This window comes from Streptomyces sp. O3 (assembly GCF_054788135.1).
Genome location: NZ_JBTVYK010000013.1, coordinates 1 through 57,671 on the forward strand (window position 1 = coordinate 1; position 57,671 = coordinate 57,671).

Consider the following 57,671-nt stretch of genomic DNA (forward strand, 5'->3'; position numbering starts at 1 on the left):
GGGGGGCGGGGGGGGGGCCCCCCCCCCCCGCGGGGCGCCCCGGGGGGGGGGGGGGGGGGGGGGGGGCGGGGGGGGGGGCCCCCCCGCCCCCCACCGCCCTCACACCGTCCGCGCACCGCCCGCGACCGCCCGTTTCGCGCTGGGTCAGCGCGCGAACCAGTGCTGGGGCTCCGGAGCGGTGTTCTCGTAGATGTGCTTGGCCTCGCGGTACTCGGCGAGGCCCTCGCGGCCCAGCTCGCGGCCGATGCCGGAGCGCTTGAACCCGCCCCACTCCGCCTGCGGCAGATACGGGCCGAAGTCGTTGATCCACACCGTGCCGTGCCGCAGCCGCCGCGCGACGCGCTCGGCCCTGGCGGTGTCGGCGGTCCACACGGCCCCGGCCAGCCCGTAGTCGGTGTCATTGCCCAGTTCGACCGCGCGGTCCTCGTCGGTGAAGCGCTCCACGGTCAGGATCGGGCCGAAGGTCTCCTCCTGCACGATGCGCATGTCGCGGGTGCAGTCGTCGAAGACCGTCGGCCGGTAGAAGAACCCGTCGCGCAGCTCCGGTTCGTCCGGACGCCTGCCGCCCGCGACCAGCTTCGCGCCCTCCTCGACGGCGAGCCGCACATAGGCCTCGACCTTGTCGCGGTGCTCGGCGGAGACCAGCGGGCCGCTCTCGGTGTGCTCGTCGAGGCCGTTGCCGAGCCGGATGCGCTCGGTGCGCTCGACCAGTCCGGCGACGAAGCGGTCGTGCAGGGAGTCCTCCACGATGAGCCGGGTGCCGGACGAGCACACCTGTCCGGCGTGGAAGAACACGGCGGTCAGGGCGTAGTCGAGCGCGGTCTCCAGGTCGGCGTCGGCGAAGACGATGTTGGGGTTCTTGCCGCCGAGTTCCAGGGCGACGTTCTTGACGGTGTCGGCCGCCGTACGCATGATCATCTGGCCGGTGGCCAGGCCGCCGGTGAAGGACACCAGATCGACGTCGGGGCTCTCCACCAGCGGCGCGCCGACGGCCGGGCCCGCGCCGAGCACCAGGTTGAGCACGCCGGGCGGCGCACCGGCCTCCTCGATCAGCTCGACCATCTTGACAGTGCTCAGCGGGGTGATCTCGCTGGGCTTGAGCACCATGGTGTTCCCGGCGGCCAGCGCGGGCGCGACCTTCCACGACGCCTGGAGCAGCGGATAGTTCCAGGGTGCGATCAGCGCGCACACGCCGACCGGTTCGTGGACGACGCGGCTGCGGATCCGCGGGTCGCCCGCGTCCACCAGCCGCCCGGAGTCGGCCTCGGCCTCGCTCGCGTAGTAGCGGAACACCGCGGTCACGTCGTCGACGTCGATACCGCTCTCGACGAGGGTCTTGCCGGTGTCCAGTGTCTCCAGGCGGGCGATCTCCGCCCGGTCGCGCTGGAGGAACTCGGCCGTGCGGCTCAGCAGCTCGGCGCGCTGCCGCGGCGTCGACGCGGGCCACTCACCGTGGTCGAACGCGGTCCTCGCCGCGGCCACGGCGGCCAGCGCGTCCGCCCGGTCGCCCTCGTCCACCGTCTGGACCACGGACTGGTCGTAGGGGTTCAGGATCTCTCGGGTGGCGCCGCCGGACGCGGCCACCCACTTTCCACCGATCAGCAGACTGGACGTGGCGAACCTTCCCCGGTTAAGCCGAATGCAGCTCCACCGTTGTGCGTAGGAATTCCCCGCTGCTTATGTTTAACGCGTGCCACTGGGGGGTGCAATGCGAACCCGAGGAGCAGCATGAGCCAGGCGGAGTACGACTACATCATCGTCGGCGGCGGATCGGCGGGCTGCGCGTTGGCCAATCGGCTCAGCGCGGATCCGGGCAACAAGGTCCTCGTCCTGGAGGCGGGACGGCCCGACTGGAGTCTCGACATCCTCACGCATATGCCCGCCGCGTTGACGATGGTCATCGGCAACCGCTTCTACGACTGGTGCTATGAGTCCGAACCGGAACCGTTCATGGAGGGCAGACGCGTCAGCCACGGCCGGGGCAGGCTGCTCGGCGGGTCGAGTTCCATCAATGGAATGATCTTCCAGCGCGGCAATCCGATGGACCTGGAGCGCTGGGCCTCCGATCCGGGCATGGAGACCTGGGACTACGCGCACTGCCTGCCGTACTTCAAGCGGATGGAGAACTGCACGGCGGGCGGCGACGAGTGGCGCGGACAGGGCGGCCCGCTGTGGCTGGAGCGCGGCCCGGCGAAGAACCCGCTGTTCTCCGCGTTCCTGGCGGCGTCCCAGCAGGCGGGCTACTCGCTGACGTCCGATGTGAACGGCTACCGGCAGGAAGGGTTCGCCCGCTTCGACCGCAACATCCGCAAGGGGCGGCGCTGGTCGGCCGCGCGGGCCTATGTCCACCCGGTGAAGAAGCGGCCGAACCTCACGGTGCAGTGCTTCTCCCAGGTGGACCGGGTGCTGTTCCAGGGCAAACGAGCGGTGGGGGTCGCCTACCGGCGGTGGGGCCGCCAGCGCCGGCAGGTGTACGGCGGCGAGGTGATCCTCAGCGGCGGCGCGATCAACACGCCCCAGCTGCTGCAGCTGTCCGGCATCGGCAACCCCGACGAACTGCGGCCGCTCGGCGTCGAAATGGTGCACGAACTGCGCGGCGTCGGCGAGAATCTCCAGGATCATCTGGAGGTGTATGTGCAGCATGCCTGCAAGCAGCCCATCTCCTATAACCCGGCGCTCAAATGGCACCGTCGGCCCGCGATCGGACTGCAGTGGATGCTTTTCCACACCGGTCCCGCGGCGACCAACCATTTCGAGGCGGGCGGATTCGTGCGGGGCAACGACGTCGTCGAGTACCCCAATCTGATGTTCCATTTCCTGCCCATCGCGGTGCGTTACGACGGCACAGAGGTGGGGGCCGAGCACGGCTATCAGGTGCACATCGGGCCGATGTACTCGGATGTGCGCGGGTCGGTGAAAATCACGTCGCGCGATCCGCGGAAGCACCCGGCGCTGCGGTTCAACTATCTGTCCACGCCCAACGACCGCAAGGAATGGGTGGAGGCGATCCGCGTCGCGCGCGACATCCTCTCCCAGCCCGCCTTCGCCGACTACGACGCGGGCGAGCTGTCGCCAGGGCCCAGCGTCGAGTCGGACGACGAGATCCTGGACTGGGTGGCGCGGGACGCCGAGACCGCCTATCACCCGTCCTGCACGGCTCGCATGGGCGTGGACGACATGTCCGTACTGGACCCGACGTCGATGCGGGTGCACGGGGTGGACGGGCTGCGCGTGGTCGACGCGTCCGCGATGCCGTACCTCACCAACGGGAACATCTACGCGCCGGTGATGATGCTCGCCGAGAAGTCCGCCGACCTCATCCTCGGCAACACTCCTCTGGCGCCGTCCACGGCCGACTTCTACCGGCATCAGACCGAGGAGAGCTAGCCCGTGGCGATCGACCAAGACAACGGCCGGGGGGCACAGCCGCCGGGCCCGGCGGACGAGGACGCGGGCTCGGGCGCGGAGAAGGACAGCAGGCTCAAGCCCGTGGTGTTCTACGGGTCGTCCGTCCTGATCCTCGCCATCTCGATCTGGGCGATCCTCACCCCGGACGGCGCCGAGGACACCATCGGCGTACTGGTGGGGTGGATCTCCGACGGCTTCGGCTGGTACTACTTCCTCGCCGCCACGCTGTATCTGGTGTTCGTGGTGTTCGTGGCCGCGTCCCGGTACGGGAAGATCAAGCTCGGGCCGCAGCACTCGACGCCCGACTACGGGCTGTTCGCCTGGGCGACCATGCTGTTCGCGGCGGGCATCGGCATCGACCTGATGTTCTTCTCCGTCGCCGAGCCGGTCAGCCAGTACCTCGCCCCGCCCGAGGGCGACCCGGAGACCGTCGAGGCGGCGCGGCAGGCGATCGTGTGGACCCTGTTCCACTACGGCATCACCGGCTGGGCGATGTACGCGCTGATGGGCATGGCGCTCGGGTACTTCGCGTTTCGCTACCGGCTTCCGCTGGCGATCCGGTCGGCGCTGTACCCGATCATCGGCAAGCGGGTGCACGGCCGGATGGGCGACGCGGTGGACCTCGCGGCCATCCTCGGCACGGTGTTCGGCATCTCGGTGTCCCTCGGCATCGGCGTGGTGCAGCTGAACTACGGGCTGACGTTCCTCTTCGACGTGCCGCAGGGGACCGCCACGCAGATCGCCCTGATCTCCGTGGCGGTGGTCCTGGCCACGGTGTCCGCGGTGGCCGGTGTGGACCGGGGCATCAGACGGCTGTCCGAGCTGAATGTCGTGCTCGCCATCGTTCTGATGCTCTACATGCTGTTCGTCGACAGCCCGATTCGGCTGCTCAACAGCCTCGTCCTCAACATCGGCGACTATGTGAGCCGGTTCCCGTCGATGGCGCTGAACACCTTCGCCTACGACCAGCCGACCGAGTGGCTGAACGCCTGGACGCTGTTCTTCTGGGCCTGGTGGATCGCGTGGGCGCCGTTCGTCGGGCTGTTCCTGGCGCGGATCTCGCGCGGCCGCACCATCCGGCAGTTCGTGGCGGCGACGCTGATCATCCCGTTCCTGTTCACGCTGATGTTCCTGTCCATCTTCGGCAACAGCGCGCTGGGGCTGGTGCGGTCCGGCAACGCCGAGTTCGGCGAGACCGCGGCGGCCGCGCCCGAGCAGGGCTTCTACGAGCTGCTCGGGCAGTTTCCGGGGGCCACGTTCAGCGCCGGGCTCGCCACGTTCGTCGGGCTGCTGCTCTATGTGACGTCGGCGGACTCCGGCGCCCTGGTGATGAGCAACCTCAGTTCGGACCTGCCGACGCCGCGCACCGACGCCCGGCCGTGGGTGCGGATCTTCTGGGCGGCGGCGACCGGTCTGCTCACTCTCGCCATGCTGCTGGTCGGCGGCGTACAGGCGCTGACCAATGCGACGATCATCATGGGTCTGCCGTTCTCGTTTGTGATGTTCCTGATCATCTGGGGCCTGTACAAGGCGCTGCGCGTGGAACGGATGCGGGAGGACGCGCTGACCACCACGCTGCCCTCGTCGCTGTCCGGGCGGACCGTGCACCGCGGCCAGACCGCCGAGCGGAACTGGCGGCAGCGGCTGGGGCGGGCGATGAGCTTCCCCAGCAAGCGCGCGGCGACCCGGTTCATGGACGAGGTGTGCCGTGCGGCGTTCCAGGACGTGGCGGCGGAGCTGAGCGAGCGGGGCGCCGACGCGTCGGTCGTGGAGGGCGTCGACGACGAGGTCGGCATCCCGCACATGGGGCTGCACATCCCGATGGGCGGCATCGAGGTGTTCTCGTACGAGGTGCGGCCGGTCGAGGTGCCCACCCCGGCGTTCGCCACCCGTGTGGTCACCGCGCACGACACCTATGTGCGCTTCGAGGTGCATCTGTCCGACGGCAGCCAGGGCTACGACGTGATGGGCTACAGCAAGGAGCAGCTCATCGGGGACATCCTCGACCAGTACGAGCGGCACCTGGAGTTCCTGCGGCTGCACGGCGAGGCCACCGCCCGCTCGTCGCTGCCCGACCACCGGCCGGACACGGCCGAGGAGAACCAGCCCGAGCGGGAGCTCTGATCCACGCGGCGGGGGCTGCCAGGGCGACTACGCGCCGGACAGGTACGTCGCGACGGTCGCGGTGAAGAGGCCGGGGTCGTCCAGCCACGGGAAGTGTCCGGCCCTTGGCTGGACGGCGAGTTCGGCGCGGGGGAACATCCCGGCCAGCTCGGCCACCGCGGAGGGCGGGGAGTTCACGTCGAACTCCCCGGCGAGCAGGAGCACCGGCCGTCCGAACGAGGCGAGCGCCGCACGGGTGGCGTCCGGGTCGAAGGCGCCTTCGGCGGCGAAGGCCACCGCGGCGTCGTGGTCGCGCTGCTCGTCCGCGGCGGCCCGGTGCGCGCGGGCGGCCGCGTCCCAGCGGCCGTACCAGAACGGGGCGACGGCCCGGAAGTTCTCCTTGGTCGGCTGGCCGCCGACGCGTGCCGCCAGGGCCGCGAACGCCGCCGGGAACCACGGCTCGTCGCGGCGCAGCCCGGCCGTCCGCAGCCGGATGTCCGCGTCGACCGTGATGCCGACGCCCGCCGCGCTCGGCGTGATCAGCGCGAGCTTGCCGACGCGGGCCGGGTGGCGCTCCACATAGCGCGCGGCCAGGTTCGTCCCCGCCGAGTGCGCGAGCAGGTCCATCCGGTCGAGTTCCAGGTGCTCGCGCAGGGCCTCCACGTCGTCGACGAGCCGGTCGCAGCGGTACGTGGCCGGGTCGTCCGGTGTCGCCGACCGGCCGCTCCCCCGCAGGTCGAGCCGGATCAGCCGCCGGTGCGCGCCGAGTCCGCCGAGTTCGCCCAGGTAGCCGGAGTCCTGTAGCGGCCCGCCGGGCAGGCACACCAGCGGCGGGCCGTCTCCTGACAGGCGGCAGGCGAGCAGGGTTCCGTCGTACGCGGTGAACGTGGGCATGCCGGAGACCTTGTCAGCCGGTGTGCGGGCGGGCAACCGCTGGCTGCGGCGGGCCGCTTTGCTCACGGGACGTGCGCCACTCGCGCGCGAGGAGTCCGTAGACGACGTCGTCTTCGCGTGTTCCGCCGGGGAAGATCACCGCCTCGCGGAGCAGGCCCTCCTCCGTGAATCCCAGGCGGCGGGCCACTCCGCGGCTGCGCGCGTTGCCGGGGCCGGTCCGCAGTTCGACACGGTCTATGCCGAGGGGGCCGAACGCCTGGTCCAGGACCGCCGTAGCGGCTCTGAAGACCAGCCCCCGGCCTTCGTACGCCGCGTCGATCCAATAGCCGAGCTCGGCGGTCCGCATGTCCGGGTCGCAGGTCAGGGTGACCGCCCCGACGAGCCGCCAGTCCTGGCCCGCCCGTACCGCGATGTCGAGAGGCAGCTGGGTCCCTTCGAGCCATGCGCGGCCCTGGCGTTCCAGGCGTGCGCGGGTCTCGTCGAGCGTGGTCGGCTTGTCGGCGTCGAAGTCCGGGTCCCCCTGTGCGAGGCGCTTGTAGTTGGCCATCAGCAGGGCCTGGTGGGCCTCCGCGATGGCGACCGTGCGCGGGATCAGCGCCGCGTCGTCGCCGAGCGGGCAAAGGAACATGGCGGGGGTGACCGTCGGCACGTGTTCTCCCAGGCTGATGGCGGTGAGGCACCAGCCTGGGAGAACACGTGCCGACGGTCAACTGGATATCGCCGGAGCGCGGCTCTCTCCCGCGCTTCCTCCCACCACCAGCACCCGACCCATTAGGTTAGGCTAAGCTAACCATCGAGCCGGGAGAGACGAAGAACATGTCGGTACGAGTCGCGGTGGCCGGAGCGAGCGGCTACGCCGGAGGGGAGATCCTGCGCCTGCTGCTGTCGCACCCCGGTGTCGAGATCGGGGCGCTGACCGCGCACAGCAGCGCGGGCCGCACCCTCGCGGACGTACAACCGCACCTGGCCGCGCTCGCGGACCGGGTACTCCTGGAGACCTCGGCCGAAGCACTCGGCGGGCATGACGCGGTGTTCCTGGCCCTGCCGCACGGCCAGTCGGCGGCGCTCGCACGGCAGTTGGGCGGCGAGACGCTGATCGTGGACTGCGGCGCGGACTTCCGGCTGCGCGACGCGGCCGACTGGGAGCGGTTCTACGGGTCGCCGCACGCCGGGACCTGGCCGTACGGGCTGCCCGAACTGCCCGGAGCACGCGAGGAGTTGAAGGGCGCTGACCGGGTGGCGGTGCCCGGCTGCTATCCGACCGCGGTGACCCTCGCGCTGTATCCGGCCTACGCCGCGGCCCTGGTGGAGCCAGAGGCGGTGATCGTCGCAGCGAGCGGCGCGTCGGGGGCGGGCCGCACCGCCAGCACCCGGCTGCTCGGCGCCGAGGTGATGGGCGCGATGAGCCCGTACGGCGTCGGCGGCGGCCACCGGCACACACCGGAGCTGACCCAGAACCTGTCACGCGTGGCGGGTGAGCGAGTGGCCGTGTCGTTCACGCCGACCCTGGCCCCGATGGCCCGCGGCATCCTCGCCACCTGCTCGGCCCGGCTGCGCCCCGGCGTCGACGCCCAGGCGGTGCGGGCGGCGTACGAGACCGCCTACGCCGACGAGCCGTTCGTCCGGCTGCTGCCCGCCGGGCAGCAGCCGTCGACCGCCGCCGTACTCGGCTCCAACAGCGCCCGGATCCAGGTGGCCGTGGACGAGCAGACCCGTCGGCTGATCGCGGTCAGCGCGATCGACAACCTGACGAAGGGCACCGCGGGCGGCGCGGTGCAGAGCATGAACGTCGCACTCGGCCTGCCGGAGGGGCTTGGCCTGCCCATGAATGGAGTGGCTCCGTGACCGTGACCGCTGCCCAGGGATTCCTCGCGAGCGGCGTGGCCGCCGGGATCAAGGAATCCGGCGACCTGGATCTGGCCCTGGTGGTGAACCGCGGCCCGTCCCGAGCGGCCGCCGGGGTGTTCACCGCCAACCGGGTGCAGGCCGCACCGGTCCGCTGGTCCCGGCGCGCGCTGGCCGACGGCCTGCTGTCCGGGGTGGTCCTCAACTCCGGTGGCGCCAACGCGTGCACCGGCCCCCAGGGCGCCGACGACGCCCGCGCGACGGCCGAGCACACCGCTCGGGCGCTCGGGGTGAGCGCGCAGGAGGTCGCGGTGTGCTCCACCGGGCTGATCGGCGTCCCGCTGCCGATGGACCGGGTCACGGCCGGAGTCGACGCCGCGGCCGGGCGGCTCTCGGATGAGGGCGGCGGTGACGCGGCCGTCGCGATCAAGACGACGGACTCCACGCACAAGACGGCGGTGCACGCGGGCCCCGGCTGGACCGTGGGCGGCATGGCGAAGGGCGCGGGCATGCTCGCCCCCTCGCTCGCCACCATGCTGGTCGTGCTGACCACCGACGCGGCCGTCGACGCCCTGGGCTTGAACCAGGCGCTGCGGGACGGGGTGCGCAGCACCTTCGACCGGGTGGACTCGGACGGCTGTATGTCCACCAATGACACCGTGCTGCTGCTCGCCTCCGGCGCCTCGGGGGTCACGCCGGACCCGGACGCCTTCGCCGAGGCCGTGCACGCCGTATGCCTGGATCTGGCGCGGCAGTTGGTCGCGGACGCGGAGGGCGCGTCGAAGGAGATCGGCGTCGAGGTGGTCGGCGCGGCGTCGGAGGAGGACGCCGTGACGGTGGCCAGGTCCGTGGCCCGCAGCAACCTGGTCAAGTGCGCGTTGCACGGCGAGGACCCGAACTGGGGCCGGGTGCTGTCCGAGATCGGCACGACGTCCGCCGCTTTCGACCCGGACCGCCTGGATGTGGCCGTCAACGGGGTCTGGGTGTGCCGGGACAGCGCGGCGGCCGAGCCCCGCGACGCGGTCGACCTGTCGCGGCGGCGGATCACGGTCACGGTCGATCTGCGGTCCGGGGGCGCGTCCGCGATGATCTGGACCAACGACCTCAGCGCCGAGTACGTCCACGAGAACAGCGCGTACAGCTCATGAGCGAGGGCGCGGCACAGGTGGCCGAGGACGGGCGGGACAGCGCGGCGGCCGAGCCCCGCGACGCCCTGCGGGAGTTCCGCGGCCGTACGGTCGTCATCAAGTTCGGCGGCAACGCCATGGTGGACGAGGACCTGAAACGGGCCTTCGCACGAGATGTGGTGACCCTGCGTCAGGCGGGCGTGCGCCCGGTCGTGGTGCACGGCGGCGGGCCGCAGATCAGCGCGCTGCTGTCCCGGCTCGACCTGGAGGTCCGCTTCGAGGCGGGGCTGCGGGTCACCACGCCGGAGGTCATGGAGGTGGTCCGGATGGTGCTGACCGGCCAGGTCCAGCGGCAGCTGGTGGGGCTCGTCAACAGCCACGGGCCGTACGCGGTGGGCATGTCCGGCGAGGACGCGCACACCATGACGGCCGTGCGCCGCGGAGCCTGGGTGGACGGCGAGCCGGTGGACATCGGCCTGGTCGGCGAGGTCGTGGAGGTGGATCCGAGCGCGATACGCGACCTGCTGGAGCAGGGCCGTGTCCCGGTGGTCTCGCCCGTGGCGCGCGGCGCCGACGGGCAGGTCTACAACGTCAACGCCGATCTCGCGGCCTCCGCCGTCGCGGCGGCCGTCGGCGCCGCGAAGCTGGTGGTGCTCACCGACGTGGCGGGGCTGTACGCGAACTGGCCGCACAGCACCGAGGTCGTCGACCGGCTGACCGCGACCGAACTGGAGAAGCTGCTGCCGGAGTTGGCGGGCGGGATGCTGCCCAAGATGGAGGGCTGTCTGCGGGCCGCCCAGGCGGGGGTGCCCATGGCGCACGTCCTGGACGGCCGGGTGCCGCACGCGCTGCTGCACGGGGTGTTCACCGGCGACGGCCGCACGGGCACCACGGTGGTCCCGGACGAGGAGGGCGACATATGAGCACCGACACCGGCGTCGGCGCCGGCGCGGCGAACCGCCCGTCCCTCAGGGACCGTTGGCGGTCCGCCCTGATGGACACGTACGGCACTCCCCCGCTGGCGCTGGTCCGGGGCGAGGGCAGCACGGTGTGGGACGAGTCCGGGCGCGCCTATCTCGACTTCACCGGCGGGATCGCGGTGAACACACTCGGGCACGCGCACCCCGCCGTGGTGTCGGCGGTCAGCGCGCAGGTCGCCCGGCTCGGCCATGTCTCCAACCTGTACGCGGCCGAGCCGCCGGTCGCGCTGGCCGAACGGCTGCTGGGCCTGCTGGGGCGTCAGGGGCGGGTGTTCTTCGCCAACTCCGGTACGGAGGCGGTCGAGGCGGCCTTCAAGCTCGCTCGGCGGACGGGGCGGACCCGGCTGGTCGCGACCCGAGGCGGCTTCCACGGCCGCACCCTGGGCGCGCTCGCGCTGACCGGCCAGCCCGCGAAGCGCGAGCCGTTCCTGCCGCTGCCTGGCGAGGTGTCCCATGTGCCGTTCGGTGACGTGGCGGCGCTGCGGGCGGCGGTCACCGAGGAGACGGCCGCGGTCTTCGTGGAGCCGGTCCAGGGCGAGGCCGGGGTGCTGCCCGCCCCCGACGGCTATCTGCGGGCGGCCCGCGAGATCACTCGGGCGACCGGCACGCTGCTGGTGCTCGACGAGGTACAGACCGGGATCGGCCGCACCGGCCACTGTTCGCCCACCAGGCGGTACGGGGCGCGGACCCGGATGTGGTGACGCTGGCCAAGGGGCTCGGCGGCGGGCTGCCGATCGGCGCGACGGTGGCGTTCGGCGCGACCGCCGACCTGCTGGCTCCGGGGCAGCACGGCTCGACGTTCGGCGGGAATCCGGTGTCCTGCGCGGCCGGGCTCGCCGTACTGGAGACCATCGAGGCCGAGGGCCTGCTGGCCCATGTGGCGCGGGTGGGCGAGCGGCTGCGCGGCGGCGTCGAGGAGCTGAAGCACGCTCGGGTGGGCCAGGTGCGGGGCGCGGGGCTGCTGCTGGGCGTCGTCCTCACTGAGCCGGTCGCCCCGCTCGTCCAACGGGCGGCGCAGGACGCCGGGTTCCTCGTGAACGCGGTCGGGCCGACGACGGTGCGGCTGGCTCCGGCGCTGACCGTCAGCGCGGAGCAGGTGGACGAGCTGGTCGCGGCGCTGCCGGGCGTCCTCGCCGTCTGACCGCCGTCTGACCGCCGAGTACACGGCTTCCCGGCTTCCCGGCTGGCCGACTCGCCGACAGGGGCCGGTCCGCGCGTCTTATAGACGCTCACGGACCGGCCCCTGTCGGCTGTCAGGCTGTCAGAGGACGCGGGCGAGTACGCGCGAACCGCGTCGCGGGTCCAGCGAGTCGGCCCAGGCGGTCGGCGCGAAGCCCGCGTCGGCGGGCGCGAAGCCGTAGCGGAGGAAGAGGGCGCCGTCGCCGGTGGTGGCCGTGAACAGGGCGTCCAGCGACTGGGCGGCGGCCTGGGCGAGCGCGGCGCGCAGCAGGTGGGCGCCCACGCCGCGGCCCTGACTGCGGGGCGCGACACAGAAGTTGTACAGGACGCCGGTCGCGCCGCGGCCGCGGGCGGGTTCGGCCGGATGCACCCGCAGCCCCAGGCAGCCCGCCAGGGTGCCGTCGCCGTCGTCCACGACCAGGAAGTCCCCGGCGTCCGCCACATAGCGGGCGAAGGGCCGTCGGCGCAGCGCTCCCGAGCGCGCGAACGGCCCGGAGAGCGCCGCCAGGGCTGCCGCGTCCGCGCGGCGCGCGGACCGTACCGGCGGCGGGAGCGGGCGCGGGACGGGACGGGTGGTGCGGGACGGCGAAGCAGCGGGGCGCGGGGCGGCCGTGATCAAGGATTTCCCTTCCGTCGGTCCCGCGCGCACGGAGCGCGGCTCGGCCACCGCGACGCCCAGGAACACCAGATGACCTAAGGTTAGCCTTACCTAAGTCAGCTGCCAAACCAGGTGTCCCACGCGTCACAGAAGGGCAGGGCGGCTCCGTCCGCAGGGGCGTCCCGGATACGCGTCGGTCTCCGGCACCCCCGCCGCGCGCATCCGGCGTACGACGTCGCCCAGGGCCGGTTCGTCGATGCTCTCGGGGCAGTTGATCTCCTGGTCGAAGACCAGGGTCCCCTCCGGGGCGTCCCACAGGACCCACCGATGCCGGGCCGCCCCTGGGGACTGCCACAGATGTGCGTAGCCCTCGATGCCGTCGGTTCGCGTGATCATGGTGTGGCGGTCCCTTCCGGTTCCCGGTCTGCTTCTTGGACTGATGCGGGCTCTGACGCGTGGTCTGACACGCGGTCTGACGTGCGGTCCGGCTCCCGGCCGTCGACGTAGGTCGCGACCACCTCGATCGCGCCGATCCGCGAGGGGCTGACGCGCCGCGGGTCGTCCCCCAGCACCACCAGGTCGGCGCGCTTGCCCGGCGTGAGGCTGCCCGCGCTGTCGTCCCAGTGGCAGGCGTGCGCGCCACCGACGGTGTAGGCGCGCAGCGCCTCGTCGACCGTGATCGCCTCATCGGGGCCGATCAACCGGCCCGACTCACTGGCCCGTTCGACCATGAACTGGATGGCGCGCAGCGGCGCTCCGTCGGTGACCGGGCGGTCGGAGCTGCCCACGAGTTCGATGCCGTGCTCCAGGAACCCCCGGCCCCGGTACAGCCAGGGGGCCCGCTCGTCGCCCATGATCGACGCGTAGTCGTCGCCGAAGTAGCGCAGGAAGTTCGGCTGGACCACGGCGATCGCGCCGACGCGCGCGAAGCGGGCCAGCTGGTCGGGGCGGATCAGCCCGGCGTGCTCGATACGGTGCCGGGCCTCGGGGCGCGGCTTGAGACTCTGGGCTCGTTCCAGCGCGTCCAGCGCGAGGTCGGCGGCACGGTCGCCGATGGCGTGCACGGCGAGCTGCCACCCGGCGAGATGGCCGTCGACGATGGTGTCCGCGAGGCGCTCCGGGTCGTCCTGGAGCTGCCCGGTGTGCTCCAGACCGTGGTATGGGGCGCTCAGCGCGGCCGTACGGGCCATCATGCCGCCGTCGGTGTAGATCTTCAGGGCGCCGACCGAGAGCCAGTCGTCGCCGAAGCCGGTGCGCAGGCCGAGGTCGAGGGCGCGCGGAATGCCGTCGTCCGCGTGCGCTCCGGACGGGTGCAGGGTGTCGGCGGCCACCATGAGCTGGACCCGCAGCGGCAGTCGGCCCTGCTCGCGCACCCGCTGGTAGGCGGCGAGTTCGACCGGGCTGTGGCCGAACAGCGCGCCGCCGATGCCCGCTTCGGCGACCGCGGTCACGCCCTCGGCCCGGCAGATCCGGGTCGCGTGCGCGATCGCGTCGCCCAACTCGTCCAGGGAGTACGGCAGCCGCAGTCGGCGCGCGGCGCCCATGGCGCCCTCGGCGAGATAGCCGTCCTGGTGCGGCACGTCGCCGGGCAGCAGCTCCAGGACGGCGCTGTTGACCACACAGGCGTGGCCGGAGTCGTGCAGCAGGAACACCTTGCGCCCGTCGCTGACCTTGTCGAGCTCGGCCGCGGTCAGATGCCGCCCGAGGCTCCGCTGGTCGTAGCCGGACAGCGACACCCAGGAGCCGGGCGGCCTGCGCGCGACGGCCTCGGCCACCACGCCCAGGACGTCCTCGACCCGGCGGCACGGGGCGACGCTGGGGACGCTCGCCCGCAGCCCCGTCCAGGCCAGGTGCACATGGCTGTCGATGAATCCGGGCAGCACGACGGCCCCCTGGAGGTCCACGACCCGGCGCGCGGGCAGCGCGCTCACGGCGTCGTCCAGGCCCACGATCCGGCCGCGCCAGATCCCCAGCTCGTGGGCGACGGGGTGGGCCGGGTCCATGGTGTGGAACCGCGCGTTCGTCAGCTTCGTACAGAGCACGGGGCTTCGGCCTCCTACTCGGTCACCGCCGCGGCCACGCCCTGCGCCGCGGCCGGGCGTTTGCGGGCGGCGGGCACGACCAGCGGCGTCCCGGTCTCCGGGTCGTCGATGATCCGGCACGGCAGGCCGAACACGTCCTCGACCAGCTCGGCGGTCATCACCTTCGCCGGGTCGCCTTCGGCGGCGATGACGCCGCCGGGGCGCATCACCACCAGGTGGGTGGCGTAGCGGCAGGCCTGGTTGAGGTCGTGGAGCACCGCGACGATCGTGTGCCCCCGCTGCTCGTGCAGGTCGGCGCAGAGGTCCAGGACCTCGATCTGGTGGGCGATGTCAAGGAAGGTGGTCGGTTCGTCCAGGAGCAGGATGGAGGTCTGCTGCGCCAGCACCATGGCCAGCCACACGCGTTGCCGCTGACCGCCGGAGAGGTCGTCGACGGGCCGGTCGGCGAGGTCGAGCACCCCGGTCTGCCGCATCGACTCGGTCACCGCGGCCTCGTCCTCGACGGACCACTGCCGCAGCAGCCGCTGGTGCGGGTAGCGGCCGCGGGCCACCAGGTCCCCCACGGTGATCCCGGCCGGGGCGGTGGACGTCTGCGGCAGCAGGCCGAGCCTGCGGGCGACCTCGCGCGGCCGGTACGAGGAGATCGGGGCGCCGTCCAGATGCACCTCGCCCGCCCTGGGTCTGATCATCCGGGCCAGCGCCTTGAGCAGGGTGGACTTGCCGCAGGCGTTCGGGCCGAGTATCACGGTGAACGAACCGTCGGGGACGGTGACCGAGAGGTCACGCGCCACGGTCCGCTGGTCGTAGGACAGCGTGAGGTTCTCGGCCCACAGCCGAGTGCCCGCGGGGGCGGGCGGCGGCGTGGGGGGCGTGTCCTCCACAGGACGCGTGTCCTCCACGGGACGCGGCTCGTCCATGGGACGTGGCTCGTTCACGGTCTCGGTCATGTGCGGCTCTTTCGCGACTCGGTGACCAGCAGCCAGATGAGGTAGAGACCGCCGATGCAGCCGGTCGCCACGCCCACCGGCAGGATGGCGGTGGTGAACACCCGCTGTATGGCGAGATCGCTCGCGGCCAGCAGGACGGCGCCCATCAGGGCCGCCGGGACCAGCGCGGGCCCGGACGACCGGGTCAGGCGGCGGGCCAGTTGCGGGGCGGCCAGCGCGACGAACCAGATCGGGCCGGTCGCGGCCGTGGCGAGCGCGGCCAGCGCCACGCTGACCAGGAGCAGGACCAGTCGGCTGCGCTCCACATCGACGCCGAGCGCCTTCGCGGTGTCGCCGCCCATCTCCAGCATCGCCAGCCTGCGGGCATAGGCGAAGGCGAGCGGGAGGAGGATCGCGACGGCGATGCCCACGCCGGTCGCCTGGGTCCAGCCCCGGCTGTTCAGGCTGCCGATCAGCCAGGTCTGCGCCTCCAGCGCCTCCTGGAGGCTGGCTCGGGTGATCAGGTACTGGTTGACGGCGAGCAGCAGGGCGCTCACCCCGATCCCGACCACGACGAGCCGGAATCCGTGCAGCCCTCTGGTGAACACCAGCAGGTAGACGGCGAGCGCGGTGGCGAGACCGCCGACCAGCGCGCCCAGCGCGATCTGGAGCATGCTGCCGTGCAGCATGATGATGACCAGCAGGGCTCCGGTCGCCGCGCCGTTGGTGAAGCCGATGATGTCCGGGCTGCCGAGCGCGTTGCCGGTGAGGCTCTGCAGGATGCCGCCGCTGACCGCCAGGGCCGCGCCGACGAAGAGCGCGGTCAGCAGCCGGGGCAGGCGCACGGTGTTGACGATGAAGTCGGCGGCGCCCGACCCGTTCCCGGCCAGCGCCTGGAGGACCTCGCCGACGGACAGGTCGAAGTCACCGGTGGTCAGGGTGACCGCGACGACCACGAGGAACGTCAGCAGCAGGGCCGTCGCCACGGCGACCGCGCGCCCCTTGACGCGCAGCGAGAGCCGCCCGCTCCGGGTGCGTACGACCAGGCCGCCGACCGCGCGCCGCGGGGCGGTGCGCGCGGCGGCCCGGTCGGCGGCCGTCTTCGGGGCGACGGTCTTCGGGGGGTCGGTCTTCAGGGCGCTCACAGCATGACCAGCTTTCGGCGACGGCACAGCGCGATGAACAGGGGGGCGCCCAGGAACGCGGTGACGATGCCCACCTGGACCTCGCCGGGGCGGCCGATCACCCGGCCCAGGACGTCCGAGCCGAGGAGCAGGATCGGGGCGAGCAGCGTCGAGTACGCGAGCACCCAGCGCTGGTCGGGTCCGACCACGAACCGGGCCACATGCGGCACCGCGAGGCCGACGAAGCCGATCGGCCCGGCCGCGGCGGTGGCCGCGCCGCACAGCAGCATCACGGCGACCGCGCCGAGCCCCCTGGTCTGGCCGACGCGGACGCCGAGCGCCCGTCCGGCCTGGTCCCCGAGCGCCAGCGCGTTCAGCGGCCTGGCCAGCGCCAGGGCGATCGCCAGGCCCACGACGACGAACGGCAGGATCACGTACACCACGTCGATGTTCCGGCCGCCGAGCGTGCCCACCGTCCAGAACCGGAAGGCGTCGAAGGCCTCGGGGTCGAGCAGCAGCACGGCCGAGTTGAAGGCGTAGAGCACCGCGGTGAGCGCCGCTCCCGCGACGATCAGCCGTTCCGGTGTGGCCGGGCCGCGCCCGGCCGAGCTGAGCAGATAGACGGCCGCCGACGCGAGCGCGGCGCCCAGGAAGGCGAACCACACATAGCCGAGCACCGACCCCACGCCCAGGAACCCGATGGCCACCACCACGCCGGTCGAGGCGCCGAGGTTCACACCGAGCAGGCCCGGATCGGCGAGCGGGTTGCGGGTCAGCGCCTGCATCAACGCGCCCGCGACTCCCAGCGCCACGCCCACCAGCAGGCCGAGCAGGGTACGGGGGATGCGGTAGTCGTGGATGACCACGGCGGCCTTGGAGCCGTCGTTGTGCCACAGCACGTCCCACGTGGAGGTGAACGGAATCCCGCGAGTCCCGAGCCAGACGCTGAGCAGGGCGATGACGACCAGCGCGGCGACGGCCACGAGCAGCCCCAGGCCGCGCAGCGCCGTCGCGGCGCCCCGGCGCGGCGGCGGGGGCGGTGTGTCGCTCGTATCGTTCTCGGACTGCGCCGACGCGTCGACCGACACCAAGGACTGTCCCCCCACCTCACGGCACGACGCGGCACTGACGCGGCACCCTACGAACGGTTGTACTTAGGGCAGGCTAACCGTATGTATTACACAGGGTCAACAGTCCGAGACTCCAACTAATTAGAGTAGCCTTACCTAACTTATACGATCGATGGTCTTCGCGGAGGTACCGAATGCTCGATGGAGGACCAACGGGGGGCGACGTCCTCCGGCGGGCGATCGGCGGCCAACGCCGCCGCGTCATCGGCGCGTCGCTGCTCGGCATGGCGCACCAGGCGTGCGAGGCGATGGTCCCCGTCGTCATCGGCGTGGTCATCGACAAGGCGGTGGCGACCGGTTCGTCCAGCGCCCTGCTGCGCTGGATCCTGGTGCTCGCCGCCCTCTTCTTCGTCCTGTCGACCTGTTACCGCACGGCCGCCCGGATCAGCGAACGCGCCGGTGAGCAGGGCGCGCACCGGATACGCCTCGACCTCGGCGCGCGTGTGCTCGACCCGCGCGGCGGAGCGGACGCGGGGCGGCTGCCCGGCGTGCTCACCACCATCGCCACGGCGGACGCCAAGCGGGTGGGCGCGGTCCCCGCCACCCTGCCGTTCGGGCTCGCGGCCCTCGCCGGTCTCGCCGTCAGCGCCGTGCTGCTGCTGCGGATCTCGGTGCCGCTCGGGCTGCTCGTCCTGCTCGGCGCCCCGCCGCTGCTGTGGCTCGGGCACCGGATCAGCATGCCGCTGGAGCGGCGCAGCGGCGTCGAACAGGAGCGCGCCGCGCACGCCTCGGGCGTCGCCGCCGACCTGGTCGCCGGGCTGCGGGTGCTCAAGGGGATCGGCGCCGAACCGGCGGCGGTCGACCGGTACCGGCGTACCAGCCAGGACTCGCTGGCCGCGGCGCTGCGGGCGGCCAGCAGCCGGGCCTGGCACGACGGCGCGATCCTCGCGCTGACCGGGATCTTCATCGTGGTCATCGGCCTGGTCGGCGCGCATCTGGCGATGCGCGGCGAGATCAGCGTCGGCGAGCTGGTGGCGGCCGTCGGGCTCGCCCAGTTCCTGCTGGGCCCCTTCCAGCTCCTCACCTTCGTCAACGGCGAGTTCGCGCAGGGCCGTGCGTCGGCCGCGCGGATCGCCGAGGTGCTGGCCGCGCCGCCCGCGGTGACGGCGGGCTCGGCCGCGCTGCCCGCCCCGGTCGCCGGAGGGCTCCGGCTGCGCGGGGTCACGCAGGGCGCGCTGCGCGGCGTCGACCTGGACATCGCGGCCGGGAGCGTGGTCGGCGTCGTCGCCAAGGACCCGGCCGTCGCGGCCGATCTGCTGGTGTGCCTGGGCCGGGAACGCGACCCCGACGAAGGCGCCGTCGAACTGGACGGCACCCCCCTGGCCCAGCTCGACCCCACCGACGTGCGGCGCGCGATCCTGGTCGCCCACCATGACGCGGACCTGTTCGAGAGCAGCCTGATCGACAACGTACGGGCCGGGACGGACGCCGACGCCGACGCGGCCACAGACGGCGCGACGCGGGACGGCGCACCGGTGGACGCCGCGCTCGCCGCGTCGACCGCGGACGACGTCGCCCGCAATCTGCCGGACGGCGTGGACACCCCGCTCACCGAGCGCGGGCGTTCGCTGTCCGGCGGACAGCGGCAGCGGGTCGCGCTGGCCCGCGCGCTCGCCGCCGACCAGCCGGTGCTCGTGGTGCACGACCCGACCACCGCCGTGGACACCGTCACCGAATCCCGGATCGCCGCCCGCCTCAGGGAACTCCGCCGCGACCGCACCACGGTCCTGGTCACCACCAGCCCCGCGCTGCTCGCCGTGACCGACCGGGTGGTGCTGCTCGACGACGGCGCCGTGACCGCGGACGGCCGCCACCCCGACCTCGTCGCCACCGACGCGACCTACCGCTCGGTGGTACTGACATGACCGACGCAGAACAGCCGACCCCCGCAGAGCAGCCGACCCCCGCGGGACAGCCGACCGCCGCCGGACAGCCGACCGCCGCCGGACAGCCGATCGACGAAGGACAGCCGATGAGCGCAGCCAGCACGCCCGACCGCGCACTTCTGCCGATCGCCACCGGCGCCCAGACCCTCGCCGTCATCCGCTCCCTGCTGCGCGGCCACCGCCTGCTCGCGGCGTCCGCGGTGACCGTACTGGTCATCGGGACGGGCATCGGCCTGCTCACCGCCCCGCTGCTCGGCCGCATCGTCGACCTGGTCGTCGAACAGCGCGGCGCCGGCGCGCTGACCCTGCCGATGGTGCTGCTGCTCGCCGTGGCCGTGGGGCGGGGCATCGCGACCGCGATCGGCAGCTCGCTGGTCGCCCGGCTCGGCGAGACCATGCTCGCGAGCGTGCGGGAACGGTTCATCGAGCGGGCGCTGCGGCTGCCGCTGGAACGCGTCGAGCAGGCCGGTTCGGGCGATCTGACCTCGCGCGTGACCAGCGATGTGACCGTGGTGACCAAGGCTGTGCGCCAAGCCCTGCCGGAGTTCAGCCGCTCCATGCTCACCATCGCCCTGACGCTGGTCGGCCTGGCCGTGCTCGACTGGCGCTTCCTGCTCGCCGTGCTGGTGTCCGTACCGGTCCATGTGCTCACCGTGCGGTGGTACCTGCCGCGCGCGGCCCCCGTGTACGCCGCGCACCGGGTGGCGACCGGCGCCCTGCAGCACCAGCTCCTGGACAGCGTGGGCGGGGTGCGGACCGTACGCGCCTTCCGCCTGAACGGGCGTCACGCGGACCTGCTCGAACGGCGCTCGCACGACGCCGTCGAGCTGGCGCTGCGCGGCATCCGGCTGGTGACGGGGTTCTTCTCACGGCTCAACATCGCCGAGTTCCTCGGCCTGGCCGCGGTGCTGGTCACCGGCTTCGCGCTGGTCGACAACGGGTCGGTGAGCATCGGCACGGCGACCGCCGCCGCGCTGTACTTCCACAGCCTGTTCAACCCCATCAACGCGGCGCTGTTCCTCATCGACGAGGCGCAGTCGGCCGGGGCGAGCCTGGCCCGCCTGGTCGGCGTGTCGAACCTGCCCCCCGAGGACGAGCCCGCCCGGCCCGCCGCGCCGGTGGACGGGTCGGTCAAGGTGACCGCGCTGAGCCACGCGTACGTGTCAGGCCATCAGGTGCTGAGCGAGGTCGACCTGGAGGTGCGCAGCGGGGAGCGGGTCGCCCTGGTCGGCGCGAGCGGGGCCGGTAAGACCACCCTGGCGAAGCTGATCGCCGGTATCCACCAGCCGACCTCGGGGGCGGTGCTGCTCGGCGGAGTGGACGCGCGCGAGCTCGGCCCGGACGGGGTCCGCAAGGCCGTGGCGCTGATCAACCAGGAGGCCCATGTGTTCGCCGGGCCGCTCGCGGACGACCTGCGCCTGGCGCGCCCCGAGGCCACCGACGACCAGCTGCGCGCCGCGCTGGCCCGAGTCGACGCGCTGTCCTGGGCCGAGGCGCTGCCGGACGGCATCCATACGGTGGTCGGCGAGGGCGGGCACCGGCTCACCGTCGCGCAGGCGCAGCATCTGGCCCTGGCCCGGCTGGTGCTGGCCGACCCGCCGGTGGCGATCCTGGACGAGGCGACCGCCGACGCGGGCAGCGCGGGGGCGCGCACGCTGGAAGCGGCGGCGGCGCGGGCGATGAAGGGACGTACGGGGCTGCTGGTGGCGCATCGGCTGCCGCAGGCGGCCGCCGCGGACCGGGTCGTGGTCCTCGACGACGGGCGGGTCGTCGAGAACGGTACGCATGAGGAGCTGGTGGCGGCGGGCGGGCACTACGCGGCGCTGTGGTCGGCGTGGTCGGACAGCCGCCGTGCGCCGCGGGAGCCGGTCGCCTGAGCCCTGGGCTCCGCCCCGCTCTGCCCCGCCGCTGTTCTCGCGCCGAAGGCCCCGTTTCTCGGGGGCCTTCGGTCTTTTCGGGGGGCGTGTCGGGCGACGCCGGGTGGGGTGGGGGTACGCGCCAGAGAGTCGTCCCCCACCCCGCCCCTTCCCGAAAGGCCTCGCCGGCCAGGCTCAAAGATGGCCTCAAACGCCGGCCGGGCTGAAGTTCGCCAGGGCCCCGCCGAGCGGGCTCAAGGACTGGCCGCAGACACTGGGCGAGCTGGGGTTCGGCTGCCTTGCGGGGCGGGCTGGAGGTCGGCAAAGCCCCGCCGGGCGGGGCCAAGGACCGGCCTCAAGCACCAGCCGGGCTGGGGCTTCGCAAGGCCCCGCCGGGGGCTTAAAAGGGTTGGGCGGGCGCGGGCACCAGCCGGGCTGGAGCTCGGCAGGGCCCCGCCGGGCGGGCTGGAGGGTCGGCCGCAAGCATCAGCCGGGCTGGAGGTCGGCAAAGCCCCGCCGGGCGGGGCCAAAGGCTGGGCGCAAACGCCGGGCGGGGTGGGGTTTGGCGCGGCCTTGCCGGGTGGGGTGGAGGGGTGGCGTGGGTGCTGGGTGGGGTGGTCAGGGGGCTGTGACGCGGTTCGCCGCCAGCGCCGGGCGGGGCCGGTGCAGGCGGCGAGCGGGTGGGTCTGGGCGGCGGGTCAGGCCTGTGCGGCTGTGAGGCTGGCGGGGCGGAGGTCGGTCCAGTGGGACTCGACGTAGGCCACGCACGCCTCGCGCGAGTCCGCGCCGAAGGCGGTGCGCCAGCCCGCGGGCACGTCGGCGAAGGCGGGCCACAGCGAGTGCTGGTTCTCGTCGTTGACCAGGACCAGGTAGCTGGCCTGCGGGTCCTCGAACGGGTTGGTGGTCATGCGTCGCTCCTTGCGGACTTCGTGGTGGTGTGCGTGGTGTGCGTGGTCTTCGTGGACAGTTCGGAGAGCGGCTGCTCGGGGGCGGCCGCCGCGTGGCGCAGCAGGCTGAGGAGTTCGTCGGCCAGCTGCTCGGCCTTGGCCCGGCCGAGCAGCCGAGCCGCGTAGATCAGCGCGCAGTGCACCGGGCCGTCGCCCTGCGGCTCGTGGAAGCTGAGCGTCAGCTCCGCCTTCGTCGAGCCGGTCGGTACGACATCCAACTGGCCCATGCCGCCCTCGAGTTCCGCGAGCTGCGCCTGCTCGTGGTGGATCACCATGACCTGGGGTCCGGTGAACGGCAGGCCGGTGGCGCGGACGACGTCGTCGAACGGCACGTCCTGCCGGTCCAGCGCGCTGAGGGTGGTCTCGCGCACGCGGGTCAGCAGTTCGGCGAAGCTCGGGTCGCCCGCGGTGTCGGTGCGCAGCACGACGGTGTTGAAGAAGCAGCCGACGAGATCGGCCAGTTGGTCGTCGGGGCGTCCGGCGACCATGGTGCCGATCGGCAGGTCGGTGCCCGCGCCGTGCGCGGTGAGCACCGCCGAGAGCGCCGAGTGCAGGACCATGAACATGCTGGTGCCGGTCGCCTGGGCGAGCCGGTCCACGTCGGCGTGCAGCCGCTCGTCGAGTACGAAGCCGACGTGGTCGGCGTGGGGCGGCTCGGGCTCGGCGGGGCGCGGCCGGTCCGTCGGCAGCGCGAGTGCGCCCGGCAGATCCTTCAGGGTCCGCTGCCAGTACGCCAGTTGGCGGCCGCCGATGCTCTCGGGGTCGGCCGGGTCGCCCAGTACCTCATAGGCCCACCGGGTGTAGTCGGCGTAACTGACCGGCAGCGGCGTCCAGTCGGGTTCCCGCTGGTCGACGCGGGCCGCGTAGGCGGTGGTGAGGTCGCGGAACAGCGGGACCACGGACCATTCGTCGACCGCGAGGTAGTGCAGCGTCAGCAGCACCGCCTGGCCGCCGTCCGCGCCGGTCAGCAACCGGGCGCGCACCGGCGGTTCGCCGGTGAGATCCGGGTGCTGGGCGGCGAGCTCGGCGAGCCGGGCCTCCAGGCCGGCGCAGGACAGGAGTTCCAGGGTCGGCGGCTCGGTGCGGTGCTGGTACACCACGCCGTCCCGCTCGGCGAACACCGTGCGCAGCGGCGCGTGCCGGGCCGCCACGTCGCCCAGCGCGGCCGTGAGCGCGTCGGCGTCCAGGCCGCCGCCGGGTGCGCGCAGGACCAGCGCGTGGTCGAACGCGGCGTGCCGGCGGTAGGAGGACCACTGCCAGCGCTGTACGGGGGCCAGCGGCAGCGCGGCCTCGTCCCCGGCGGCTCCGGCGTCCCCGGCGTCCCGGTCGGCCGGGCGCAGCGCGGGCCGGGCGGCGTCGGCCGTGTCCAGCTTGGCGGCGAGACCGGCGACGGTCAGCGCGTCGAAGACGTCCCGGATGCTCAGTTCGGCGCCGAAGACGGTGCGGATCCGGCCGAGCAGCCGCATCGCGGCCATCGAATGGCCGCCCAGCGCGAAGAAGTTGTCGTGGACGCCCACGGCGTCCAGCTTCAGGATCTCCGCGAACAGCCCGGCGAGCCTGGCCTGGGTCTCGGTGGCCGGGCGGGCCTCGCCGGTGAGCTGGGACCAGTCCACCGGCGGCAGCGCCCTGCGGTCGAGCTTTCCGTTGGGGGTCAGCGGCAGCGGGCCGTCCAGGGGCACCACCAGGGCGGGCACCATGTACTCGGGCAGCAGCCCGGCGACGTGCGCGCGCAGCTCCTGCGGACCGCTCGCGGCCGTGGCCGTCTCCGCTGCCTCCCGCGGGGCGGACTCGGCGGCGGTATAGGCCACCAGGCGCACGATGTCGCCGGTACGGTCCGGGACCACGGCGGCCTGGCTGACCGCGGGGTGGCCGGTGAGCGCCGCCTCGATCTCGCCGAGCTCGATCCTGAAGCCGCGGATCTTCACCTGGTTGTCGACCCGGCCCAGGAAGTCGAGGGTGCCGTCACGCCGCCAGCGGGCGCGGTCGCCGGTGCGGTACATCCGGCTGCCGGGTCCGCCGTACGGGTCGGCGACGAACCGTTCCGCCGTCAGCCCCGGCCTGCCGAGATAGCCGCGGGCGAGTCCGCGTCCGGCCACGTACAGCTCGCCCGCCACGCCCGGCGGAACCGGGCGCAGGTGCGCGTCGAGCACATAGCAGACGGTGTTCGGGTCGGGGCGGCCGATCGGCACCCGGCCGGCGGGGCGGCCGCCCGCCTCGCGGGCGGGCCAGAGGGTGGAGTTCACCGTGGCCTCGGTCAGTCCGTACGCGGCGATCAGGTCGGCCCTGGCGCCGAAGCGGTCGAACAGGTCCGGCGGCACGGTCTCGGTGCCGACCAGGACCGTCGAGCCCTCGGGCAGTTCGCAGCCCGCGGGCAGCGCCGACACCAGGGACGGCGGCAGGATCATATGGCTGATCCGGTGGTCGGCCAGGAAGTCGGTGAGCGCGGGACCGGCGACCCGTGCCTCGTCGGAGATGAGGACCAGGCGGCCGCCGTGGCACAGCGCCATGGACAGCTCGAACACGAAGACGTCGAAGCCGATCGACGCGAACTGCAGGACCCTGCTGTCGTGCTGGAGGCCCATCCGGTCGACCGCGGTGGCGACCAGGCTGGCGATGCCCTCGTGCGGGACGATCACGCCCTTGGGGCGGCCGGTCGACCCGGAGGTGTAGATCACGTACGCGGCCTGGTCCAGGGCCGTCGGCGCGGTGTCCGGTGCGGTCTCGGGGAGCCGGGCGAGTTCGGCCGCGGTGTCGGGGGCGTCGAGCAGCACCACGGGGGCGCCCGCCACGGCGGGGAGCTTCCCGGCCACCGGCTCGGTGCCGACGACCAGGGCGGCCCCGGAGTCCTCGATCATGTACGTGAGCCGGTCGGCGGGGTGGGCCAGGTCGAGCGGCAGGAACGCGGCGCCCAGCTTGAGCGCGGCGAGCACCGTCGCGACCATGTCGGCCGAGCGGGGCACGGCCACGCCGACCACGCTCTCGGCGCGCACGCCGCGCGCGGCCAGCAGCCGGGCGATCCGGTTGGCCCTGGCGTCCAGCTGCGCGTAGCTCACGGACCGGGACGCGGATTCCACGACGGCGACCGCGTCGGGGCGTTCGGCGAGCCGCCGCGCGAACAGGCCGGGCAGCGTGTCCTCGTCGACCGTGCGGGCGGTGGCGTTGAAGTCGTCCAGGACCAGACGGCGCTCGGGGGCCGACAGGACCGCCGCTTCGGACAGCGGCGCTCCGGGGGCGGCGACCACCGCCGCGACCAGGCGGCGCAGGCGCTCGCCGAGCCGCTCCGCGGTGTCCTGGTCGAACAGTTCGGCGGCGAACTCCAGGCGGCAGCCGAGGCTGCCCGCGTCCCCGTCGGCCGTGGTGTGCTCGGTGAAGCTGAACACCAGGTCGAACTTGGCGGACTTGATCTGGAACGGCACGTACTCCACGCCGAGGCCCGGCAGGCGCAGCTCCTCGTCGGTGCGGTTGTGGTAGCCGACCATCACCTGGAACAGCGGGTTGCGGGCGAGTGACCGCGTCGGGTTGAGCTGCTCGACGACGGACTCGAACGGCACGTCCGCGTGCGAGAACGCGGCCAGGTCGGTGTCCCGGACCCGGTCGAGCAGCTCGGTGAAGCTGGGGTCGCCGCTCAGGTCGGTGCGCAGCACGAGCGTGTTGACGAAGAAGCCGACCAGGTCGTCGAGCGCTTCGTCGCCGCGTCCGGCGATGGGCGAGCCGAGCGGGATGTCCGTTCCGCCGCCCATGCGGTGCAGCAGGGCGGCGACGGCCGCGTGCACGACCATGAACATGCTGACGCCGCTGTCCTTGGCGAGCCGCTTGAGTCCCCGGTAGTCGGCGGAGTCGAACTCGACGGCGAGTTCGGCGCCGGTGAAGGACGGGCGCGCGGGCCGCGGCCGGTCGGCCGGCAGCTCGATCTCCTCCGGCGCGCCCGCCAGGGTCTGCTGCCAGTAGGCGAGTTGCCGGGCGGCCAGGCTCCGCGGGTCGGCCGGGTCGCCGAGCAGCCGCTGCTGCCACAGCGCGTAGTCGGCGTACTGGACGGGCAGCGGCTCCCAGTCGGGCGCCGCACCGGAGCGGCGGGCGTCGTAGGCCGTGGCCAGGTCGCGCAGGAACGGCCGGTCGGACCACTCGTCGGTGGTGATGTGGTGCAGCAGCGTGACGGCGATGTGCTCGTCCGGCGCGACCTCGATGAGGGTGGCGCGCAGCGGCAGTTCGGCGCTGAGGTCGAACGGGCGGTTGACGGTCGCTTCGACGATACCGGCGACCTCGTCCTCGGCGGCCCGCAGGCACTCCACCACGGGCTGCGCCTGGCCGGCGGGCAGGACCCGCTGGAAGGCCTGTCCTTCGCGCTCGGCGAAGACCGTCCGCAGCGCCTCGTGGCGGGCCGTCACATCGGCCAGCGCGGCCCGCCAGGCGTCCGTGTCGAGCCTGCCGCGCAGCCGCATGACCAGCGGGAAGTTGTACGCGGCCGAGGTGCACTCGATCTGCTGGACGACCCACAGGCGCTGCTGGGCGTGGGACAGCGGCAGCTCGGCCGGGCGGTCGCCCGCGGTGAGCGCCGGGCGGTCGGCGGTGGGCGAGCCGGTCGCGCGCTCCACCAGTTCGGCGACGGTCGGCGCCTCGAACAGGTCCCGGATCGCCAGTTCGGCGCTGAGCGCGGTGCGGGCCCGGCTGATCAGCTTGGTGGCCAGCAGCGAGTGGCCGCCGAGGTCGAAGAAGTCGCTGTCGATGCCGACGCCGCCCTCGGGCAGTCCGAGTACTTCGGCGAACAGCGCGCAGAGGGTCTCCTCCTGCGGCGTACGGGGCGGACGGCTGGCGGAAGGACCGGCGAGGTCCGGGGCGGGCAGGGCCCGCACGTCGAGCTTGCCGTTGACGGTCAGCGGCAGGGCGGGGACCGGGACCAGCGCGGCCGGGACCATGTAGTCGGGCAGGCTGGCCTTCAGGTGCTCGCGCAGCGACTGGACGAGCCCGTCGCGGTCGCCCTGGTCCGCCGCCTCGGTCTCGGTGACGACGTAGCCGACGAGTCGCTTCGTCCCGCCGGTGTTCGCGACCACGACCGCCGCGTGGGCCACGTCGGGGTGCGCGGTCAACGCCGTGGAGATCTCGCCCAGTTCGACCCGGTAGCCGCGGATCTTGACCTGGTCGTCGGTGCGGCCGAGGAAGTCGATCAGGCCGTCCGGGCGCTGCCGTACGAGGTCGCCGGTGCGGTACATCCGCTCGCCCGGCGCGCCGAACGGGTCGGCGACGAACCGCTCGGCGGTGAGGCCGGGCCGGTCGTGGTAGCCGCGGGCCAGGCCGGTACCGGCGATGTACAGCTCGCCGGGGCTGCCCTGCGGGACCGGGCGCAGCATCGTGTCGAGCACGTACGCCCTGGTGTTGCGGATCGGCATGCCGACGGTCGGGGTCGGGCTGTCCGTGGTCGAGCCGCCGAGTGTGTTGATGGTGTACTCGGTGGGCCCGTACAGGTTGTAGCCGTAGGTGCCCTCGGTGCGGCGCAGCCGCGTCCACACCGCGTCGGACACCGCCTCGCCGCCGAGCAGCACCAGCGCGGGCCGGTGCCGTCCGGCCTGCTCGTCGTGGTCGAGCAGGCCCTCCTCGATGAGCAGTTGGGCGTAGGTGGGCGTCACGTTGACCACGTCGACGCGGTGGGCGTCGCAGTAGGCGACCAGGGCCTCGGCGTCGCGGCGCAGTTCCTCGTCGCAGATGTGCACCTCGTGGCCCTCGACGAGCCAGAGCAGTTCTTCCCAGGACATGTCGAAGGCGAAGGACACGGTGTGCGCGATGCGCAGCCGTCGTCCGCCCGCCGACGCGATCGCCGGGTCGAAGATCTCCCGCTGGTGGTTGAGCTGCATGTTCGTCAGGCCCCGGTAGGGCGTGACGACGCCCTTGGGCCGTCCCGTCGAGCCCGAGGTGTAGATGACGTACGCGGGGTGTTCGAGGCGGCCGGGCAGGCCGTGCGCGAACGCGGGCCGTTCGGCGTCGGTGACCTCGCCGGACGGCAGGTCGGCGAGCCGGGCGGCGACGGCCTGGTCGTCGAGCAGGACCTCGGCTGCCAGGGGGCCGGTGGGGCCGTGCAGGGTCGGGGCGACGGCGGTGGTGGACAGCAGGCACAGCGGCCCGGTGTCCTCGACCATCATGCGCAGCCGGTCGGCGGGGTGGTCCAGGTCCAGCGGCAGGTACGCGGCGCCGGTGCGCAGCACGGCGAACAGCGCCACCACCATCTCGATGGAGCGCGGCAGCGCCAGCGCGACGACCTTCTCGGGGCCCGCGCCGCGGGCGATGAGCAGCCGGGCCAGCCGGTTGATCCGGGCGTCCAGTTCGGCGTAGGTGAGGGTGTTCTCGCCGAAGACCAGGGCCGTGGTGTCCGGGGTGCGGGCCGTCTGGGCGGCGAGCAGGTCGGCGATGGTCTCGTCGGTCACCGGGTGCCGGGTGTCGGCCCATGCGGCGGCCAGCGCGGCGCGCTCGGCGGGCAGCAGCAGGTCGACGCCGCTGGCGGCGCCGGTCCCGGCGTCCAGCGCGTCGGCCAGGCGTTCCAGGACGGTGGTGAACCGGGTGAGGACGGTCGTCGCGGCCTCGGCGTCGAACAGGTCGGGGCGTGCCGCCAGGGTCACCCGCAGGCTGGCCTCGGGGGTGACGATGAGGGTGAGCGGGAAGTGGGTGCCGTCGACGTTGGTCACGTCGACGATGCCGTGCCGCTGCCGCAGCGCGGCGGCCCGGTCCTCGCCGTCGGCGGAGCGGAGCACGAACAGCGTGTCGAACAGGCGGCGGTGGCCGGTCTCCTGCTGGAGCGCGCCGAGTCCCACGTGCTCGTACGGCATGACGGCGGCGCGCTCGGACTGCATGCGCCGCAGCAGGTCCTGGAGCGGCTCGCCGGGCGCGAAGGCGATCCGGGTCGGCACCGTGTTGAGGAACATGCCGATGACGCCGGCCGCGTTCGGGATGTCGGTGGGCCGTCCGGCCACGGCCGTGCCGAAGGCGACGTCGTCGCGGCCGACCACGGCCGACAGGACCAGGCCCCAGGCGGCGTTCAGCACCGTGTTGAGGGTGAGTCCGCGGCCGCGGGCGAGGTTCCGCAGGCGGTCGCTGGTCTCCTTGGGGAGTACCGCGTCGAAGTCGGTGGGGATGACCGGGTCGCCGTCGCGGCCGGTCGGCGCGACCAGGGTCGGCTCGTCGAAGCCGGAGAGCGCGTCCCGCCAGGCCGTCAGGGCGGCCGCGCTGTCCTGCTGGTCGAGCCAGGCCAGGTAGTCGCGGTAGGACCCGGCGGGTGTGAGCCCGGTGGCGTCGCCGGACCGCTCGTACAGCGTGAACAGCTCCTCCAGGAACAGCCAGGCGGACCAGCCGTCCCACAGGATGAGATGGTGGGTGACGACGAGCCGGTCCGTGCCGTCCGGCAGGCGGATCAGCAGCAGGCGGCACAGCGGCGGCGCGGCGAGGTCGAAGCGCTGCTGGCGGTCGGCCGCGAGGAGCGCGTCGACGCGTGCCTGCTGCTGTTCGACGGGTACGTCGGTGAGGTCGGCTTCGGTGAGCGGGATCTCCAGGCCGTCCACGATGAACTGCACGGGGCCCGGCAGGCCGTCGCTGGTGAACCCGGCGCGCAGGCCGGTGTTGCGTTCGAGGAGGGTCCGGCAGGCGGCCCGCAGGCGGTCGGCGTCGACCCGGCGGTCCAGGTGCAGGGTCTCCTGGGACAGGTAGACGTCCAGGGCCCCGGAGTCCGCGCCGACGTCGTAGCTGGCGTGGAAGTACATGCCTTCCTGGAGCGGCGACAGCGGCCAGATGTCGGCGACCGGCAGTCCGGCGACGGCCGCGACGCGGTCGGTGTCCTCGGGTGAGAGTTCCAGGCCGCCCAGGGGCCCCGCGGGTTCCTGGGGCTGTTCGGGTTCCTGGGGCTGTTCGGGGGCGCCGGACGCGGCGACCAGCTGGTCGAGCAGGGCCCGCAGGGCGGGGTCGACGGTGTCGCCGGACTGCTGGGCCAGCATGGCCTGGAGCGCGGCGGCGGCCTGCCCGGCGTCCGCGGCGGCCACCGTCACGTCCTGCGCCGTGTCCTGGGGCGCGGCCGGGGTGGCGGCGGGTGCGGCGGGCTCGGGCTCCGGCTCGCTCCCGGCGACGGCGGCGAGCGCGGCCGGGGTGCGGGCCTCGAAGACGTCGCGGGTGCTGATCGTCAGTCCTCTCTCACGGACCTGGGTGGCGACGGCGATGGACGTGAGGCTGTCCCCGCCCAGAACGAAGAAGTCGTCGTCCGCGCCGACTTCGGGCAGGCCGAGCACGGCGGCGAACACCTCGCAGAAGGCGCGCTCGCGGTCGTCTCGCGGCGCGCGTGAGCCGGCCGTGGCCGCCGTGGCGGGCGCGGGCAGGGCGTTCTGGTCGAGCTTGCCGCTGGGGGTGAGCGGCAGCGCGTCGATGACCACGACGGCGCTGGGCACCAGGGGCGCGGGCAGCGCGTCGCTCAGCGCCGTGCGCAGGGTGTCGGCGGCGACGGCCGCGTCGGTGGCGGCCGCGTCCTGGGTGGGCACGGCGTAGCCGACGAGTGCGCCGTCGCGTACGGTCACGGCCGCGCTGGCGACGCCCGGCTGGGCGGCGAGCGCCGCCTCGATCTCGCCGAGTTCGATGCGGTTGCCGCGGATCTTGACCTGCCGGTCGGTGCGTCCGAGGTACTCGATCGCCCCGTCCGCGCGCCGCCGTACCAGGTCTCCGGTGCGGTACATCCGCTCCCCCGGCGCGCCGTACGGGTCGGCCACGAACCGTTCGGCGGTCAGGGCGGTCCTGCCGTGGTAGCCGCGGGCCAGCTGGACCCCGGCCAGATACAGCTCGCCGGGCACGCCGTCGGGTACCTGCCGCAGGAAGGGGTCCAGGACGTGCAGCCGGGTGTTCCACACCGCGTGGCCGATCGGCACGGCGAGCTCGGCGCCGCCCTCGTAGGGGAACCAGGTGACGTCCACGGCCGCCTCGGTCGGCCCGTACAGGTTGTGCAGCGGGACGGGGCCCTGGGCGCGGCGCGCGGTGAGCTCCTGCCAGCGCCGGGCCGCGTCGCCGGTGAGCGCCTCGCCGCTGGCGAAGACGCGGCGCAGGCTGGCCGCCCAGTCGGGCCCGTCCGCGCGTGCCTCCATGGCCTGGACGAACGCGGCCAGCATCGAGGGGACGAAGTGCAGGGTCGTGACGCGTTCGGCGCGGATCAGCTCGGCCAGGTAGGCGGGGTCCCGGTGGCCGTCGGGCCGGGCGAGTACCACCGTGGCCCCTTCCAGCAGGGCCCAGAAGAACTCCCACACCGACACGTCGAAGCTGGACGGGGTCTTCTGCAGGACGCGGTCGTCGGCGGCGAGGGTGTACTGGCCCTGCATCCAGGCGAGCCGGTTGGCGATCGCCCGGTGGGTGACGACGACGCCCTTGGGGCGGCCGGTGGAGCCGGAGGTGTAGATCAGGTAGGCGGGGTGGTCGGCGTCGGCGGGGACGGCCGGCGGGTCCGTGTCCGCGTTAGCGGGCTCGGCCCCGGTGACCTGGCCGGCGGCGTCGAGTACCAGCCGCTCCAGGCCGTCGGCGTCGGGCAGCCGCCCGGCGACGGAGGGGACGGTCACGACGGTGCGCGCCCCGGAGTCGGCGAGCATGTACGCCACCCGGTCGGCCGGGTAGTCCGGGTCCAGGGGCAGATACGCGGCCCCCGACTTGAGTACGCCGAGCAGCGCGACCATCAGTTCGGCCGAGCGCGGCACGGCGACCGCGACGAACCGCTCGGGGCCCGCGCCCAGGGCCCGCAGCCGCCGGGCGAGCAGCTCGGCGCGCCGGTCGAGTTCCGCGTACGACAGGGTGACGCCGTCGAAGACCACGGCCGGGGCCTGCGGGGTGCGGGCCGCCTGCGCGGCGAACCGGGAGGCCAGTGTGGCGTCCGGGACGGGGTGTGCGGTGGCGTTGAGCGCGGTGAGGCGCTCGTGTTCACGCGGGGACAGCAGGTCGAGCTGGGCGAGAAGGCGGTCGGGGTCGGTCACCACGGTCCGCAGCAGCGTCTCGAAGCGGCTGGCGAGCGCGGCGACCGCGTCCTGGTCGACGCGCGCGGCGTCGTGCTTGAAGCGGAAGGCGAGGGCCTCGCCGGGGTGGACGATGAGCGCCAGCGGGTAGTGCACGGCGTCGAACACCTCGACGCCGGTGACGTGCGGCGCGTCCGGGTCCGGCTGGGCAGTCTGGTCGTCGGCCGGGTAGTTCTCGAACACCACGAGGGTGTCGAAGAGTTCGCCGCCTCCGGTGAGCCGCTGGATGTCCGCGAGGCCGAGGTGCTGGTGGTCCAGGAGCCCGGCCTGCTCGTCCTGTACGCGTCGCAGCAGCGCGGTGAGCGAGTCGTCGGGCCGGGTCCGCACCCGTGCGGGCACGGTGTTGATGAACAGGCCCACGGCGGAGTCCAGGCCGTCGACCTCGGTGGTGCGGCCGGACACGGTGCTGCCGAACACCACGTCCGAGCCGCCGGTGAGTCCGCCGAGCAGCAGGCCCCACACGCCGTGCAGCACGGAGCTGAGGGTGAGGCCGTGGGTGCGGGCGTAGGCGGTCAGGTCCGCGGTGAGGCCTTCGGGCAGGGTGACGTCGAGGTGCTCGGGGCGGGCGGCCGCTGCGGCGTTGTCGGCGGCGGATCCCAGCAGCCGGGTGGGCTCCTCCAGGCCGGCGAGGGCCTCGCGCCAGGCCTCGCGGGCGGCGTCGCGGTCCCGGTCCGCCAGCCAGGTCAGGTACGCGTGCGGGGCGGGCGGGGGCGGCAGCTGCGCGCCCCGGTAGGCGGCGAGGAGTTCGCGCCGCAGCACGGTCACCGACCAGCCGTCGGCGATGATGTGATGCAGGGTCAGGAGCAGCCGGGAGCGCTGGCCGTCGCGGATCAGCGTGGCCCGCAGCAGCGGCGGCCGGGCGAGGTCGAAGCGCTCGGCCCGGTCGGCGCGCAGCAGTTCGGCGAGTGCGGTGTGCGCGGTGTCGGCCTCCCGCCACGGCAGGGTGACGTCGTCGGCCAGCCGCTGGACCACCCGGCCGTCCGCGAGCTGCCGGAACGAGGCGCGCAGCAGCGGGTGCCGGTCGAGCAGCGTCTGCAGCGCGCCGCGCAGCCTGGCGGCGTCGACCGGCCCGGAGAGGTCGAGGATCTCCTGGACCAGGTACAGGTCGGCGGCCTGCTCGTCGTACTGCGCGTGGAAGAAGAAGCCCTCCTGGAGCGGGGAGACCGGCAGCGCGGTCTCGTCCAGCACCGTGGCGGCGGGCGCGTCGGCCGGGTCCGCCGCCGGGACGGAGTCCGCCGCCGCGGCGAGCGCCGCGACGGTGCGGCGGCGGAACACCTCGCGGGGCGTGAGCCTGAGTCCGGCCTCGCGGGCGCGGTTGACCAGCTGGATCGCGACGATGCTGTCGCCGCCGAGCTCGAAGAAGCTGTCGTGGACGCCGACCGCTGGCAGGCCGAGCACCTCGGCGAACAGCCCCGCGAGCACGGTCTCCTCGGGCGTGGTCGGCGGGGCGTCGCCGGCCGCCTGGGTCCATTCGGGCTCGGGGAGCGCGCGGGTGTCGAGCTTGCCGTTGGGGGTCAGCGGCAGGGGGCCGTCCAGGGTGACGACGGCCGACGGCGTCATGTAGTCGGGCAGCGCGGCCGCTACGTCGGTGCGCGCCGCGGCCACGGCGGTGGCGGTGTCGGCGCCGTCCTCGCCCACCAGGTAGGCGACGAGGCGCTTGGCGGCGCGGTGGTCCTCGCGTACCAGGACGGCCGCCTGGGCGATGCCCGGACAGGCCATGAACGCGCTCTCGATCTCGCCGGGTTCGATGCGGTGGCCGCGGATCTTGAGCTGGCCGTCCGCGCGGCCGAGGAACTCCAGGTTGCCGTCCGCCCGCCAGCGGACGCGGTCGCCGGTCCGGTACATCCGGTCCCCGGCCGCGCCGAACGGGTCGGCGACGAACCGCTCGGAGGTCAGCCCCGGACGGCCGAGGTAGCCGCGGGCCAGGCCGCGCCCGGCGACGTACAGCTCGCCCTCGACGCCGGCGCCGACCGGGCTCAGCGCGGAGTCCAGGACGTAGGCGCGGGTGTTGGGGTCGGGGCGGCCGATCGGCACCGGGCCCTGCCAGTCGGCGGCCGCGGGCCACAGCGTCGAGTTGACGGTGGCCTCGGTCAGGCCGTAGGCGACGACGACGCGCAGGCGTGTGGCCCAGCGGGCGATGAGTTCGTTCGGGACCGCTTCGGTGCCTACGACGAGGACCGCGCCCTCGGGCAGTTCGCAGTCCTGCGGCAGCGCCGCGACCAGCGACGGCGGCAGGATCATATGGGTGGCCCGGTGCTCCGCGACGTAGTCGGTGAGGGCGGATCCGGCGACCCGGCGTTCGGTGGGGACCATGATGACGGTGCCGCCCACGCACAGCGACATGACCAGGTCCCAGACCGTCACGTCGAAGCCGACGGAGGCGAACTGCACGACGCGGCTGGCGGCGTCGACGCCGATCCGGTCGGTGGCCGTGGCGATGAGGCTGCCGACGCCGTCGTGGGTGACCACGACGCCCTTGGGGCGGCCGGTGGAGCCCGAGGTGTAGATGACGTACGCGGCCTGGTCGAGGGCGACCGGCACGCCCGGCGCGGCGGCGTCGGCGGAGGCGAGTTCGGCGGCGGTGGCCGCGTCGTCGAGCAGGATGTGCGCGACTCCCGGCAGTTCCGGGAGCGCGGCGGCGAGTTCGCCGGTGGTGACGACGGCCTGGGCGTCCGCGTCGGACAGCATGTAGGCGATACGGTCCTGCGGGTGGTCGGCGTCCAGCGGCAGATAGGCCGCTCCCGCCTTCATCACCGCCAGCAGGGCGACGACCAGTTCGGGCGAGCGCGGCACGGCGACCGCGACGACGTCCTCGCGGCGCACGCCCCGCGCGATCAGCACGCGGGCCAGCCGGTTGGCGGCGGCGTCGAGTTCCGCGTACGACAGCTCCCGGTCCTCGCAGATGAGCGCGACGGCGTCCGGTGCGTGCCGGGCCCGCTGCTCGAAGGCGGCGGGCCAGGACACCTCGGGGACCTCGCGGGGCGCGGACCCGAAGTCCCTGAGCAGGGTCTCCCGTTCGGCGTCGGATATCAGGGCGAGCCGTGCGAGGGGCTGGTCGGGGGCGGTGATCAGCGCGTCGAGGAGCAGCAGGAAGCGCCGCTCGTGGTCGGCGAGGGTGCGCGCGTCGCACACGTCGGCGTCGGCGTCGAAGTCGACGCGCAGGGTTTCGCCGTCGCGCGGTTCGGTGAAGGTGACGGCCAGGTCGCTGACCGGGCCGAGCCACAGCGGCTGGAAGTCGGCCTGGTGGTCGTCGAAGCGCAGATCCGCGGCGCGCGGCAGGACGTTGACGGTCGGCCCGACCAGTTCCGGCACGCCGTCGACCAGGCCGAGGTCCTTGGCCAGGTCCTCGGCGCGGTAGCGGCTGTGCGCGACGGCGCCGGCGATCGCCTCGTCGACCGCCGTCACGAGCTCGGCGGCGGTCATGTCGGCGCGGACGGCGACGCGCAGCGGCAGCACGTTGGAGGCCATGCCGGGTACGGCGCGGGCCGCGGCGTCCAGGCGCGCGGTGACCGGCAGGCCGAGTACGAGGTCCCGTGCGCCGGTGACCCGGTGCAGGTAGGCGGCGACGGCGGCGACCAGGATCCGGGACGGGCGGGCGCCCGCGGCGCGCGCGGCCGCGCGCAGCCGGGCGGTGTCCGGCTGCGGGAGCCGTGCCGTGCGGCGTATCCGCCGGGTCATCGGCGTGTCGGGGCGCTCGACCAGGCGGACGGGTTCGGGGCGGCCGGCCATCCGGTCCAGCCAGTAGGCGCGGTCGGCGGTCCGCTGGGCGGAGTCGCGGTAGGCCTGGTCGGCGCCGGTCAGGCGGGACAGGGCCCAGTCGGGTGCGGGGGCGTCCTCGCCCGCGGTGTAGAGCTCACCGGCCCGGCGGGAGATCATCGCGACGCCCGCGCCGTCGATCGCGATGTGGTGGTAACGCTGGTACCACAGGACGCGGTCGGCGCCGACGCGGAGCAGCGCCTGGGCGAACAGGGGTCCTTCGGCGAGGTCGACGGGCCGGGTGCGGTCGGCCTCCATCCAGTCGGCGGCGGCGGTGTCGGGGTCCGGCTCGCCGCGCAGGTCGATCACGGGGACGGGGACGGGTCCGGTGGGCGGCGCGGGCGTCTGGTGTGCCCCGCCGCCGTGGGGGGTGACGCGTATGTGCAGGCACTCCGCTTCCTCGACCGCCCGCCGCACGGCGGCGGCGAGGCGGTCGAGGTCGGTGTCGCCTCGCAGTTCCAGGGAGAACGCCACGTGGTAGACCGAGCTGTCGGGCTCGATCTGCTGGGCCAGCCAGATGCCGGTTTGCGCACCGGTCACGGGGGTCCCGGTGATGGGTGTCCCGATCGCGGTTGTCCGGTCGGACTCGGCCTCACGCATGGTCGGATCGCCTTCCCTGGTCGTACGTCAGCGGTGGTGCGGTTACTTGTCGGAGTTCAGCAGCGGGTCGATCTCGTCGATCGCGTAGGGAATCGACAGGACCGTGTTGAAGGAGAACGCGGCGCCGACGTCCGGGTCCTGGTAGGGCACGAACAGGTCGCGCTTCTCCTGGTGGACGGCGAGCTTCTTGTACAGCGGCTCGGCCTTGATGCGGTCGTTGGACTCGGTGTTGGAGGTGACCCACACGAGCCGGTCGACGTCGAGCACGTCCAGCTTCTCGGCGCTCAGCTCGGCGACGTTCCAGCCGGGCTTGGCCATGTCGTCGATCTCGGGCTTCAGCTTGAAGCCGAGCTCCTTGAAGAAGATCGACTTGGGGTCGGTCTCAGTGAACGCGGAGTACTTGCCCGCCTCGAAGCTGTCGGCGACGGCCAGGGTCTGCTTCGCGTACTCGGGGTGCTCGTCGCGGACGGCCTTGAACTTCGCGTCGATGTCCGCGATCTTCTTCTCGGCCTCCTTCTCCTTGCCGAGCGCCTTGCCGATCTGCTTGGTCATCGTCTGCCAGGGGGCCCCGTAGTCGGGGTGGTCCTTGGGCTGGGCGACGACCTTGGCGAACTTGGAGAGCGTCTCGTACTGCTCCTTCTTCATGCCCGAGTACTGGGCGATGATCAGATCGGGCTTGAGCTCCGCGATCTTCTCCATGTTGTACTCGTCGCGCTCGCCGACGATCTGCGGCTTGTCGGACCCCCAGAGTTCCTTGGTCCACGGCCACTTGCCGTACGGGTCCTCCTTGAACCAGTCCACCGCGCCGACCGGCTTGACGCCGAGCGCGAGCACCGCGTCCTGGTCGGACAGACCGAGGGTGACGACCCGCTTCGGCTCCTTCTCGATCTTGGTGCTGCCGTACTTGTGCTCGACGGTGACCGGGAAGGCTCCGGACTCGGCGGCGGCGGTGGCCTTGCCCTCCGACTTGGTGTCGGTGTCCTTGTCGTCGGAGCCGCCGCACGAGGTCAGGGCGAGCGCGGCGGCGACGGCGGTGGCCGCGACGGGGAGCTTCCTACCGAATCTCGGCAGTGCGGAGCGTGAACCAGCGGACACGGTTGTTCCTTTCACAGGGGTTTCACTGAGCGGGGTGGAGCTTATGGGGAGGAGGGAGAGCGGTGCGCGCCGGGCTACAGCGGGGTGCTGATCTCGTCGGCGGCGCTCTCGGAGTGCGCCGGGGCGGGCTGCCGCCCCCGGTCCACGATGGACTCCAGGATGTCGCCGACCCTGATCGCGGTGTTCGACAGCAGCGACGACGTGATGCCGTGGGTGTGCTCGGTGCCGCCCTGGAGGTAGATGCCGCAGCGCAGTTCGGCGTCGGTGGCGACGCGGTAGTCGCGCTCGACGCGGACCCGCCCCTGGTCGTCACGGTGGCAGCGGTCCGCGACGTCGCCGAGCAGTCCGAGGGCGTCCGGGGACCGGTAGCCGGTGGCGTAGACGACCACGTCGGCGTCCAGCGGGGTGCGTTCTCCGGTGACCAGGGACTCGACGGTGGCGCGCACCTTGTCCGGGGTCTCGACGACGTCGGTCAGCCGGGACACGTTGAGGAACCTCAGCCGCTCGCTGCCCAGGACCTTCTCGCGGTACGCCTGGCGGTACAGGTCGTCGATCAGGTCGATGTCCACCACGGCGTAGTTGGTGTTGCCGTGGTAGTCCATGAGCTTGCGCTTGATCTCGTCGGGGGCGGTGAAGTAGTCGTCCACCGCGTCCGGGTCGAAGATCCGGTTGGCGAAGCTGCTGTCGTCGGCGGGGCTGTATCCGTACCGGGAGAATACGGCACAAACCTCTGCGTCGGGGAAGCGGCGGCGCAGATACGCCACGTTCTCGGCGGCGCTCTGCCCGGCGCCGACCACGACGAAGCGGGACGGGTCGGAACCGTCCAGTTCGTCCACGCGGGCCAGCAGTTCGGAGTTGTGCCAGATCCGGTCCGTACGCTCGACGCCTTCCGGCATCCGCGGCTGCAGGCCGGTGCCGATGACCAGGTTGCGGGCCCGGTGGACTACCGTCTCCGCCCCGGAGCGGGCCGTGACGTCCACGTACTCGACCACGCCGTCGCGGACGACCGGCCGCACGGCGACGACCTCGTGCCCGTAGGACACCATGTCGTCCACCTGGGCGGCGGCCCACTCGAAGTAGTCGTGGAACTCGACCCGGAGCGGGAAGAGGTTCTTGCCGTTGACGAAGTCGACCAGCCGCCCCTTGGCCTGGAGGTAGCAGAGGAAGCTGAACTCGCTGGACGGGTTGCGCAGCGTCACCAGGTCCTTGAGGAAGGAGACCTGCATCGTGGCGTCGTCGATGAGCATGCCGCGGTGCCAGCCGAAACACGGTTGCCGCTCGAAGAAGTGAGCGGTGACCGCCTCCTGCCTGCCGACGCGGGCGTTGTGCTCGCTGAGCGCTATCGCCATGGCCACATTGGACGGGCCGAAGCCAATCCCGATGAGGTCGTGGATCGGTGGTGCGTCGTCAGGAAGAGCCTGTGACATGTCACTCCCATCTGCGGGGCGGGCGGAACTTAGGGAAAGCTAACCTAATTCAGCCACGCTGTCGAGGTTGCGAACTTAGGCTAGCCTTGCTTTACTAATCGCTCCCCGTCGTCGCCCTGAGGAGGAACCCCATGCGGGTCGTCATGTTCGGTTATCAGACCTGGGGGCACCGCACCCTGCGCGCTCTCCTGGACTCCGAGCACGACGTGGTGACGGTCGTGACGCATCCCAAGAGCGAGCACGCGTACGAGAAGATCTGGAGCGACTCGGTCGCCGACCTGGCCGAGGAGCACGGCGTACCGGTCCTGATCCGCAACCGCCCCGACGACGAGGAGCTGTTCACGCGGCTCAAGGAAGCGGATCCGGACATCATCGTCGCCAACAACTGGCGGACCTGGATCCCCCCGCGCATCTTCGGTCTCCCCCGGCACGGCACGCTGAACGTGCACGACTCGCTGCTGCCCAAGTACGCGGGCTTCTCGCCGCTGATCTGGGCCCTGATCAACGGCGAGCCCGAAGTGGGCGTCACCGCGCACATGATGGACGACGAGCTCGACGCGGGCGACATCGTGATGCAGCAGGCGGTCACGGTCGGGCCGAGGGACACCGCCACCGACCTCTTCCACAAGACGGTCGACCTGATCGCCCCGGTCACCACCGGCGCGCTCGGCCTCATCGCGTCCGGGAAGGCCGAGTTCACCCCGCAGGACCGGTCCCAGGCGACCTTCTTCCACAAGCGGTCCGCCGAGGACATCCGCATCGACTGGAACTGGCCCGCGGCGGACCTCGACCGTCTGGTGCGCGCCCAGTCCGCCCCGTACCCGAGCGCCTTCACTTATCACAAGGGCAAGCGCCTGGAGGTCGTGTCGGCGGTGGTGTCGCAGGGCCGCTACGGCGGCACGCCGGGACGGATCTTCTACCGGGAGGGCGAGGGCGTGGTGATCGTCGCCGGAGCCGACGCCCGCACCGGCCGGAACCACGGCCTGGCCATCACGCGGGTGCGCACCGAGGAGGGCGAGGAGATGCCCGCGACCGACTACTTCACGTCGATGGGCGGCTACCTCACCAGCCGCGCCTGACTCCTGACGTGTGAAGTTCCGCTGTACGCCGCCGCGCCGGTCATGTGATCCGCGCGGCGGCGCTCCTTTCCGCACCCGTGGACGCGCGAACGCCCCGACCGGGGCCGACCGGACCGGAGGACACGCGATGGACACACAGGACGCACAGGACGCACAGGATGTTCAGGATGCACGGGACGCACGGGACGCACGGGACGCACGGGGCATACTCGGCCTCAACGCGTACCTCATGTACGCCGCGGGCAAGGACGCGCGCCGCAGGCTCACAGAGCGGCTGCGGGCCCGCGGACTGCGGCTGTGGCATCTGACCGTGCTGGACCTGCTGGCCTCGCTCGGCCAGCAGTCCAAAGGGGAGTTGGCGGCCCGGCTGGATATGAACCCCAGCGATCTGGTCAAAATCGTGAACGACCTGGAGAAGGCGGGCTGTGTCAGCTGTACGCGCGACACGGCCGACCGCCGCCGTATCGAGGTCGCGCTGACGCCGGACGGGCGGCACGCCCTGGCCTCCCTCAACTCGGACATCTCCAGCGTCGACGACGACCTGCTGGCTCCGCTCAGCATCGCGGAGCGCGCTCAACTCGGCTCTCTGCTACGCCGCTTGCACGCGCGCCCCGCCCGCTGACGGCCCCCGCGGCGCAGGGCTCCGCCGCCCCTCACGCCCCCCCCGCCGCGCCTCCTAGCCGCCGCAGCCGCCGCGCCGCTCGCAGCAGGAGCTCGCGGCGATGAGCAGTTCCTGGACCCGGTCTCCGGCTTCCAGCACGGTGTCCAGCGGGGCGGAGAAGGGCAGCCGTACATCGTCGTACGCGTCGGAGCGCTCCAGGCGCAGCGTCACCCCGTACCGGTCGAGGGCCAGCGGGAGCACTCGCCGCGCCCCTCCCAGCAGCCGCGGGTCCACCAGTTGGGCGAGATGGGCCACGACATCGCCGTGCCCGTCGACGAGATGGGTGAGCATGTCGGCCTCGTAGGCGGCCAGCGGATCGGCGTCGCCCAGGGTGAGTTCGTCGAGTCCGACGGTCACCGCGCCCTCGGCCGTTTCGAGTTCGGCGTGCGCGACGTCGCAGCGCAGCTCGACGCCGGACTCCCCGGAGCTCCCGTCGGCCGGGGTGAGCCAGCCGGTGAGCAGCACGCGGGCGCGCACTCGGTCGCGTACGGCGGTGGGCGCGATGTCGGTGAACTTCAGTACGGCGGCCACGATCCCGCGCGGCGCGAGGGCGACCTCGGCGGCCAGCGCGCAGTCGTCCGGCACGCGCAGCAGCAGCCGCCCCCGGTCGTCCAGGGTGTGCACACCCGCCAGCTCACTGGAGCACCGGTCCGTGACCACCGTCAGCGATCCGGCGGCGGCCACGACCGTCCTGACTCGCTCGCCACTGGTCGGCCGGGCCGCGCGCGTGTCTGCTGCATTCATCCGAGCACCCCTCCAGGTTAAGTAAGGCTTACCTAACTTACTTTCCCGTGGATCTCGCTGTCCAGCCCGCGACTCGTCCGGCCCCGTCAGCCTCGGCAGGTCTCCGCCCCGTCAGCCTCGGCAGGTCTCCGCCCCGTCCGCCTCAGCAGGTCTCGCCTCGTCAGCCCCGATAGGTCTCCAGGAGTCTCAGCCAGACCTCGCTCAGCGTCGGGAACGCGGGGACCGCGTGCCAGAGGCGGTCGATCGGCACCTCACCGCTGACCGCGACCGTCGCCGCGTGCAGCAGCTCGCCGACGCCGGGGCCGACGAAGGTCGCGCCGCGCAGGATCTCCCGGTCGAGGTCCACCACCATCCGGGCCCGCCCCCGGTAGCCGCGCGCGTACAGGCCCGCGCCCGCCACCGCGCCCAGGTCGTAGTCGACGGCGCGGACCCGGTGCCCCGCCGCCTCGGCCTCGGCGAGCGACAGACCGACGGCCGCCGCCTCGGGGTCGGTGAAGACCACCTGGGGCACGGCGGCGTGGTCGGCGGTCGCGGCATGCGCGCCCCACGCGTCGGACTCCAGGAGGGGCACGCCCTGGGCGCGCGCCGCGATCGCGGCTCCGGCGATCCGGGCCTGGTACTTGCCCTGGTGGGTGAGGAGCGCCCGGTGGTTGACGTCGCCCACGGCGTACAGCCAGCTGCTGCCCTCGACCCGGCAGCTGTCGTCGACGGTGAGCCAGGCGCCCGGCGTGAGGCCGACGGTGTCCAGGCCGATGCCGTCCGTACGCGGTGCGCGCCCGGTGGCGAACAGCACCTCGTCGGCCTCGACCAGGTCGCCGCCCTCCAGCGTGAGCGTGACGGTGTCCGACTGGCGCGCCACCGACGTCACGGAGGTCCCGGTCCGTACGTCCGCGCCCGCGTCGCGCAGCGCGTCGGCGACCAGCTCCCCGGCGAACGGCTCCATCCGGGGCAGCAGGCGCGGGCCGCGGGCCAGCAGGGTCACCCGCGAGCCGAGCGCCTGCCAGGCGGTGGCCATCTCGGCGCCGACGACCCCGCCGCCGACCACCGCGAGCCGCCCCGGCACGTGGTGCGCGCTGGTCGCCTCGCGGCTCGTCCAGACCTTGGCGCCCTTGACGCCCGGCAGGTCGGGCACCACGGCGCTGCTGCCGGTGCACACGGCGACCGCGTGCCGGGCCTCGAGCGCGTGGTGGTCGCCCTCCGGGCTGGTGACCGCGATCTGCCGGGGTCCGGTGATCCGGCCGTGGCCGCGGTAGATCCGTACGCCGACGGAGTCCAGCCAGCCCGCCTGGCCGTCGTCCTTCCAGTGCGCGGCCGCCTGGTCCCGGTGGGCGAGTACCGCGGCCGCGTCCAGCGGCGCCCGCGCGGCCTCCTCCAGGCCCGGCACCGCACGGACGTCCGCACGGGCGATGGCCGGGCGCAGCAGCGCCTTGCTCGGCATGCAGGCCCAGTACGAGCACTCGCCGCCGATCAGCTCGCTCTCGACGACGGCCGTGCTCAGACCGGCGGCGCGGGTGCGGTCGGCGACGTTCTCGCCCACGGGGCCCGCGCCCATGACGATGACGTCGTAGGTGGCGGCTGGTGCGTGTTCCTGTCCGTGTCGCTGTCCCATATCAGCCAGTCTTCCCGTAGGTGTGCGCCACGGCCACAGGGGGCAGCCGGACCAGTGGCCCGGAAACAGCGCCCCGGAACAGCGACCCGGAATAGCGGATCCGCCGCCGGGGTTGTGCGGGCGCCTACGACGACGTCGCCCGGAAGAGGTAGGAGAGCAGTGAGCACCCAGGAACTCACCAAGGACAACTTTGACGCGATCGTGTCGGAGAACGACTTCGTCATGATCGACTTCTGGGCGGAGTGGTGCGGCCCGTGCCGCCAGTTCGGTCCGGTCTACGAGGGCGCGTCCGAGCGCCACCCCGACCTGGTCTTCGGCAAGGTCGACACGGAGGCGCAGCCGGAGCTGGCCCAGGCCTTCGGCGTCCAGTCGATCCCGACGCTGGCGATCATCAGGGACCAGGTCGCGATCTTCGCCGAGCCCGGTGCGCTGCCGGAGTCGGCGCTTGAGGACGTGATCGCGCAGGCCCGGAACGTGGACATGGACGAGGTCCGCGAGCGCATCGCCGCCGCACAGGAGAAGGAGCAGGGCAAGGAGTAGGGCAGGAGCAGGGGGAGAGACTCGGCGCGCCCTCAGCGTTCCAGTACGAGGGCGAGCCCCTGGCCGACGCCGATGCAGAGCGCGGCGAGACCTGTACCCGAGCCCGCCGCGGCCAGCTGGTGGGCGACCGACCCGGCGAGCCTGGCCCCCGACGCGCCGAGCGGGTGGCCGAGCGCGAGCGCGCCCCCGCGCGGGTTCACCACGGACGGGTCCAGGTCCGGCCACGCGGCGAGGCAGCCGAGCGCCTGGGCGGCGAAGGCCTCGTTCAGCTCGAAGGCGGTCAGCTCGCCGAAGGACCGCCCGGCCTTGGCCAGGGCTCGCTGTACGGCGTCGACCGGGCCGAGGCCGAAGAGCTGCGGCTCGATGCCGGTGACGGCGGAGGCGCTCACGCGGGCCAGCGGCTCGCGGCCGGTGGCGCGCAGGCCCTCCTCGTCGACGAGGAGCAGCGCGGCGGCGCCGTCGTTCAGGGGCGAGGAGTTGCCGGGGGTGACGGTGCCGCCGTCCGTGCGGAAGGCGGGCTTCAGGCGGGCGAGCGCGGCCAGGTCGGTGTTCTCGCGGACGCACTCGTCGCGGGCCGGTTCGCTGCCGTCGTACGGGACGACCTCGCCGTCGTAGCGGCCTTCCGCCCAGGATTTGGCGGCCTTCTGATGGCTGGCGAGGGCGAAGGCGTCCTGCTGTTCGCGGGTGATGCCGTGCTTGTCGGCGATCAGCTCGGCGCCCTCGCCGAGCGAGACGGTCCACTCCGCGGGCATCCTGGGGTTGACCATGCGCCAGCCGAGAGTGCTGGAGTGCAGTTGCTGATGGCCCGCCGGGAAGGCGCGTTCGGGCTTCTGGAGGACCCAGGGGGCGCGGGACATGGACTCGACGCCGCCCGCGACGGCGACCGACGCGTCACCGAGCGCGATGGCGCGGGCCGCCTGGATCACCGCCTCAAGGCCTGAGCCGCAAAGGCGGTTGACGGTCACGCCGGGCACCGAGACGGGCAGTCCGGCCAGCAGGACGGCCATCCGGGCCACGTCGCGGTTGTCCTCGCCCGCGCCGTTGGCGTCGCCGAACACGACGTCGTCGATGCGGGCGGGGTCCAGCTCCGGGGTGCGGTCGACGAGGGCGCGGACGACGTGCGCGGCGAGGTCGTCGGGGCGTACCGAGGCGAGGCCGCCGCCGAACTTGCCGATCGGGGTGCGGACGGCGTCGACGACGTAGACGTCGCGCACGCGGGGGCTGGTGCTCATCCTGCGGGCTCCTGGCGGTTGTCGGACGGCTAGGGTCTGGCCCTGGGTCGAGTCTCTGGGTGCGGACGGTGCGTGTCAACGGCCGGTTGATCTCCCCGTATCGGGCCGGGATCCGGGCGATCCAGGGCCGGGATCCGGGGCTGAGGTTCGCGTCTCAGCTGGAGCCGAGGTGCGCGTCTCAGCTGGACTCGCGCGCGACGAGGCTCGTCGTCAGCACGGGGTGCGTCCGCGGCGGGCCGCCCGGATCCCGTACCGCCCGGTCCACCAGTTCGGCGAGGCGCTCGCCGGAGAGCAGGTCCAGCCGGACCGTCGACAGCCGCGGCCGCAGCAGACGGGCGAGCAGCAGATCGTCCGCGCCGATCACCGCCGTGTCGGCCGGTACGGCGATCCCCTCGTCCTGCAACGCCCGTGTCAGCAGCATCGCGTACTCGTCGTTGTAGGCGAACACCGCGTCCAGGCCCAGCCCCCGCCAGCGCGCCGCGAGCGCCGCCGCCGACCGCTCCGTGTAGCCGAGCCGCAGCGGCGAGACCCGCGCCTCGGTGCCCGCGACGGCCTGGCGTACGCCGTCCAGCCGGGGCCCCGACAGCGTGCCCAGGCCCGGTTCTTCGGGGATCACCACGCCGATCCGGCGGCGGCCGCGCGCCAGCAGGTGCGCCCCCGCGCGCTGGCCGATCTCGCGCTGGTCCATCAGCAGCGCGTGCGCGCCGTCCACCCGCTCGGGGCCGAGGGTCAGCACGGCCCTGGTGCCGGAGCGCTTGAGCAGGTTCACGCCACGCGGCGTGAGCTGCCCCGTGCCCGGCGCCAGGACGGCGACGGGGCGCAGTTCGGCCCAGGCGCGGGCGGCCTCGTCGCCGCGCATGCCGACGCTGCCGTGGTGGACGACGGTGTAGTCCAGGCGGCGCAGCGCCCAGTGGAGTTCGCTGATGAAGTGGCCGTACCGCGGCCCGACGGGGGCCTCCGGCGTGGGCATCAGCACCATCCGGCTGTGCCCGGCGCGCAGACTGCGGGCGGCGGCGTGCGGGACGTAGCCGAGTTCCTCGGCGGCGTCGCGGACGCGGCGGCGGGTGGGCTCGCTGATCCGCACGGCCTCGGTGTTGTTCAGGACGTACGACACGGTCGCGCGCGAGACACCGGCGAGACGGGCCACGTCGGCGCTGGTCGGCACGGGGCCCGGCGCGGGCGGCCGCGGCGCGGGCCGCCGCGCGGACGGCTGCGGTGTCTGCTTCGGTATCTGCGCCATGACGTCTCGCATCCTCGCAGACGGCGGCGGCCGCGCACCGGACCGGGGCCGTTTCCACGACGGAATCCGAAGCACGCCGCAGGCGGCGCGCCCTCGGCGTACCGCGGCGCGCCGTCGGCGTACCGCGGCGCGCCGTCGGCCGCTACCGTGCGTGCCACCGTGCGCGCGCCCGAACTGGCGTGCGTGGACGCGAACCGGCCCCCGGGTGAGAGGTGTTCCGTATGACCCCCGTGACTCCCGACCGCGCGGCGGGCCTCGCCGCGACCGCCAGGGCGCTGGCCGACGGCACGACCTCGTCCCGGATCTTGGTCGAGGAGGCGCTGGCCCGGATCGAGGCCTCGCAGCCCACGCTGAACGCCTTCCGGCGGGTGCGTACGGATGCGGCGCTCGCGGAGGCCGACGCGGCGGACCGGCGGCTGGCCGCGGGCGAGCGGAAGCCCCTGCTCGGGGTGCCGGTCGCGGTGAAGGACGACCTGGACGTGGCGGGCGAGCCCACCGCGTTCGGCTGTCGCGGCGACTTCCCGCCCCAGCGCGAGGACGCCGAGGCGGTCCGCAGGCTCCGCGCGGCCGGAGCCGTGATCGTCGGCAAGGCCAACTCCTGTGAGCTGGGACAGTGGCCGTTCACCGAGGGCCCGGCCTTCGGCGACACCCGCAACCCGTGGAACACCGGGCACACGCCCGGCGGTTCGTCGGGCGGCTCGGCGGCGGCGGTCGCGGCGGGCCTGGTGGCGGCGGCGCTCGGCTCCGACGGCGCCGGGTCGGTGCGGATACCCGCGTCCTGGACCCATCTGGTGGGCGTCAAGCCACAGCGCGGCCGGATCTCGACCTGGCCGCACCCGGAGGCGTTCCAGGGCATCACGGTGAACGGTCCGCTGGCCAGAAGCGTCGAGGACGCGGCGCTGCTGCTCGACTGCGCGAGCGGAAGCCACCCCGGCGACCTGCACCGGCCGCCCGCCCTGCGGCTCGGCGACGCGGTGGGCCGCGATCCCGGACGGCTGCGGATCGCGCTCTCGCTGCGGCCGCCGTTCACGGCGACGCGAGCGCGCCTGGACCCCCGAGTCCGGGCCGCCGTGCTGCGGCTCGCGGACCGGCTGGCCGCGCTCGGCCACGAGGTCGACGAGGCCGATCCGCGCTACGGGCAGATCGGCCTGGCGTTCGTGCCGCGCGCCACCGCGGGCATCGCCGAGTGGGCCGCGCGGGTGCCCGACCCCTCGCTGCTCGACCCGCGCACCAGGCAGGCGGCCAGGCTCGGCCGGACGCTCGGCGGGGCGCCGCTGCGGCTGGCCCGCGGGGCCGAGGCGGCGCTGCACCGGCGGGTCGGCGCGCTGTTCCGTACGTACGACGTGGTCCTCGCCCCGACCACGGCCGCTCCCCCGCCGCGGATCGGCGCGTTCGAGGGCCTGAGCGGCTGGCGTACCGACCAGGCGATGATCGCCGCCTGCCCGTACGCCTGGCCGTGGAACGTGCTCGGCTGGCCGGGCGTCAGCGTGCCCGCGGGGTTCACGCCGGGCGGGCTGCCGGTGGGGGCGCAGCTGCTGGGCCCCGCGAACTGCGAGCCGCTGCTGATATCGCTGGCCGCGCAGCTGGAAGCGGACCAGCGGTGGTACGAGCGCTGGCCTACGCCAGGCGCGGCCGACACGCCGGGCCCTCCGGACGCGCCAGGCGAAAGGGACGCACGCACGGCATAGTTCACCGCCCGGTACTGATCGCCGCGCGAGAACGACCGGGACTGGTTACCGTTGGGCAGTGGACCGCGGGACCGCGGGACCGCGCCGGGCGCGACCTCGGTGTCCTCGGTGTCGGGTGGCGCGGAACAATTCCGGTGCGCCCGAGGCGGTCTTGTGTGAAGCTTCCCGAACGTCTTGGGTGGACGAGGCGTGCGTCGGTGCGGGTCACCCGTGTCCCGTCCCGTCGGCGTGCTCTCCGCTGGTCTTCGGAAGGAGCGTTCGGCCATGACAGAGGCCGACTGCACGGAGCGTCACCGAAAGGTGAGCGAGGGCGAGGCACAGACGCTGGTCCACGGGATCTGCTTCAAGACCGGCCCCCCTCGCACTCTCGGCGTCGAACTGGAATGGCTCGTCCACGAGCTGCGGGAACCGCGGCTCCCCGTATCACCCGACCGACGCGCCGCGGCCTACGACGCGGTACGCGCCCTCCCCCTCGGTTCGGCCCTCACGGTCGAACCCGGCGGCCAGTTGGAGCTCAGCTCACTGCCCGCCGCGTCCCCCGCCCAGTGCCTCGCCGCCGTCACCGCCGATCTGGAGCGGGTACGCGCCGCGCTCGGCAGCTTCGGGCTCGGCCTCACCGGCGCCGGGCAGGACCCCTGGCACCCCCCGCGCCGTCTGCTGCGCGAACCGCGGTACGAGGCGATGGAGACCTGCCTCGACCGCACGGGCCCCGCGGGCCGCGCCATGATGTGCTCCACGGCCTCCGTGCAGGTCTGTGTGGACGCGGGCTTCGAGGAGCCGGGGCCGCGCGGCCACGCGCGGCGCTGGCGGCTCGCGCATCTGCTGGGCGCGGTGCTGGTGGCGGCGTTCGCCAACTCGCCGCTGGACAACGGGCGTCCCACCGGCTGGCGGTCGACCCGGCAGGCCGTGTGGGCGGCGATCGAGCCGGGCCGGTCGGCGGCCCCGCCGCTGGACGACGAGCCCAGGTCCGCGTGGACCCGGCACGCGCTGGACGCGCCGGTGATGTGCGTGCGCACGCCCGAGGCCCCGTGGCCGGTGCCACGGGGGCTGACGTTCCGCGACTGGCTGCGCGGCGCGCTGCCGCGGCCGCCGACCCGCGCCGATCTCGACTACCACCTCACCACCCTGTTCCCGCCCGTGCGGCCACGCGGACATCTCGAACTCCGCATGATCGACGCCCAGCCCGGCGACGACGGCTGGGTGGTGCCGCTCGCGGTCGTGGACGCGCTGTTCGACGACCCCGAGGCGACCGAGCACGCCTACCGCGTCGTCAAGCCCCTGGCGGAGCGCGCCACCGCCGCCGGGGACTCGACGGTCACCGCGCCGCGCGACGCGCTGTGGCTGGACGCGGCGCGCCACGGCCTGGCCGACCCCGAGCTGCGCGACGCCGCCGCGGGCTGCTTCACGGCGGCCCTGGACGCCCTGCCCAGGCGCGGCGTCCCGGCGTCCGTGCGGGACGCCGTCGGGGCGTTCCAGGAGCGCTATGTGGAACGGGGGCGCTGCCCCGCCGACGATCTGCTGGACCGAGCATCCGGGAGGCAACCGTGACCACCGCTTTCGAGAGCCCGGCGCACCCCGAGGCGCTGCGCGCGGGCGCCGTCGCCGCGCTCAACACCGCCCGCGACCGTACCGACCTGCTGACCGGCTGCGTGGAGGACGACCAGCTCACCGCGCAGCACTCGCCGTTGATGTCACCGCTGGTATGGGACCTGGCGCATATCGGCAACCAGGAGGAGCAGTGGCTGCTGCGCGCCGTCGCCGGGCGGGAGCCGATGCGCCCGGAGATCGACTCGATCTACGACGCCTTCGAGCACCCGCGCGCCGAGCGCCCCACGCTGCCGCTGCTGCCGCCGGACGAGGCCAGGCGGTACGCGGCGGAGGTCCGGGGCCGGGTGCTGGACCTGCTGGAGCACACCGAGCTGGAGGGGACCGGGCTGCTTGAGGCGGGCTTCGCCTTCGGCATGATCGCCCAGCATGAGCAGCAGCACGACGAGACGATGCTCATCACCCACCAGCTGCGCCGCGGCCCCGCCGCGCTGACCGCCCCCGACCCCGACCCCGCACCAGCGTCCGCGGAGAGCGCGCTGCCGCGCGAAGTCCTGGTTCCCGGCGGCCCGTTCACGATGGGCACATCGGCCGAGCCGTGGTCGCTGGACAACGAGCGCCCGGCGCACCGCCGCGACGTGGCCCCGTACTGGATCGACACCACCCCGGTGACCTGTGCCGCGTACCTGGAGTTCATGGCCGACGGCGGGTACGCGCGGGAGCGCTGGTGGGATCCGGCGGGCTGGGAGCTGATCCGGCGGCAGGGCGTCCAGGCCCCGCTGTTCTGGCGTCGCGAGGGCGGGCAGTGGCTGCGCCGCCGGTTCGGCACAACCGAGCCGGTGCCGCCGAACGAGCCGGTGCTGCACGTGAGTTGGTACGAGGCCGACGCCTACGCCCGCTGGGCTGGGCGGCGGCTGCCCACCGAGGCGGAGTGGGAGAAGGCGGCCCGGCACGACCCTGCGACGGGCCGTTCGCTGCGCTACCCGTGGGGCGACACGGACCCGACGCCCGAGCGGGCCAACCTGGGCCAGCGGCATCTGCGTCCGGCGCCCGTGGGCAGCTATCCGCGGGGCGCGTCACCGCTCGGCGTACGCCAGTTGATCGGCGACGTCTGGGAGTGGACGGCGAGCGACTTCCTGCCCTATCCAGGGTTCGCCGCGTACCCGTACCGGGAGTACTCGGAGGTGTTCTTCGGCCCCGACCACAAGGTGCTGCGCGGCGGCTCCTTCGCGGTCGACCCGGTGGCCTGCCGTGGCACGTTCCGCAACTGGGACTATCCGGTCCGGCGGCAGATCTTCTCCGGTTTCCGCACCGCGCGGGACGCGGAACCGGCGACGGGAGGGCACAGCTGATGTGCCGTCACCTCGCTTATCTCGGCCCGCCGACGCCGCTCGGCGAGCTCCTGGTGCGGCCGCCGCACAGCCTGTACCGGCAGTCCTGGGCGCCGCGCGGGCAGCGGCACGGGACGGTCAACGCCGACGGGTTCGGCGTCGGCTGGTACGCCGAAGGCGACCCGGCGCCCGCCAGGTACCGCAGGGCTGGTCCGGTGTGGGCCGACGCCTCGTTCGCCGACCTGGCCCGTGTGGTGTCCAGCGGGGCCGTGCTCGCCGCGGTGCGGGACGCGACCGTGGCGAGCCCGGACGGCGAGGCGGCGGCCGCGCCGTTCGCCTCGGGCCGCTGGCTGTTCAGCCACAACGGCGCGGTGTCCGGCTGGCCGCGCTCGCTGGCCGCCGTCGCGGCCGCGCTGCCGCCCGAGCGGCTGCTCGCGCTGGAGGCCCGCTGTGACGCGGCCCTGGTCTGGGAGCTGGTGCTGCACCGGCTGCGGGCCGCCACCGAGACCGATGCCGGCGCCGGTATCAGTGCCGGTGCTGAGACCGGGACCGGCGCCGGGCAGGCCCTGGCCGACACGGTCCGGGACGTCGCGGCCGCCGCGCCGGGTTCGCGGCTCAACCTCCTGCTGACCGACGGCGCGTCGATCGCCGCCACCGCCTGGGGCGACAGTCTCTGGTATCTGCGCACTCCGGGCCACAGCACCGTCGTGGCGTCGGAACCGTACGACGACGACCCGCGCTGGCGCGAGGTCCCCGACCGCACCCTGCTGGCCGCTGACCTGTCCGGCGTACTGCTGACACCGCTCAAGGAAGCCGCCGCGGCGCCCGAAGAACCCTGCGAGACCGCCCTGCCCGTACCCACCAAGGAGCCCTTGGCGTGAGTCCGTTCCACCTCACCCGCACCCTGCCCGACGACGCCACCGACGCCGCGCTGCGCGCCGATGTGCTGCACGGACTGACCCAGGACCCCAAGACGCTGCCGCCCAAGTGGTTCTACGACGCCCAGGGCAGCGAGCTGTTCGAGCAGATCACCGCACTGCCCGAGTACTACCCGACGCGCGCCGAGCGGGAGATCCTGCGCGACCGCGCACCGGAGATCGCCGCCGTGTCCGGAGCCCGCACCCTGGTCGAGCTGGGCTCAGGCTCGTCCGAGAAGACCCGGCACCTGCTGGACGCGCTGCCCGCCCTGGACGCCTATGTGCCGGTCGACGTCAGCGCCAGCGCCCTGGAACAGGCCGGGCGAGCCCTGGCCGCCGAGCGTCCGGGGCTCGACGTGCACGCCCTGATCGCGGACTTCACCCACGGTCTTGAGCTGCCGCGGACGCCGGGGCCCCGGCTCGTGGTGTTCCTCGGGGGGACGATCGGCAATCTGCTGCCCGACGAGCGGGCCGCGTTCCTGGCGTCGGTACGGGACCTGCTCGACCCTGGTGACACGCTGCTGCTCGGCACCGACCTGGTCAAGGACGAGACACGGCTGGTCGCCGCGTACGACGACGCGGCCGGGGTGACCGCCGCGTTCAACAAGAACGTCCTGAGGGTCGTCAACCGGGAACTGGGGGCCGACTTCGACCTCGACGCCTTCGACCATGTCGCACGCTGGGACGCCGACCGGGAGTGGATCGAGATGCGGCTGCGGGCGCGCAGGGCCCTGTCGGTGAAGGTGCCCGCGCTGGATCTCGCGGTCGACTTCGCCGCGGGCGAGGAGCTGCGTACGGAGGTGTCGGCGAAGTTCCGCGAGGAGCGGGTCCGGGCCGAGCTCACCGCCGCGGGTCTGGAACCCGTGCGGTGGTGGACGGACGCGGCGGGCAGGTTCGCCCTGTCGCTCGCCCGCGGCTGACGCCTGCCGACTGCCGCCTGCCGCCTGCTGTCTGCCGTCAGGACTGGTTGTCGGCCAGGAGTTCGGTGATCCGGTGTGAAGCCTCGGCGGCCTCGCGCTCCGGGTCGCCGCCGATCAGCACGTCCGTCATATAGCGCTTGATGGGGTTGTCCGCCTCGACGGCCGCCCACCGCCGCGAGGGAGGCGTCGCGCGCCCGCGCGCGGCGCCCGCCGCCATGGCCGCGACCGCCTCCTCGCCCGCGACGGCGCTGGCCAGCGTGGTCTTGTTCGGTACGTAGTTCATCTCCTGGGCCAGTTCGATCTGCCACTCCTTTCCGGCCAGGGCCTCGACCACCGCGACGGCCCCGCGCTGCTGGTCGGTGTGCTTGGGCACGACGAGATCGGAGCCGCCGGTGAAGACCGCGCCCGGCCGGTCCGCACGCTTGCCGGGGACGGGGAAGAAGCCGAGTCGGCCCTTGAGCGCGGGGTTCTGTTCCTCGATCAGGGTGGCCGCCGACGGGACCGAGATGATCTGCGCGACCCCGCCCTTCGCGAAGACCCCGGCCTGCGGCGGGTCCTCCTCGTCCGCGGCCTTGGGCCCCTGGCCGAGCGCCTGCAGTTTCCGGTAGAAGTCCATGCCGCGCAGCGCGGCGGGGCTGTCCAGGGCGCCCCGCCAGCCGCCCGCGCTCTGCTCGGCGAGTTCACCGCCCTCCTCCCAGATGAACCCGGCGAGCGTGTACCAGTCCTGTCCGGCGAGGTAGATCCCCTGGTTCGGCCCCGTGTTGAGCCGCTCGGTGTCACGCAGCCACTGGGCGCGGGTGGCGGGCGGCTCGGTGATCCCGGCCTGTGCGAAGAGTTCCTTGTCGTAGATGACGACACGGTTGGCGGCGTACCAGGGGATCCCGTACTGGGCCCCGCGGTGGCTGCCGGGCTCGGCGAGGCCGGGCAGCCAGTCGTCCATGCCGAAGTCCCGCATGGACTCCAGGGTGAGGTCGAGCAGACCGTCATCGCCCACATACCGGGCGACCTGGGTGTTTCCGACCTCGATGACGTCGGGCGCGGCCGCGTCGGGGTCCGCCAGGGCGGCGGAGACCTTGGCGCCGATGCCGGTCCACTCCTGGATCTGGACGTCCAGCGAGAGGCCGGGGTGCTCCCGCTCGAACGCCTCGGTGAACCGCTCCAGGAATCCGTCCGACGCGCTGCCCTTCATCAGCCACACGGTGACGGTGTCCCGCTTCTCGTCCGCGCCGGGCAGCAGCCCGCAGCCCCCGAGCGTGACCGTGGTGACGAGAGCCAGGCAGGTGGCGAGAAATCGCTGTGAGAACACGTGGGTCACCCTTGGGTCCGCGGACATGGAGCATCGCCCGACGTGGAAAGCGGCGTGTGCGCTTGATCGGGTGTGGCTGGATTTTGGTATGTACCAATGAACTGGTCAAGGGGTCTGGCCCGCTCTTTCCCGGCCGGCGGACGCCATCGCCTCGCGCACCACGCCCCTCTGGGGCACCGTGGAGAGACCAGCGAGTGAAGGAGTACGGCTCCCATGTCCCACCACACTTACCGGGTCACCGAGATCGTCGGCACCTCACACGAAGGCGTCGATCAGGCCATCCGCAACGGCATCGACCGCGCGTCGCAGACGCTGCGCGGCCTGGACTGGTTCGAGGTCACACAGGTCCGCGGCCACATCGTGGAAGGCGCCATCGAGCACTACCAGGTGGGCCTGAAGCTGGGCTTCCGCCTGGAGGGCGCGGAGGAGTAGCCGAACCAGCGCGGCGCGACTGCCCGACTGCCCAGCGGCTCGACGGCTTCGGCGGCTTCGGCGGTCTAGGTGCGGCCGTCTCGCTCCTGGGCCTCGGTCAGGGCCGCCGACTCGGTCGCCCAGCGGGCCCGTACGACGGCGAACCCGGCCCGTTCGGCCTCGTCGCACACCAGCTCGTCGTCGTCCACGAGCATCCGCACCTCGCGGCCGCGGGCCAGGCGGCGCAGGATCGCGAGCTTGGTGTGCCGGGCCGGTCTGCGGTCGTCGTTGCGGCGCATCCACACCCGGCCCGCTGGCAGACCGTGCCGTTCCAGCCAGGCCAGGGTGTCCGCGCGGCACCGCTCGGGGCGGCCGGTGAGGTACTGGACCTCGCACTCGGCGGCGCTGCTCAGCGCCAGCTCGACGCCCTCCCGCAGCGGCGGATCCTGGGGCGCGGCCGCGAAGAACGCCGACCAGTCGCGCGGCCTGCTCCGCAGGAAGTGCTGCCGGTGTGCGGTGTCCGCGAGGGTGTTGTCCAGATCGAACACGGCCAGCGGCCGCTGCGCGTGATCCATGGCCACCACCCTACGACCGGGTCTTAGGGCGTGGGGCCGGGAATCCCCGGCGCCGCCAGGCGTTGAACCTGAGGTGACCCCAGTGATCCCGAAGGCCCGTTTCTCCGTCCTGGACCGCTCCCGCACCCGCCAGGGCGGCGACGCCCCGCAGGCGCTGCGCGACACGGTGCGCTTCGCCCAGCAGGCCGAGGCGCTCGGCTATCACCGCTTCTGGGTGTCGGAGCACCACAGCGTGCCGGGCGTCGCCGGGTCTGCCCCGACCGTGCTCGCGGCCGCCGTGGCCGCCGCCACGTCCACGATCCGGGTCGGCACCGGCGGCGTGATGCTGCCCAACCATCAGCCGCTGGTGGTGGCCGAGCAGTTCGGGGTGCTCGAGTCGCTGTTCCCCGGCCGGATCGACATGGGACTCGGCCGCTCGGTCGGCTTCACCGGGCTGATCCGCAAGGCGCTGGGCCGGGACAAGGAGGACGCCGAGGACTTCGGCGCGCAGCTGCGGCTGCTGCTCGGCTTCCTCTCCGGCGAGCAGCGTACGTACGCCGGGGTGCACGCCCACCCGGCCGAGGGCCTGCGGATACCGCCGTACATCCTGGCCACCGGCGCGGGCGCGGACCTCGCGGCGGAGCACGGGCTGCCGCTGGTCATCGGCGACCTGCGCGGCCGCACCCGGATGCTGGCCGCGATCGCGCGGTACCGTGAGGGCTTCAGGCCCTCCCGCTGGGCGGACGCGCCGTATGTGGTCATCTCGGGCAACGTCGCGGTCGCCGACACCGCCGAGCGGGCCCGTCGGCTGCTGGTTCCCGAGGCCTGGTCGCTGGCGTACTCGCGCACCCACGGCGTCTTCCCGCCGCTCGCCCCGGCCGAGGAGACCGAGGCGCGGGAGATGACCGCCAAGGAGCGCGAACTGTACGAGTCGGGGCTGCGCGGACAGCTGTACGGCACCGAGGACCAGGTGGCCGCCAAGCTCGACGACCTGATCGCGGCGAGCGGCGCGGACGAGGTACTGGTCACCACGTCGGCATACGACCGGGACGCCCTCCTGGACTCCTACCGCGGCCTGGCCCGGCTGGCGGGCCTGACCTCTGCCTAGAATCGTGGAGTTTGTCCCCGGTCGCACCACGGAGAGTCCCGATGCACAGCCCTCACGACCCGTATGTGCGCGTCCGCGGTGCGCGTGAGCACAATCTGCGCGGGGTCGACGTCGACATTCCGCGTGATGTGCTGGCGGTCTTCACGGGGGTCTCGGGGTCCGGGAAGTCATCGCTGGCGTTCGGCACGATCTACGCGGAGGCGCAGCGGCGGTACTTCGAGTCCGTCGCGCCGTACGCCCGCCGTCTGATCCACCAGGTGGGGGCGCCCAAGGTCGGCGAGATCACCGGGCTGCCGCCCGCGGTCTCGCTGGAGCAGCGGCGTTCGGCGCCGACCTCACGGTCCTCGGTGGGCACCGTGACCACGCTGTCCAACTCGCTGCGGATGCTGTTCTCGCGGGCGGGCGACTACCCCGAGGGCGCCGAACGGCTCGACTCGGACGCCTTCTCGCCGAACACCGCCGCCGGGGCGTGCCCGGAGTGCCACGGGCTCGGCCGGGTGCACCGTACGAGCGAGGAGCTGCTGGTCCCCGACCCCTCGCTGTCGATCAGGGACGGGGCCGTCGCCGCCTGGCCGGGCGCGTGGCAGGGCAAGAACCTGCGCGATGTACTGGACGCGCTCGGCTACGACGTCGACCGGCCCTGGCGTGAGCTGGACCAGCGTGACCGCGACTGGATTCTGTTCACCGACGAGCAGCCGGTGGTCACGGTGCACCCGGTGCGCGACGCGGGCCGTATCCAACGCCCGTACCAGGGCACCTATATGAGCGCCCGGCGGTACGTGCTGAAGACGTTCGCGGACTCCAGGAGCCAGACCCTGCGCGCCAGGGCCGAGCGGTTTCTGCGCGACGCCCCCTGCCCGGAGTGCGGCGGCGGCAGGCTGCGCCGCGACGCCCTGGCCGTCACCTTCGCGGGCCGGACGATCGCCGAACTCGCCGCGCTGCCACTCGCGTCGCTCGCCGGGCTGCTGGGGCCCGTACGGGGCCCCGCCCGTCCGGGACAGGACCCGGCAGCGGCGGGCGGGACCGAGACGGCGCGTGTGCTGGCCGCCGATCTGCTGGCCCGGATCGAGGTCGTCACGGAGCTGGGTCTCGGCTATCTGTCCCTGGACCGGCCGGTGCCGACGCTGTCCGCCGGAGAGCTCCAGCGGCTGCGGCTCGCGACCCAGCTGCGCTCGGGTCTCTTCGGGGTCGTGTACGTGCTGGACGAGCCGTCCGCGGGGCTGCACCCCGCGGACACCGAGGCGCTGCTGACGGTCCTGAACCGGCTGAAGGCCGCGGGCAACTCGGTGTTCGTCGTGGAGCATCACCTGGAGGTGGTACGGCAGGCGGACTGGCTGGTGGACGTGGGCCCGCGCGCGGGCGAGCACGGCGGGCGGGTGCTGCACAGCGGCCCGGTGGCCGACCTGGCGGGGGTGACCGAGTCCGCGACGCGCCGCTTCCTCTTCGACGTCGAGCCCGCGCCGCCGCGCCCGGTACGCGCCCCGGAGAGCTGGCTCAAACTGACCCGTGTCACGTGTCACAACCTGCGCGGCCTGGACGCGTCCTTCCCGCTCGGGGTGCTCACCGCCGTGACGGGCGTCTCGGGGTCGGGGAAGTCGACGCTGGTCGGGCGGGTGCTGCCGGAGCTGCTGGCGGAGCACGACGACGAGCGGGTCCCCGGCGCGCCGCCCGCGGGGCCCGGCGGCATCGGCGGCATCGGCGGGGCGGACGCCGTACGGCGCGTGGTGCGGGTCGACCAGCGGCCCATCGGGCGTACGCCGCGGTCCAACCTGGCCACGTACACGGGCCTGTTCGACGTGGTGCGCGGGCTGTTCGCGCGGACCGACGAGGCCAGGGCACGCGGCTACCGGGCC

The 57,671-nt window shown here is 73.4% G+C and carries 37 protein-coding genes and 1 pseudogene (1 of these 38 running past the window's edge); 19 read left to right on the top strand and 19 right to left on the bottom strand.

Features of this window, described 5'->3' with window-relative positions:
- Positions 1-144: 144 nt before the first annotated feature.
- Complete coding sequence (locus ACX6XY_RS08875) at positions 145-1,641, bottom strand: aldehyde dehydrogenase family protein (protein WP_460328137.1); 1,497 nt, start codon at positions 1,639-1,641, stop codon at positions 145-147.
- 87 nt (positions 1,642-1,728) lie between these two features.
- Between ACX6XY_RS08875 and betA the strand changes: the two genes are divergently transcribed.
- Both betA and betT read left to right on the top strand, forming a co-directional pair.
- On the top strand, positions 1,729-3,387 hold the full coding sequence (gene betA, locus ACX6XY_RS08880) for a choline dehydrogenase (protein WP_460328052.1): 1,659 nt from the start codon (positions 1,729-1,731) through the stop codon (positions 3,385-3,387).
- Between the two features lie 3 nt (positions 3,388-3,390).
- Entirely contained in the window at positions 3,391-5,532 is a 2,142-nt protein-coding gene (betT, locus tag ACX6XY_RS08885) for a choline BCCT transporter BetT (RefSeq protein ID WP_460328053.1), read from the top strand.
- 27 nt (positions 5,533-5,559) lie between these two features.
- Here the strand turns inward: betT and ACX6XY_RS08890 are convergent, their stop codons facing one another.
- Together ACX6XY_RS08890 and ACX6XY_RS08895 are read right to left on the bottom strand one after the other, a co-directional pair.
- The gene (locus ACX6XY_RS08890; RefSeq protein ID WP_460328054.1) at positions 5,560-6,405 is read right to left on the bottom strand and encodes an alpha/beta fold hydrolase; all 846 of its coding nucleotides are present in this window, start codon (positions 6,403-6,405) and stop codon (positions 5,560-5,562) included.
- A 13-nt stretch (positions 6,406-6,418) separates the two neighbouring features.
- Positions 6,419-7,054 carry a GNAT family N-acetyltransferase gene (locus ACX6XY_RS08895; RefSeq protein WP_460328055.1) on the bottom strand — a complete coding sequence of 212 codons (636 nt, stop codon included), beginning with the start codon at positions 7,052-7,054 and terminating at the stop codon, positions 6,419-6,421.
- Positions 7,055-7,221: 167 nt separating this feature from the next.
- Here ACX6XY_RS08895 and argC point away from each other — a divergent pair, with 167 nt between their 5' ends.
- The 4 genes and pseudogenes from argC (at position 7,222) to ACX6XY_RS08915 (ending at position 11,498) form a co-directional block, all read left to right on the top strand.
- Positions 7,222-8,250 carry an N-acetyl-gamma-glutamyl-phosphate reductase gene (argC, locus tag ACX6XY_RS08900; protein ID WP_460328056.1) on the top strand — a complete coding sequence of 343 codons (1,029 nt, stop codon included), beginning with the start codon at positions 7,222-7,224 and terminating at the stop codon, positions 8,248-8,250.
- Positions 8,247-9,398, top strand: coding sequence for a bifunctional glutamate N-acetyltransferase/amino-acid acetyltransferase ArgJ (gene argJ, locus ACX6XY_RS08905; protein ID WP_460328058.1), 1,152 nt, complete (start codon positions 8,247-8,249; stop codon positions 9,396-9,398). Before argC ends, argJ begins: the two co-directional genes overlap by 4 nt.
- Positions 9,395-10,300 (top strand): acetylglutamate kinase, encoded by a 906-nt coding sequence (gene argB / locus ACX6XY_RS08910; protein ID WP_460328059.1) that lies wholly within the window; start codon positions 9,395-9,397, stop codon positions 10,298-10,300. Before argJ ends, argB begins: the two co-directional genes overlap by 4 nt.
- Positions 10,297-11,498, top strand: a pseudogene (locus ACX6XY_RS08915) (acetylornithine transaminase). The gene argB and the pseudogene ACX6XY_RS08915 overlap by 4 nt, the downstream one beginning before the upstream one ends.
- A 120-nt stretch (positions 11,499-11,618) precedes the next feature.
- Here the strand turns inward: ACX6XY_RS08915 and ACX6XY_RS08920 are convergent.
- The 6 genes from ACX6XY_RS08920 to ACX6XY_RS08945 form a co-directional block, all read right to left on the bottom strand.
- Positions 11,619-12,155: a GNAT family N-acetyltransferase gene (locus tag ACX6XY_RS08920; RefSeq protein WP_460328060.1), complete on the bottom strand. Its 537-nt coding sequence runs from the start codon at positions 12,153-12,155 to the stop codon at positions 11,619-11,621.
- Positions 12,156-12,278: 123 nt separating this feature from the next.
- On the bottom strand, positions 12,279-12,530 hold the full coding sequence (locus ACX6XY_RS08925) for a hypothetical protein (protein ID WP_460328061.1): 252 nt from the start codon (positions 12,528-12,530) through the stop codon (positions 12,279-12,281).
- Positions 12,527-14,176, bottom strand: a complete 1,650-nt coding sequence (locus tag ACX6XY_RS08930) for an amidohydrolase (protein ID WP_460328063.1) — start codon at positions 14,174-14,176, stop codon at positions 12,527-12,529. Before ACX6XY_RS08930 ends, ACX6XY_RS08925 begins: the two co-directional genes overlap by 4 nt.
- A gap of 14 nt (positions 14,177-14,190) precedes the next feature.
- On the bottom strand, positions 14,191-15,123 hold the full coding sequence (locus tag ACX6XY_RS08935; protein WP_460328064.1) for an ABC transporter ATP-binding protein: 933 nt from the start codon (positions 15,121-15,123) through the stop codon (positions 14,191-14,193).
- A complete protein-coding gene (locus tag ACX6XY_RS08940) occupies positions 15,120-16,238 on the bottom strand; it encodes a FecCD family ABC transporter permease (protein WP_460328139.1) in 1,119 nt (372 codons plus the stop codon). Before ACX6XY_RS08940 ends, ACX6XY_RS08935 begins: the two co-directional genes overlap by 4 nt.
- Positions 16,239-16,243: 5 nt before the next feature.
- Entirely contained in the window at positions 16,244-17,314 is a 1,071-nt protein-coding gene (locus ACX6XY_RS08945; RefSeq protein ID WP_460328065.1) for a FecCD family ABC transporter permease, read from the bottom strand.
- Between the two features lie 176 nt (positions 17,315-17,490).
- Between ACX6XY_RS08945 and ACX6XY_RS08950 the strand changes: the two genes are divergently transcribed.
- Positions 17,491-19,221 carry an ABC transporter ATP-binding protein gene (locus ACX6XY_RS08950; RefSeq protein ID WP_460328067.1) on the top strand — a complete coding sequence of 577 codons (1,731 nt, stop codon included), beginning with the start codon at positions 17,491-17,493 and terminating at the stop codon, positions 19,219-19,221.
- A gap of 107 nt (positions 19,222-19,328) precedes the next feature.
- A complete protein-coding gene (locus tag ACX6XY_RS08955) occupies positions 19,329-21,119 on the top strand; it encodes an ABC transporter ATP-binding protein (RefSeq protein WP_460328140.1) in 1,791 nt (596 codons plus the stop codon).
- Positions 21,120-21,796: 677 nt separating this feature from the next.
- On the opposite strand, the gene ACX6XY_RS08960 is transcribed toward ACX6XY_RS08955, so the two are convergent.
- The 4 genes from ACX6XY_RS08960 to ACX6XY_RS08975 all read right to left on the bottom strand — a co-directional run bounded on the left by ACX6XY_RS08960 (position 21,797) and on the right by ACX6XY_RS08975 (position 38,933).
- Complete coding sequence (locus ACX6XY_RS08960; RefSeq protein WP_460328069.1) at positions 21,797-22,006, bottom strand: MbtH family protein; 210 nt, start codon at positions 22,004-22,006, stop codon at positions 21,797-21,799.
- Positions 22,003-36,411, bottom strand: a complete 14,409-nt coding sequence (locus tag ACX6XY_RS08965) for an amino acid adenylation domain-containing protein (RefSeq protein ID WP_460328071.1) — start codon at positions 36,409-36,411, stop codon at positions 22,003-22,005. The genes ACX6XY_RS08960 and ACX6XY_RS08965 overlap by 4 nt, the downstream gene beginning before the upstream one ends.
- Before the next feature lie 42 nt (positions 36,412-36,453).
- Complete coding sequence (locus ACX6XY_RS08970; protein WP_460328072.1) at positions 36,454-37,506, bottom strand: iron-siderophore ABC transporter substrate-binding protein; 1,053 nt, start codon at positions 37,504-37,506, stop codon at positions 36,454-36,456.
- A gap of 74 nt (positions 37,507-37,580) precedes the next feature.
- Complete coding sequence (locus ACX6XY_RS08975; RefSeq protein WP_460328073.1) at positions 37,581-38,933, bottom strand: lysine N(6)-hydroxylase/L-ornithine N(5)-oxygenase family protein; 1,353 nt, start codon at positions 38,931-38,933, stop codon at positions 37,581-37,583.
- A 131-nt stretch (positions 38,934-39,064) separates the two neighbouring features.
- On the opposite strand from ACX6XY_RS08975, the gene ACX6XY_RS08980 reads away from it, so the two are divergent.
- Together ACX6XY_RS08980 and ACX6XY_RS08985 are read left to right on the top strand one after the other, a co-directional pair.
- Entirely contained in the window at positions 39,065-40,012 is a 948-nt protein-coding gene (locus ACX6XY_RS08980; RefSeq protein WP_460328074.1) for a methionyl-tRNA formyltransferase, read from the top strand.
- 127 nt (positions 40,013-40,139) lie between these two features.
- On the top strand, positions 40,140-40,634 hold the full coding sequence (locus tag ACX6XY_RS08985) for a MarR family winged helix-turn-helix transcriptional regulator (protein ID WP_460328075.1): 495 nt from the start codon (positions 40,140-40,142) through the stop codon (positions 40,632-40,634).
- 54 nt (positions 40,635-40,688) lie between these two features.
- Here ACX6XY_RS08985 and ACX6XY_RS08990 read toward each other — a convergent pair whose 3' ends face one another.
- Positions 40,689-41,417, bottom strand: a complete 729-nt coding sequence (locus tag ACX6XY_RS08990) for a DUF2470 domain-containing protein (RefSeq protein ID WP_460328076.1) — start codon at positions 41,415-41,417, stop codon at positions 40,689-40,691.
- A 160-nt stretch (positions 41,418-41,577) separates the two neighbouring features.
- On the bottom strand, positions 41,578-43,026 hold the full coding sequence (locus ACX6XY_RS08995; protein WP_460328077.1) for a dihydrolipoyl dehydrogenase family protein: 1,449 nt from the start codon (positions 43,024-43,026) through the stop codon (positions 41,578-41,580).
- A gap of 159 nt (positions 43,027-43,185) precedes the next feature.
- Between ACX6XY_RS08995 and ACX6XY_RS09000 the strand changes: the two genes are divergently transcribed.
- Positions 43,186-43,566: a thioredoxin family protein gene (locus ACX6XY_RS09000; RefSeq protein ID WP_460328078.1), complete on the top strand. Its 381-nt coding sequence runs from the start codon at positions 43,186-43,188 to the stop codon at positions 43,564-43,566.
- A gap of 32 nt (positions 43,567-43,598) precedes the next feature.
- Here the strand turns inward: ACX6XY_RS09000 and ACX6XY_RS09005 are convergent, their stop codons facing one another.
- Both ACX6XY_RS09005 and ACX6XY_RS09010 read right to left on the bottom strand, forming a co-directional pair.
- On the bottom strand, positions 43,599-44,798 hold the full coding sequence (locus ACX6XY_RS09005; protein ID WP_460328080.1) for a thiolase family protein: 1,200 nt from the start codon (positions 44,796-44,798) through the stop codon (positions 43,599-43,601).
- Positions 44,799-44,976: 178 nt separating this feature from the next.
- Positions 44,977-46,038: a LacI family DNA-binding transcriptional regulator gene (locus ACX6XY_RS09010; RefSeq protein WP_460328081.1), complete on the bottom strand. Its 1,062-nt coding sequence runs from the start codon at positions 46,036-46,038 to the stop codon at positions 44,977-44,979.
- A 230-nt stretch (positions 46,039-46,268) separates the two neighbouring features.
- On the opposite strand from ACX6XY_RS09010, the gene ACX6XY_RS09015 reads away from it, so the two are divergent.
- From ACX6XY_RS09015 to egtD, 5 genes are all read left to right on the top strand, one after another.
- A complete protein-coding gene (locus tag ACX6XY_RS09015; RefSeq protein ID WP_460328142.1) occupies positions 46,269-47,726 on the top strand; it encodes an amidase in 1,458 nt (485 codons plus the stop codon).
- A gap of 264 nt (positions 47,727-47,990) precedes the next feature.
- Positions 47,991-49,274: an ergothioneine biosynthesis glutamate--cysteine ligase EgtA gene (gene egtA / locus ACX6XY_RS09020; protein ID WP_460328082.1), complete on the top strand. Its 1,284-nt coding sequence runs from the start codon at positions 47,991-47,993 to the stop codon at positions 49,272-49,274.
- Positions 49,271-50,623: an ergothioneine biosynthesis protein EgtB gene (gene egtB / locus ACX6XY_RS09025; RefSeq protein WP_460328083.1), complete on the top strand. Its 1,353-nt coding sequence runs from the start codon at positions 49,271-49,273 to the stop codon at positions 50,621-50,623. The genes egtA and egtB overlap by 4 nt, the downstream gene beginning before the upstream one ends.
- Entirely contained in the window at positions 50,623-51,483 is an 861-nt protein-coding gene (gene egtC / locus ACX6XY_RS09030; RefSeq protein WP_460328084.1) for an ergothioneine biosynthesis protein EgtC, read from the top strand. Before egtB ends, egtC begins: the two co-directional genes overlap by 1 nt.
- Positions 51,480-52,439, top strand: a complete 960-nt coding sequence (egtD, locus tag ACX6XY_RS09035; RefSeq protein WP_460328085.1) for an L-histidine N(alpha)-methyltransferase — start codon at positions 51,480-51,482, stop codon at positions 52,437-52,439. The genes egtC and egtD overlap by 4 nt, the downstream gene beginning before the upstream one ends.
- A 37-nt stretch (positions 52,440-52,476) precedes the next feature.
- Here egtD and ACX6XY_RS09040 read toward each other — a convergent pair whose 3' ends face one another.
- Positions 52,477-53,772, bottom strand: a complete 1,296-nt coding sequence (locus ACX6XY_RS09040) for an extracellular solute-binding protein (RefSeq protein ID WP_460328086.1) — start codon at positions 53,770-53,772, stop codon at positions 52,477-52,479.
- Between the two features lie 186 nt (positions 53,773-53,958).
- On the opposite strand from ACX6XY_RS09040, the gene ACX6XY_RS09045 reads away from it, so the two are divergent.
- Positions 53,959-54,177, top strand: coding sequence for a dodecin (locus ACX6XY_RS09045; protein WP_460328087.1), 219 nt, complete (start codon positions 53,959-53,961; stop codon positions 54,175-54,177).
- 65 nt (positions 54,178-54,242) lie between these two features.
- Here ACX6XY_RS09045 and ACX6XY_RS09050 read toward each other — a convergent pair whose 3' ends face one another.
- Positions 54,243-54,731, bottom strand: coding sequence for a phosphatase domain-containing protein (locus tag ACX6XY_RS09050; protein WP_460328088.1), 489 nt, complete (start codon positions 54,729-54,731; stop codon positions 54,243-54,245).
- Between the two features lie 82 nt (positions 54,732-54,813).
- Here ACX6XY_RS09050 and ACX6XY_RS09055 point away from each other — a divergent pair, with 82 nt between their 5' ends.
- Both ACX6XY_RS09055 and ACX6XY_RS09060 read left to right on the top strand, forming a co-directional pair.
- Complete coding sequence (locus ACX6XY_RS09055; RefSeq protein ID WP_460328090.1) at positions 54,814-55,818, top strand: LLM class flavin-dependent oxidoreductase; 1,005 nt, start codon at positions 54,814-54,816, stop codon at positions 55,816-55,818.
- Between the two features lie 41 nt (positions 55,819-55,859).
- Positions 55,860-57,671 carry the 5' portion of an excinuclease ABC subunit UvrA gene (locus ACX6XY_RS09060; RefSeq protein ID WP_460328091.1) on the top strand. The gene runs 654 nt beyond the window's last position, so the window shows 1,812 of its 2,466 coding nt (coding positions 1-1,812); it begins with the start codon at positions 55,860-55,862; its stop codon lies off the right edge, out of view.

Excerpts from the sequence above, each read along its gene's own strand:
- betA (WP_460328052.1), top strand. The coding sequence starts at position 1,729 with ATGAGCCAGGCGGAGTACGACTACATCATCGTCGGCGGCGGATCGGCG.
- ACX6XY_RS08890 (WP_460328054.1), bottom strand. The coding sequence starts at position 6,405 with ATGCCCACGTTCACCGCGTACGACGGAACCCTGCTCGCCTGCCGCCTG.
- argC (WP_460328056.1), top strand. The coding sequence starts at position 7,222 with ATGTCGGTACGAGTCGCGGTGGCCGGAGCGAGCGGCTACGCCGGAGGG.
- argB (WP_460328059.1), top strand. The coding sequence starts at position 9,395 with ATGAGCGAGGGCGCGGCACAGGTGGCCGAGGACGGGCGGGACAGCGCG.
- ACX6XY_RS08925 (WP_460328061.1), bottom strand. The coding sequence starts at position 12,530 with ATGATCACGCGAACCGACGGCATCGAGGGCTACGCACATCTGTGGCAG.
- ACX6XY_RS08935 (WP_460328064.1), bottom strand. The coding sequence starts at position 15,123 with ATGACCGAGACCGTGAACGAGCCACGTCCCATGGACGAGCCGCGTCCC.
- ACX6XY_RS08950 (WP_460328067.1), top strand. The coding sequence starts at position 17,491 with ATGCTCGATGGAGGACCAACGGGGGGCGACGTCCTCCGGCGGGCGATC.
- ACX6XY_RS08955 (WP_460328140.1), top strand. The coding sequence starts at position 19,329 with ATGAGCGCAGCCAGCACGCCCGACCGCGCACTTCTGCCGATCGCCACC.
- ACX6XY_RS08960 (WP_460328069.1), bottom strand. The coding sequence starts at position 22,006 with ATGACCACCAACCCGTTCGAGGACCCGCAGGCCAGCTACCTGGTCCTG.
- ACX6XY_RS08965 (WP_460328071.1), bottom strand. The coding sequence starts at position 36,411 with ATGCGTGAGGCCGAGTCCGACCGGACAACCGCGATCGGGACACCCATC.
- ACX6XY_RS08975 (WP_460328073.1), bottom strand. The coding sequence starts at position 38,933 with ATGTCACAGGCTCTTCCTGACGACGCACCACCGATCCACGACCTCATC.
- ACX6XY_RS08980 (WP_460328074.1), top strand. The coding sequence starts at position 39,065 with ATGCGGGTCGTCATGTTCGGTTATCAGACCTGGGGGCACCGCACCCTG.
- ACX6XY_RS08985 (WP_460328075.1), top strand. The coding sequence starts at position 40,140 with ATGGACACACAGGACGCACAGGACGCACAGGATGTTCAGGATGCACGG.
- ACX6XY_RS08990 (WP_460328076.1), bottom strand. The coding sequence starts at position 41,417 with ATGAATGCAGCAGACACGCGCGCGGCCCGGCCGACCAGTGGCGAGCGA.
- ACX6XY_RS08995 (WP_460328077.1), bottom strand. The coding sequence starts at position 43,026 with ATGGGACAGCGACACGGACAGGAACACGCACCAGCCGCCACCTACGAC.
- ACX6XY_RS09005 (WP_460328080.1), bottom strand. The coding sequence starts at position 44,798 with ATGAGCACCAGCCCCCGCGTGCGCGACGTCTACGTCGTCGACGCCGTC.
- ACX6XY_RS09010 (WP_460328081.1), bottom strand. The coding sequence starts at position 46,038 with ATGGCGCAGATACCGAAGCAGACACCGCAGCCGTCCGCGCGGCGGCCC.
- egtA (WP_460328082.1), top strand. The coding sequence starts at position 47,991 with ATGACAGAGGCCGACTGCACGGAGCGTCACCGAAAGGTGAGCGAGGGC.
- egtC (WP_460328084.1), top strand. The coding sequence starts at position 50,623 with ATGTGCCGTCACCTCGCTTATCTCGGCCCGCCGACGCCGCTCGGCGAG.
- ACX6XY_RS09040 (WP_460328086.1), bottom strand. The coding sequence starts at position 53,772 with ATGTCCGCGGACCCAAGGGTGACCCACGTGTTCTCACAGCGATTTCTC.
- ACX6XY_RS09045 (WP_460328087.1), top strand. The coding sequence starts at position 53,959 with ATGTCCCACCACACTTACCGGGTCACCGAGATCGTCGGCACCTCACAC.
- ACX6XY_RS09050 (WP_460328088.1), bottom strand. The coding sequence starts at position 54,731 with ATGGATCACGCGCAGCGGCCGCTGGCCGTGTTCGATCTGGACAACACC.